At 58.6% G+C, this 57,671-nt stretch carries 53 protein-coding genes, 1 tRNA gene and 1 pseudogene (1 of these 55 running past the window's edge); 27 read left to right on the forward strand and 28 right to left on the reverse strand.

Annotated features, from left to right (window positions below; genetic code table 11):
- Positions 1–216: pseudogene (locus BW43_RS0127440) on the forward strand (acetyl-CoA carboxylase biotin carboxylase subunit); the annotation flags it as partial.
- Positions 217–465: 249 nt separating this feature from the next.
- Here BW43_RS0127440 and BW43_RS15420 read toward each other — a convergent pair.
- The 5 genes from BW43_RS15420 to BW43_RS15400 form a co-directional block, all read right to left on the reverse strand.
- Positions 466–541 (reverse strand) — tRNA-Gly (locus tag BW43_RS15420).
- A 60-nt stretch (positions 542–601) separates the two neighbouring features.
- Positions 602–1,162 (reverse strand): CDP-diacylglycerol--glycerol-3-phosphate 3-phosphatidyltransferase, encoded by a 561-nt coding sequence (gene pgsA, locus BW43_RS15415; RefSeq protein WP_032886611.1) that lies wholly within the window; start codon positions 1,160–1,162, stop codon positions 602–604.
- Positions 1,163–1,194: 32 nt separating this feature from the next.
- Complete coding sequence (gene uvrC, locus BW43_RS15410; protein ID WP_032886612.1) at positions 1,195–3,018, reverse strand: excinuclease ABC subunit UvrC; 1,824 nt, start codon at positions 3,016–3,018, stop codon at positions 1,195–1,197.
- 1 nt (position 3,019) lies between these two features.
- Entirely contained in the window at positions 3,020–3,661 is a 642-nt protein-coding gene (uvrY, locus tag BW43_RS15405) for a UvrY/SirA/GacA family response regulator transcription factor (RefSeq protein ID WP_032886613.1), read from the reverse strand.
- Between the two features lie 151 nt (positions 3,662–3,812).
- Entirely contained in the window at positions 3,813–4,178 is a 366-nt protein-coding gene (locus BW43_RS15400; RefSeq protein WP_032886614.1) for a helix-turn-helix domain-containing protein, read from the reverse strand.
- Between the two features lie 82 nt (positions 4,179–4,260).
- Here BW43_RS15400 and BW43_RS0127445 point away from each other — a divergent pair, with 82 nt between their 5' ends.
- Positions 4,261–4,500, forward strand: a complete 240-nt coding sequence (locus BW43_RS0127445) for a DNA-binding protein (protein WP_032886615.1) — start codon at positions 4,261–4,263, stop codon at positions 4,498–4,500.
- 35 nt (positions 4,501–4,535) lie between these two features.
- Here BW43_RS0127445 and BW43_RS15395 read toward each other — a convergent pair whose 3' ends face one another.
- Positions 4,536–4,961, reverse strand: a complete 426-nt coding sequence (locus BW43_RS15395) for a GNAT family N-acetyltransferase (protein WP_032886617.1) — start codon at positions 4,959–4,961, stop codon at positions 4,536–4,538.
- Positions 4,962–5,711, reverse strand: coding sequence for a carbon-nitrogen hydrolase family protein (locus BW43_RS15390; protein WP_032886618.1), 750 nt, complete (start codon positions 5,709–5,711; stop codon positions 4,962–4,964).
- A 622-nt stretch (positions 5,712–6,333) separates the two neighbouring features.
- Between BW43_RS15390 and BW43_RS15385 the strand changes: the two genes are divergently transcribed.
- Together BW43_RS15385 and dkgB are read left to right on the forward strand one after the other, a co-directional pair.
- Complete coding sequence (locus BW43_RS15385; protein ID WP_032886619.1) at positions 6,334–7,398, forward strand: 3-deoxy-7-phosphoheptulonate synthase; 1,065 nt, start codon at positions 6,334–6,336, stop codon at positions 7,396–7,398.
- A 171-nt stretch (positions 7,399–7,569) separates the two neighbouring features.
- A complete protein-coding gene (gene dkgB / locus BW43_RS15380) occupies positions 7,570–8,388 on the forward strand; it encodes a 2,5-didehydrogluconate reductase DkgB (protein WP_032886620.1) in 819 nt (272 codons plus the stop codon).
- Here the strand turns inward: dkgB and BW43_RS15375 are convergent.
- The 8 genes from BW43_RS15375 to BW43_RS15340 all read right to left on the reverse strand — a co-directional run bounded on the left by BW43_RS15375 (position 8,385) and on the right by BW43_RS15340 (position 19,402).
- A complete protein-coding gene (locus BW43_RS15375) occupies positions 8,385–8,807 on the reverse strand; it encodes a hypothetical protein (RefSeq protein WP_032886621.1) in 423 nt (140 codons plus the stop codon). The two genes, dkgB and BW43_RS15375, sit on opposite strands and share 4 nt — an antisense overlap.
- A gap of 134 nt (positions 8,808–8,941) precedes the next feature.
- On the reverse strand, positions 8,942–12,559 hold the full coding sequence (locus BW43_RS15370; RefSeq protein WP_032886622.1) for a transporter substrate-binding domain-containing protein: 3,618 nt from the start codon (positions 12,557–12,559) through the stop codon (positions 8,942–8,944).
- 1 nt (position 12,560) lies between these two features.
- Positions 12,561–13,190: a response regulator transcription factor gene (locus BW43_RS15365; protein WP_032886624.1), complete on the reverse strand. Its 630-nt coding sequence runs from the start codon at positions 13,188–13,190 to the stop codon at positions 12,561–12,563.
- A gap of 282 nt (positions 13,191–13,472) precedes the next feature.
- Complete coding sequence (locus BW43_RS15360; protein WP_032886625.1) at positions 13,473–14,189, reverse strand: MgtC/SapB family protein; 717 nt, start codon at positions 14,187–14,189, stop codon at positions 13,473–13,475.
- Positions 14,190–14,205: 16 nt separating this feature from the next.
- Positions 14,206–16,911: a magnesium-translocating P-type ATPase gene (gene mgtA / locus BW43_RS15355; RefSeq protein WP_032886626.1), complete on the reverse strand. Its 2,706-nt coding sequence runs from the start codon at positions 16,909–16,911 to the stop codon at positions 14,206–14,208.
- A gap of 442 nt (positions 16,912–17,353) precedes the next feature.
- The gene (locus tag BW43_RS15350) at positions 17,354–17,947 is read right to left on the reverse strand and encodes a GNAT family N-acetyltransferase (protein ID WP_032886627.1); all 594 of its coding nucleotides are present in this window, start codon (positions 17,945–17,947) and stop codon (positions 17,354–17,356) included.
- A gap of 15 nt (positions 17,948–17,962) precedes the next feature.
- Complete coding sequence (locus tag BW43_RS15345) at positions 17,963–18,307, reverse strand: FKBP-type peptidyl-prolyl cis-trans isomerase (protein WP_032886628.1); 345 nt, start codon at positions 18,305–18,307, stop codon at positions 17,963–17,965.
- A gap of 126 nt (positions 18,308–18,433) precedes the next feature.
- The gene (locus tag BW43_RS15340) at positions 18,434–19,402 is read right to left on the reverse strand and encodes a hypothetical protein (protein WP_032886629.1); all 969 of its coding nucleotides are present in this window, start codon (positions 19,400–19,402) and stop codon (positions 18,434–18,436) included.
- A gap of 195 nt (positions 19,403–19,597) precedes the next feature.
- On the opposite strand from BW43_RS15340, the gene BW43_RS15335 reads away from it, so the two are divergent.
- Both BW43_RS15335 and BW43_RS15330 read left to right on the forward strand, forming a co-directional pair.
- Positions 19,598–21,094: a PAS domain S-box protein gene (locus BW43_RS15335; RefSeq protein WP_032886725.1), complete on the forward strand. Its 1,497-nt coding sequence runs from the start codon at positions 19,598–19,600 to the stop codon at positions 21,092–21,094.
- Between the two features lie 103 nt (positions 21,095–21,197).
- Positions 21,198–21,470, forward strand: coding sequence for a DUF1652 domain-containing protein (locus BW43_RS15330; protein WP_032886630.1), 273 nt, complete (start codon positions 21,198–21,200; stop codon positions 21,468–21,470).
- Here the strand turns inward: BW43_RS15330 and BW43_RS15325 are convergent.
- Positions 21,433–22,626, reverse strand: coding sequence for an MFS transporter (locus tag BW43_RS15325; protein WP_032886632.1), 1,194 nt, complete (start codon positions 22,624–22,626; stop codon positions 21,433–21,435). The genes BW43_RS15330 and BW43_RS15325 overlap by 38 nt on opposite strands.
- 76 nt (positions 22,627–22,702) lie before the next feature.
- Positions 22,703–23,011: an RcnB family protein gene (locus BW43_RS15320; protein ID WP_032886633.1), complete on the reverse strand. Its 309-nt coding sequence runs from the start codon at positions 23,009–23,011 to the stop codon at positions 22,703–22,705.
- Positions 23,012–23,177: 166 nt separating this feature from the next.
- Between BW43_RS15320 and BW43_RS15315 the strand changes: the two genes are divergently transcribed.
- The 3 genes from BW43_RS15315 to BW43_RS15305 are packed head-to-tail and all read left to right on the forward strand — an operon-like array spanning position 23,178 to position 26,213.
- The gene (locus BW43_RS15315; RefSeq protein WP_032886635.1) at positions 23,178–23,735 is read left to right on the forward strand and encodes a helix-turn-helix domain-containing protein; all 558 of its coding nucleotides are present in this window, start codon (positions 23,178–23,180) and stop codon (positions 23,733–23,735) included.
- 11 nt (positions 23,736–23,746) lie between these two features.
- Positions 23,747–25,093, forward strand: a complete 1,347-nt coding sequence (locus BW43_RS15310) for a glutamine synthetase family protein (RefSeq protein WP_032886637.1) — start codon at positions 23,747–23,749, stop codon at positions 25,091–25,093.
- A 22-nt stretch (positions 25,094–25,115) separates the two neighbouring features.
- Positions 25,116–26,213 carry a DNA alkylation repair protein gene (locus BW43_RS15305; protein WP_032886640.1) on the forward strand — a complete coding sequence of 366 codons (1,098 nt, stop codon included), beginning with the start codon at positions 25,116–25,118 and terminating at the stop codon, positions 26,211–26,213.
- Positions 26,214–26,349: 136 nt separating this feature from the next.
- Here the strand turns inward: BW43_RS15305 and BW43_RS15300 are convergent, their stop codons facing one another.
- Complete coding sequence (locus BW43_RS15300) at positions 26,350–27,243, reverse strand: LysR family transcriptional regulator (protein ID WP_032886642.1); 894 nt, start codon at positions 27,241–27,243, stop codon at positions 26,350–26,352.
- 129 nt (positions 27,244–27,372) lie between these two features.
- Between BW43_RS15300 and BW43_RS15295 the strand changes: the two genes are divergently transcribed.
- The 6 genes from BW43_RS15295 to BW43_RS15270 all read left to right on the forward strand — a co-directional run bounded on the left by BW43_RS15295 (position 27,373) and on the right by BW43_RS15270 (position 35,152).
- Positions 27,373–29,019, forward strand: a complete 1,647-nt coding sequence (locus BW43_RS15295) for a GMC family oxidoreductase (RefSeq protein WP_032886644.1) — start codon at positions 27,373–27,375, stop codon at positions 29,017–29,019.
- A 65-nt stretch (positions 29,020–29,084) separates the two neighbouring features.
- Complete coding sequence (locus tag BW43_RS15290) at positions 29,085–30,707, forward strand: MFS transporter (RefSeq protein WP_032886646.1); 1,623 nt, start codon at positions 29,085–29,087, stop codon at positions 30,705–30,707.
- Between the two features lie 226 nt (positions 30,708–30,933).
- The gene (locus BW43_RS15285) at positions 30,934–32,883 is read left to right on the forward strand and encodes a DNA topoisomerase III (protein WP_032886647.1); all 1,950 of its coding nucleotides are present in this window, start codon (positions 30,934–30,936) and stop codon (positions 32,881–32,883) included.
- Positions 32,884–33,013: 130 nt separating this feature from the next.
- Positions 33,014–33,454, forward strand: a complete 441-nt coding sequence (locus BW43_RS15280; RefSeq protein WP_032886648.1) for a CBS domain-containing protein — start codon at positions 33,014–33,016, stop codon at positions 33,452–33,454.
- Positions 33,455–33,463: 9 nt separating this feature from the next.
- Positions 33,464–34,309 (forward strand): NAD-dependent protein deacetylase, encoded by an 846-nt coding sequence (locus BW43_RS15275; protein WP_032886649.1) that lies wholly within the window; start codon positions 33,464–33,466, stop codon positions 34,307–34,309.
- Positions 34,310–34,822: 513 nt separating this feature from the next.
- Entirely contained in the window at positions 34,823–35,152 is a 330-nt protein-coding gene (locus BW43_RS15270; RefSeq protein ID WP_032886651.1) for a hypothetical protein, read from the forward strand.
- Between the two features lie 61 nt (positions 35,153–35,213).
- Here BW43_RS15270 and BW43_RS15265 read toward each other — a convergent pair whose 3' ends face one another.
- Positions 35,214–36,119, reverse strand: a complete 906-nt coding sequence (locus BW43_RS15265; protein WP_032886652.1) for a LysR family transcriptional regulator — start codon at positions 36,117–36,119, stop codon at positions 35,214–35,216.
- Between the two features lie 132 nt (positions 36,120–36,251).
- Between BW43_RS15265 and BW43_RS15260 the strand changes: the two genes are divergently transcribed.
- Genes BW43_RS15260 through BW43_RS15250 form a run of 3 tightly spaced genes read left to right on the forward strand, consistent with a single transcriptional unit; the run spans position 36,252 to position 38,839 of the window.
- Positions 36,252–36,950, forward strand: coding sequence for a CoA transferase subunit A (locus tag BW43_RS15260; protein WP_032886653.1), 699 nt, complete (start codon positions 36,252–36,254; stop codon positions 36,948–36,950).
- Between the two features lie 36 nt (positions 36,951–36,986).
- Entirely contained in the window at positions 36,987–37,646 is a 660-nt protein-coding gene (locus tag BW43_RS15255) for a CoA transferase subunit B (RefSeq protein ID WP_032886654.1), read from the forward strand.
- Positions 37,647–37,657: 11 nt separating this feature from the next.
- Positions 37,658–38,839: an acetyl-CoA C-acetyltransferase gene (locus BW43_RS15250; RefSeq protein ID WP_032886655.1), complete on the forward strand. Its 1,182-nt coding sequence runs from the start codon at positions 37,658–37,660 to the stop codon at positions 38,837–38,839.
- Positions 38,840–38,880: 41 nt separating this feature from the next.
- Here the strand turns inward: BW43_RS15250 and BW43_RS15245 are convergent, their stop codons facing one another.
- A complete protein-coding gene (locus tag BW43_RS15245) occupies positions 38,881–39,303 on the reverse strand; it encodes a PaaI family thioesterase (protein ID WP_032886656.1) in 423 nt (140 codons plus the stop codon).
- A gap of 155 nt (positions 39,304–39,458) precedes the next feature.
- Between BW43_RS15245 and BW43_RS15240 the strand changes: the two genes are divergently transcribed.
- Positions 39,459–40,298: a DUF4349 domain-containing protein gene (locus BW43_RS15240; RefSeq protein WP_050442828.1), complete on the forward strand. Its 840-nt coding sequence runs from the start codon at positions 39,459–39,461 to the stop codon at positions 40,296–40,298.
- Here BW43_RS15240 and BW43_RS15235 read toward each other — a convergent pair whose 3' ends face one another.
- Positions 40,299–41,384 (reverse strand): DUF1615 domain-containing protein, encoded by a 1,086-nt coding sequence (locus BW43_RS15235; protein ID WP_032886657.1) that lies wholly within the window; start codon positions 41,382–41,384, stop codon positions 40,299–40,301. It abuts the gene before it with no gap.
- A 245-nt stretch (positions 41,385–41,629) separates the two neighbouring features.
- Between BW43_RS15235 and BW43_RS15230 the strand changes: the two genes are divergently transcribed.
- The 5 genes from BW43_RS15230 (at position 41,630) to BW43_RS15215 (ending at position 48,784) form a co-directional block, all read left to right on the forward strand.
- On the forward strand, positions 41,630–46,456 hold the full coding sequence (locus BW43_RS15230) for an RHS repeat-associated core domain-containing protein (RefSeq protein WP_081797699.1): 4,827 nt from the start codon (positions 41,630–41,632) through the stop codon (positions 46,454–46,456).
- Positions 46,457–46,481: 25 nt separating this feature from the next.
- Positions 46,482–46,880: a hypothetical protein gene (locus BW43_RS15225; protein WP_371260720.1), complete on the forward strand. Its 399-nt coding sequence runs from the start codon at positions 46,482–46,484 to the stop codon at positions 46,878–46,880.
- A gap of 872 nt (positions 46,881–47,752) precedes the next feature.
- Positions 47,753–48,172, forward strand: coding sequence for a hypothetical protein (locus BW43_RS15220; RefSeq protein ID WP_032886660.1), 420 nt, complete (start codon positions 47,753–47,755; stop codon positions 48,170–48,172).
- A 34-nt stretch (positions 48,173–48,206) separates the two neighbouring features.
- Positions 48,207–48,479, forward strand: a complete 273-nt coding sequence (locus tag BW43_RS28935; RefSeq protein WP_256226332.1) for an RNase A-like domain-containing protein — start codon at positions 48,207–48,209, stop codon at positions 48,477–48,479.
- The gene (locus BW43_RS15215; RefSeq protein ID WP_032886662.1) at positions 48,476–48,784 is read left to right on the forward strand and encodes a contact-dependent growth inhibition system immunity protein; all 309 of its coding nucleotides are present in this window, start codon (positions 48,476–48,478) and stop codon (positions 48,782–48,784) included. The genes BW43_RS28935 and BW43_RS15215 overlap by 4 nt, the downstream gene beginning before the upstream one ends.
- 218 nt (positions 48,785–49,002) lie before the next feature.
- Here the strand turns inward: BW43_RS15215 and hemB are convergent, their stop codons facing one another.
- The 3 genes from hemB to BW43_RS15200 form a co-directional block, all read right to left on the reverse strand.
- A complete protein-coding gene (hemB, locus tag BW43_RS15210; protein WP_032886664.1) occupies positions 49,003–49,977 on the reverse strand; it encodes a porphobilinogen synthase in 975 nt (324 codons plus the stop codon).
- A 116-nt stretch (positions 49,978–50,093) separates the two neighbouring features.
- Positions 50,094–50,936, reverse strand: coding sequence for a PhzF family phenazine biosynthesis protein (locus BW43_RS15205; protein WP_032886665.1), 843 nt, complete (start codon positions 50,934–50,936; stop codon positions 50,094–50,096).
- Positions 50,937–50,939: 3 nt separating this feature from the next.
- The gene (locus tag BW43_RS15200) at positions 50,940–51,638 is read right to left on the reverse strand and encodes a glutathione S-transferase N-terminal domain-containing protein (RefSeq protein WP_032886667.1); all 699 of its coding nucleotides are present in this window, start codon (positions 51,636–51,638) and stop codon (positions 50,940–50,942) included.
- 256 nt (positions 51,639–51,894) lie between these two features.
- On the opposite strand from BW43_RS15200, the gene BW43_RS15195 reads away from it, so the two are divergent.
- Together BW43_RS15195 and BW43_RS15190 are read left to right on the forward strand one after the other, a co-directional pair.
- Positions 51,895–52,596, forward strand: coding sequence for a hypothetical protein (locus tag BW43_RS15195; protein ID WP_032886668.1), 702 nt, complete (start codon positions 51,895–51,897; stop codon positions 52,594–52,596).
- Positions 52,597–52,640: 44 nt separating this feature from the next.
- Positions 52,641–53,696, forward strand: coding sequence for a permease (locus tag BW43_RS15190; RefSeq protein ID WP_032886670.1), 1,056 nt, complete (start codon positions 52,641–52,643; stop codon positions 53,694–53,696).
- Here BW43_RS15190 and mnmH read toward each other — a convergent pair.
- From mnmH to BW43_RS15170, 4 genes are all read right to left on the reverse strand, one after another.
- Entirely contained in the window at positions 53,686–54,819 is a 1,134-nt protein-coding gene (gene mnmH, locus BW43_RS15185; protein WP_050442829.1) for a tRNA 2-selenouridine(34) synthase MnmH, read from the reverse strand. The two genes, BW43_RS15190 and mnmH, sit on opposite strands and share 11 nt — an antisense overlap.
- The gene (selD, locus tag BW43_RS15180) at positions 54,819–55,853 is read right to left on the reverse strand and encodes a selenide, water dikinase SelD (protein ID WP_032886671.1); all 1,035 of its coding nucleotides are present in this window, start codon (positions 55,851–55,853) and stop codon (positions 54,819–54,821) included. The genes mnmH and selD overlap by 1 nt, the downstream gene beginning before the upstream one ends.
- A gap of 94 nt (positions 55,854–55,947) precedes the next feature.
- Positions 55,948–56,697 carry a TerC family protein gene (locus tag BW43_RS15175; protein ID WP_032886672.1) on the reverse strand — a complete coding sequence of 250 codons (750 nt, stop codon included), beginning with the start codon at positions 56,695–56,697 and terminating at the stop codon, positions 55,948–55,950.
- A 28-nt stretch (positions 56,698–56,725) separates the two neighbouring features.
- Entirely contained in the window at positions 56,726–56,977 is a 252-nt protein-coding gene (locus BW43_RS15170) for a hypothetical protein (RefSeq protein ID WP_032886673.1), read from the reverse strand.
- Between the two features lie 134 nt (positions 56,978–57,111).
- Here BW43_RS15170 and nhaR point away from each other — a divergent pair, with 134 nt between their 5' ends.
- Positions 57,112–57,671, forward strand: the 5' portion of a protein-coding gene (gene nhaR, locus BW43_RS15165) for a transcriptional activator NhaR (RefSeq protein WP_032886675.1). The gene runs 343 nt beyond the window's last position; the window shows 560 of its 903 coding nt (coding positions 1–560); its start codon is at positions 57,112–57,114; the stop codon falls past the right edge of the window.

The following is a 57,671-nucleotide window of genomic DNA, read 5'->3' on the forward strand; positions in this document are numbered from 1 at the left end:
TCCAACTATGACTCGCTGATCGGCAAGCTGATCACCTGGGGCGCCACCCGCGACGAGGCCATGGCCCGCATGCGTAACGCCCTGGACGAAATCGTGGTCGATGGCATCAAGACCAACATCCCGCTGCATCGGGACCTGGTTCGTGATGAAGGCTTCTGCGAAGGTGGTGTGAACATTCACTACCTGGAACACAAACTGGCGGATCAGCATGGGTGACAAGCCGTCAAAGTTGCTGAGTTCCTGTTAAAGAGTCAGCACCCAATACTCCTCCGATAACCTGAAGAGGCAAGCCAACATACGATTTCCAGGCGCCCCGTAAAAACGCCATAAGACACTACTCAAACGTACGGGATTACCCTGGTTTACAGTGGTTTTGCGCAGAAACGAAAAAAGACGCCGAAGCGTCCATTCCATAAATCACAGGCAAAAAAAAGCCACTCTATTGAGTGGCTTTTTCGTAATGCTTGGAGCGGGAAACGAGACTCGAACTCGCGACCCCGACCTTGGCAAGGTCGTGCTCTACCAACTGAGCTATTCCCGCTTGGTGATGCGCATTCTATAGAATCCTGAGCACCCGTCAACCTCTTGATTCAAAAAAGTTTTATTTCTTTTCAACAGTAGTGCGCAGATGTGGCCAGGCAGCGCGCAGATACTGGAGCATCGACCACAGGGTCAGACCGGCGGCGATAAGCAGCAAGGCGTAGCCCAGCAATACCCAAAAGGAGAAATCCGACGGGTTCGCCAGCAGGATGACCAGCGCGAGCATTTGCGCGGCAGTTTTCCATTTCCCCATGTTGGACACGGCTACGTGGGCGCGGGCGCCAATTTCGGCCATCCATTCGCGCAGAGCCGAAACGACGATCTCACGACCGATGATCACCGCGGCCGGCAGTGTCAGCCACAGATTACCGTGCTCTTGCACCAGCAGGACCAGAGCGACAGCCACCATCAGCTTGTCGGCCACGGGGTCCAGGAACGCGCCAAAAGGCGTGCTCTGCTCCAAGCGGCGGGCCAGGTAGCCGTCAAGCCAGTCGGTGGCAGCCGCAAAGGCGAACACCGAACTGGAGGCCAAGTAGCTCCATTCGTACGGCAGATAGAACAACAAAATGAAAATCGGGATAAGCAAGACGCGTAGAACGGTGATCAGATTAGGGATATTCATCGGCACAACTGGCTACGAGGTGGAAAGGCATTCTATTCGCTGTGCAGATTCGCATAAATCAGCTCAGCGAGCTTTTTACTGATACCGGGTGCTTTGGCTATCTCGTCAATGCTGGCACGGGACAGCTCCTGCAAGCCACCAAAATGTTTAAGCAAGTCGCGACGTCGCGTCGGGCCGACCCCGGCCACCCCTTCCAGAGTTGAGGTTCGCCGGGTTTTGCCACGGCGTGCGCGGTGGCCGGTAATGGCGAAACGGTGAGCTTCGTCGCGAATCTGTTGAATCAAATGCAGCGCGGGCGAATCGCCCTTCAAAGTGAACTCATGGGCGGCATCATTCAAGTACAACGTCTCGAAACCCGCTTTGCGTGTGGCCCCCTTGGCCACGCCGAGCAGGATCAGGTCAGGTACCGCCAGCTCGTTGAGCACGTCGCGGGCCATGGAAAGTTGCCCCTTGCCGCCGTCGACCAGGAGGATATCCGGCAACTTGCCCTCCCCGTCCTTCAACTTACTGAAGCGGCGCGTGAGAGCCTGGTGCATGGCGGCGTAGTCATCGCCGGCGGTCACACCTTCGATGTTGTAGCGCCGGTAGTCGGACTTGATCGGCCCTTCCGGACCAAACACCACACAGGAGGCTACGGTGGCCTCGCCGCTGGAGTGGCTGATGTCGTAGCACTCCAGGCGCTGTGGTGGCTCGTCCAGATTGAGGACTTCGGCCAGGGCGTCGAAACGTGCGGCCACATGCTGCCGGTTGGCCAGGCGCGCACTCAGGGCCTGCTCGGCATTGGTCACCGCCAATTGCTGCCAACGCGCGCGGGTGCCGCGTACGCGGTGGCTGATGTCCAGCTCGCGGCCACGCAGTTCGTGGATCGCCTCGATCAAGGTGGGGAAGTCTTCGTGCACTACGTTGACGATCAGCTCCGACGGCAGGTCGCGCTCAGGGCTGCTCACGTAGTACTGGCCCAGGAAGGCGGCCATGACTTCGGCCACTTCCTCGTCGATACCGGTCTGCGGGAAGAAGTTCTTGCTGCCGAGCACTCGCCCGCCGCGCACACTGATCAGGTGCACACAAGCGCCGCCCGGGTTGACGAAGGCCGCGATCACGTCAACGTCGCCGGTGCCACCTTCCATGCTTTGTTGGTCCTGGACACGGCGCAGCAAGGAGACCTGGTCGCGTAGCTCCGCAGCCCGCTCAAAATCCAGGGTACTCGCCGCCTGCTCCATGGCTGCCGATAGCTCATCGGTGAGCGCATTGCTGCGTCCTTCTAGGAACATCACCGAATGGCGCACATCCTCGGCGTACTCCGACGGCTCCACCAGGCCCACACAAGGCGCTTTGCAGCGTTTGATCTGATATTGCAGGCAAGGCCGCGTGCGATTCTTGTAGAAACTGTCTTCACACTGGCGCACAAAAAAGGTTTTTTGCAGCAGGCTCAAGCTTTCACGAATTGCCCCAGCGCTGGGATAAGGCCCGAAGTACTTGCCCTTCGCCTTCTTCGCCCCGCGGTGAATGCTCAGGCGCGGGAAATTACCGTCCGATAAAAACACATAGGGGTAGGATTTATCGTCACGCAGCAGAATGTTGTAGGGCGGCCGCCATTCCTTGATCAGGGTTTGCTCAAGCAACAGCGCTTCGGTCTCATTGGCGGTGATGGTGGTTTCGACCTGGGCGATGCGCGCTACCAGGGCGGCAGTTTTCGGCGCGAGACCGCTCTTGCGAAAATAGCTCGCCAGACGATTCTTCAGGTTCTTGGCTTTGCCGACGTAAAGCAGGCGGGCCTCGCTGTCGAACATGCGGTACACGCCAGGGCGGCCACTGCAGGTTGAGAGAAAGGCACTCGGATCAAACGGTGTGGTCATGTCAGGCGCTGGCGTCCACCATGCCGTGGCGCACCGCGAGCAGGGTCAATTCAACATCACTGCTGATGGCGAGCTTCTCGAAAATGCGATAGCGGTAGGTATTAACGGTCTTGGGTGAGAGGCACAGTTTGTCGGAAATCGTCTGCACCTTCTGGCAACCGACGATCATCAAGGCGATCTGGATTTCCCGCTCCGACAGTGCATCAAACGGCGAGTCGCTGACAGGCTGGAAGGACTTGATGGCCAACTGCTGAGCAATCTGCGGGCTGATGTAGCGCTGGCCGGCAAACACCAGGCGAATGGCTTGGACCATTTCCGCCAAGCCTGCCCCTTTAGTGAGGTAACCCGCAGCACCAGCCTGCAGCAGACGTGTCGGGAACGGGTCTTCCTCGCACACAGTCACCACCACGACTTTGATGTCCGGATGGCTGCGCAGCAATTTGGTCGTTGCACCAAGACCGCCGATCCCAGGCATCTTGACGTCCATCAACACCACATCGGGTTTCAACTCCCGGGCCTTAATCAGGGATTCCTCCCCCGACTCGGCCTGGCCGACTACTTGCAGGCCATCGATGTCAGCCAGCATTCGTGTAATGCCTGTACGAACGAGATCATGGTCATCGACTACTAGCACCCTAATCAAGCAGACACCTCGCGAAATGGTCTTATAGGTTGCCGAACACCTTAGCAAAAAACCAAGGCGCAGACCTAGTTGCACGCGTCATATATATGGAGTTTGGTTAAGCGACGGCCACCCGCCGGGAGGCGGATGGCTCAATTTGCTGGGCGAAGCGTCAGGAATCCTGGGGGTTTGGCTTGGCTTTTCCATTCATCGACGATGAATGCTCGGCCAAAGTAGAGGTCAGGCGACGGATCGCAGCCTGGTCTTCCTTGAACATTGCGCGGTAATCCCCGAGTACCTTCTCTTCGATGTGGCTCAGGTTTTCCAATTGAATCGGCGTGGCTGCGCCAGTCAAAACGTACAGCACATCCACACCTCTCGCGGCGACGCGAGACAAGTAGTCCGCTTTAGGTGCACGTCCTCCACTTTCGTATTTACCTTGTGCGTTGGCTTCAACGCCTCCGATTTCACCAAATACTTTTTGCGACAGACCAAGTCGCTCCCTTTCTTGCCTCAAACGCAAACCGATTCCACTCATTTGGATGTATGATCCTGTTTGGCACACCCCAAGAGGTGACACTCTCATCCCTTATTTAAACAAACTTGAACGGTTTTGAACTATGCCCGGAATCCGTACCGCAGCACAAGCCAAGGCCTGGCTGGAACACCAAGGCAAGTCAGTTCAAGCGTTCGCTCGAGAACATGGCGTCGATCCGGCAACCACCTATCAAGTGCTCGCTGGGCGCAAAAAGGGACGGCGTGGGGAGGCCCACAAGGTAGCGGTCCTTTTGGGTATGAAAGAAGGGATTATCCTTTCTGAGGCTGATGGCCAAAACGCCGATCAGGAAGTCAACTCCTGAAGCCAGTATGCGCTTATTAGGATTGAACGCATGGTTTAGCTGCAGACACGCTCCATACGCAAGAAGTAGTCTTCTTCGCCCACGATATTGAATCCCATACGCAGATAGAGTTTTTTGGCCGGATTCGTCTTGAACACGGTCAGGCGCAACAGGCCCAGCACCTGCGCCTTGAGCGTCATCTGCGCCAATACCCAACTCCCGGCGCCGATCCCGCGACAGTCTTCGAGCAGATGCAACTCCCGAATGTAGAGCGCCCGGCTATCACGGCTCAGACTGATAAACCCCAAAACGGTGTCGTCCCGGCAAATCAGCCAGTTTTCCCGACCTGCCCACGCGGTGTCGAAGCCATCGTTGGACCACAACAACCCGTACTGAACGTAATAGCGGGCCATGGCTTGTTGGGTCAGCGTTCGTGCAAAGGGCAGGTGCTGGTCGGTCGCAGCGCGCAGGTGAAAGGCCATTTACAGAGCTATCACTTGGCTGGTCCAACGCTCGGCGTGGCGACTCGCGATCAGCAGCGCATTCCCTACCCCGGGCACAACAGCAAGCAAACTGCCATCGGCGGCCCAGATCGCACTGCGACCCGCGCAGGCCCAGCCACCCGAAGGCCCACCATGGTTCGCCATCAACACCAGCAAGCCATATTCAGCGGCGTAGCCTTGGAGCAGCGCACTGTCAGTTGCGTAGCCGCCTTCACTGATCAGCACACCGGCGGCATAGACAGTGGCGCCCACTTGCGCCGCAGCACGCGGATGACTGGCGTGGGAAAAGTCTGCACACACCGCCAGTGAAATCCGGTCAGCCCCAAATTCAACAACAGCACCGCCCTGCCCTGGGACAAACGCGGCTTCTTCGCCGTCATGCAGATGTTGCTTGGTATAGACCGCCAGGGAGCCGTCCGCGCCCAGCACCAGAGCACCGATCAACACACCCGCCTCTGGCGCCAGTCGGATCGGCATACCCACCACCGCCGTCAGTCGCAGCTCCTGCGCCATTTCACGCAAGGGCGCCAGCACCCGATCCTCTGGCGCAATCGCCAGTTCAGCGGCCAGCGACGGCTCATAGCCCGTCAACGACAACTCGGGGAATACCAGCAATTGCACCCCCTGCTCCGCTGCGGCACGCATAAATGCCAAATGACGTTCGATGTTTGCCGGCACATCGCCCGCAATGGAAATGGATTGAGCAGCAGCAAGGCTGAAGGCAGTCATGGTCGCGTCCAAGCAATCGGTATGTGAGTGTGACCAGCATATCGGCACTCACCCCATAGCCGTAAGTACCCCCATACAATAGAAATTACTGATTGAATCTCCCTGCTTGCCTCTAGTAAGCTCCGACCATCATTTGGAGACACACCATGTTGCAACTCACCCACACTAAGGTTTGCCCTGCTGCCAGCGCCCAGCGCTCGGTGTCGGCTACCCGTGTGAACGGTTCGAGCGCACTGGTCAGCTTTTATTTTGGGTATTGGTTTAGCCACTGGCGCGCCTGATACCTGAAATCGGCGCCCACTACTCAAGGGGTCGCCTACCAGAGAAATCTAACCCCCGGTCGGCTCCCCGACCGGGGGTTTTGTTTTTCAGGCCTCCATACACTTTTCGACTTGGTCAAGAACACTTAAAGGAATCACGACATGAACTACGCCACCTATTACCGCTACGACACTTGCACTGCATGGCGATTTAGCAAGCTCCGCTCGGGACAGCCTGCCGCCTCCGATCGGTCACCTATTGGTGGCAAGCCAACACACGTAGCCGATACGGCCAATTGTCGAACACCCCAGTAGGCCAAGCGCGCGGGAATAGCCCGCCGCTTGACCAGGAAGCCTTGAATATGAACTCCTCCGTCGCCGCTCTACCCGTTGCCGCTCTGACTTGCGCCAATGAAACCCTGACCCAGCGTCTGCCCAGCTCCCTTGAGCTCAAGCACCAACTGCCCCTCAGCCCGTTCCTCACTGAACAGATCCACGCCCATCGCCAAGCCGTGCGCGCCATCCTCAATGGCGAAGATTCCCGCTTGCTGGTGATCGTCGGCCCATGCTCGATCCACGACCCGGAATCGGCCATGGAATACGCCCGCAACCTGAAGAAACTGGCCCTTGAGGTCAGTGACCAGATGTTGCTGGTGATCCGCGCCTACGTCGAAAAACCACGCACGACGATCGGCTGGAAAGGCCTGGCCTACGATCCTCGCCTGGATGGCAGTGATGACATGGCCGCCGGTTTAACCCTGTCACGCGAACTGATGCGCGAGATGCTACGCCTGGGCCTGCCCGTCGCCACTGAACTGCTGCAACCCATGGCCGCCGGCTACTTCGATGACCTGCTCAGCTGGGTGGCGATTGGCGCGCGCACCACGGAATCGCAGATCCACCGCGAAATGGCCAGCGGCCTGGGCATGCCCGTGGGTTTCAAGAACGGCACCGACGGCGGCGTCGCGATTGCCTGTGACGCCATGCGTTCGGCGTCCCATCCGCACCGTCACTTCGGCGTCGACAGCCAGGGCCACCCGGCCATCATTCAGACCTCAGGTAACCCCGATACCCACCTGGTGCTGCGCGGTGGTCACCGTGGGCCGAACTACGATGCTCAGAGCGTGGCAGAGGTGAAGCACGGCCTGACCCAATCCAAGGTCATGCCACGGATCATGGTCGATTGCAGCCACGCTAACAGCGGCAAGGATCCACTGCGTCAGCCGGCCGTCTTCAATGACGTGCTGGAGCAACGCTTGCAGGGTGACACTTCGCTGATCGGCATGATGCTCGAAAGCCATCTGTTCGAAGGATGCCAGCCGTTGAGCCCTTCGATGAAATACGGTGTGTCAGTGACAGACGGCTGCCTGGGCTGGACCGCCACCGAGCAGTTGTTGCGTGCGGCTGCCGAGCGCCTGCGCGCTTAAGATTGATCGTTCAAGGCGCTGCTACAGTGGGTACAGCGCCTCATGCCCCAGCTCCACACACTTGCCATTCGTGACATTCAGTCAAGAGTCCTTTTCGGATTCGACTGTGTTTGCGAAGGAACGACGAGGGGATACTTGACTCCATTGCCTACAGCCCTAATGGAGTTACTGATGTCTATCCTCACGCAAAAAGTCCCCGCCTTCGGCCTCGGCACCTTTCGCCTGCAAGGCCAAGTGGTAATCGACTCCGTCAGCACCGGCCTTGAACTGGGCTACCGCGCCATCGACACCGCGCAAATCTACGAGAACGAAGCAGATGTTGGCCAAGCTATCGCCGACAGTGGCATCCCAAGGGGTGAGCTGTTTATCACCAGCAAGATCTGGATCGCCAATTTCGCCGAAGGCCAACTGATCCCAAGCCTCAAGGAAAGCCTGCGCAAGCTCAAGACCGATTACCTGGACCTGACCCTGATCCACTGGCCATCGCCGGAAGACCAAGTGCCCGTCGCCGAGTTCATGGGGCAGTTGCTGGAAGCCAAACGCATGGGCCTGACGCGCCAGATTGGTATTTCCAACTTCACCATCGACCTGATGAAGCAGGCCATCGCAGCCGTGGGCGCCGAGCACATCGCTACCAACCAAATCGAACTGCACCCCTACCTGCAAAACCAGCACGTCGTGGATTTTGCCACCGCCAACGGTATCCAGATCACCTCATACATGACTCTGGCTTACGGCGAAGTGCTCAAAGACCCCGTGATCCAGCAGATCGCGAAGCACCACCAAGCCACCCCGGCACAAGTCGCCCTGGCCTGGGCCATGCAGTTGGGTTACGCGGTCATCCCATCGTCAACCAAACACGCCAATCTGGAAAGCAACCTCAAGGCCATGCAGCTGACCTTGAGCCCTGCCGATATGGCGCAGATTGCCGGGCTGGAACGTGGCCACCGCTTGACCAGCCCCAAGGGCATCGCGCCGAAGTGGGACTAAACCCCGGCCACCGTTTTGCGCGATAATTCGCGCAGCCACGGCAACACCCGCAGGCCGACCGTGGCCTCGGGTGGGTCGATAATGTCCATGAAATGTTCGAGATTGACGTTGTCCGGCACACCGGGAAGCCGTACCACCACCGCCGATGTTGCGCCGCAGGGTGCCCCCAGATCCAGGTGATCGTAGACCAGTACATGGCGCACCTGGGGCTGGGGCCCGCAGCCATGGGTTATCAAACCCGCGCTGATAATCAGCACGTCAAAGGGTTCGGCTGGGATAGCCGTGAGTATCTGGACTTCTTCGAAGGTTTGTACCGGCACGATCCGGTGGTACCCCAACTGATTGAGCATTTTTTCGATGTACAACCGTTGCAGGTGTTGTTCATCAGCAATCAGGATGGTCAGTGCTTTGTTCGGCATGGCAAACACCTGGGCAGGCAGCGCTCGTCAGTGAGCGCCGCCTATTTTCCAGACATATCCCGAAGACAAAATCAGGCATATTCCCGCTTCGCGTAGGAGTTCTCCCAAATCAACCGAATGGCCCTCCTCCTCAGTCAAGCCTGATTGCCATAACGACTCAGGCTGTGCTGCAACTGTTCGATGGCCGCGTCTACGGACTCAACTGCAGCGTCCAACGCCCCCCTATCACGCCGCTCACATGCGCCCTCCAAGGTCTCGCAGCAGGAGGTCAGCACCTCAGCCTTGACCAAGCGCGCGCCTCCTTTGACACGATGAGCCAGGTCGTGAAGCTTGGCGAAAGCGCCTTGCCCTTTCAGCGTCGACAGCAAAGCACGGTCCTCTTCGAGGCTGTCCAGCAAAGGCGTCAGCAGTTCGCTGAGAGCATCGTCATCGCCCTGCGTCAGCGTGAGCAGCGGGCTTAAATCAAACGCTGCTCCGGCGTTATCCGTGGCGACTCCGGCGGTCCGTGGTGCCAAGGCCAAGCGCAAGTCCTCAAGGCCGGTAGGTTTAAACAGGCAACCGTCCATGCCTGCTTGCCGGCAGCGTTCAGCCTCTTGCGGCAGTGCGTTGGCGGTGAACCCAAGTAACAGGCACGGCGTCAACCCAAGCTGGTGCTCTTGTGCACGAATGTCACGCGCCAACGCGTAACCATCCTTGAAGGGCATATTGCAATCGGTGATCACGCCATCAAAATGTCCGGCCTGCCACAGTGCAAATCCTTGTGCACCGTCCTCTGCCGAAGTGATGCGATGCCCCAGAAAACTCAGTTGTCGAGCCAGTAACAAGCGGTTGGCTGGGTAATCATCCACCACCAGAATGTTTAACCCACGGGCAGGCGGTATATGCGGGACCGGTGCAGAGACCGGAAGGGCGGTGGTCATTGCAAGCGCCAATGTCACGTCCACTCGCGTGCCCTTGCCCAGCACGCTACTCAAATGCAGTTGACCGCCCATCATCTCGCACAGGTTACGGCTGATCACCAACCCCAGACCCGACCCACTTCGCCCTGGCTGCTCATTATTACTGCCTTGGATAAAGGGGTTGAACAAGCGCTGCTGGTCTTCGGCGCTGATGCCAATGCCCGAATCCTCCACCCACAACCGCACGTTCAGTTGGTCACTGTCCAACACAGGTACGCCCTGGGCGCCCAGCGACACTTGACCGGAGGCGGTGAACTTGATCGCATTGCCCAATAAATTGGACACCACCTGCTTGAAGCGCAGCGGGTCGACGATCACGGGTCGATCTATCAACGGGTCAAGTTCCACTCGCAGCAACAGGCCCTTGTCCCTCGCCAACCCCTCAAACACCCGCGCCACGGAGGCCAACAGTTCGTGCAGATTGGCTGGCTCCAGGCTAAGGGAAAGGTGGCCGGATTCGATCCGTGCAATGTCGAGAATATCGCCGATCAACTCCAGCATGCCCCGGGACGCCACCGACGCGACCTCCAGCGCATCCCGGTCAGCCCTGCCCTGTTCGGCATTCTTCAGCGCCAGCTCGATCATGCCGATCACAGCGTTCATGGGAGTGCGGATTTCATGACTCATGGTCGCCAGGAACGTAGTCTTGGCACGATTGGCCGCGTCAGCCTCCTCCTTCGCTTCCTGCAACTGGCGCAACAAGCGCTGGCGCTCGCTGACATCCACCCAGCCCGCAATCATGCCCACGACACTGCCATTGCTATCGCGGTACGGGAGCATCCACTGGTAAATGGTCAGAACGCCACCACCCGGCACCTTGAGCACGCGGTCATGGATCTGCGGTTCACCCAACTCCATCAAACGCAAATAATCGGCATGAAACGAACGGGCCTGGGGCGGGTTACCTGTATCGGTTTCCACCACTGTCTTACCGATGACGTCTTCCAACTTGAACCCGAATACATCGAGATAGGCGTTATTGCAGGCCATCAAGCGACCCAGGCGATCACGCACATAAATGGGGTGCGGCGTGCCATCAATCAGCACACTCATAAAACGCATCTGGTCGCTCAAAGCACGTTCGGCCTGGGCGCGTTTGCGAATCAGATTACGCAGGTAGAACACCCAGCCCAGCGTCACCAGCAACAGCAGCGCGGCTAAGCCGAACCCTTGGATAATCATATTGCGGTGACGCATCCAGTAGTTGTCTTCGATGATGATCTCGCTGCGCCAATGGTTGGTCAGCTCATCCATTTCTTCGGGTGAAATGCTCAACAATGCCTTGTCGAGGATCGAGTACAACTCCAGTTCGCTGCGGTTGACTCCAAACGTAATCCGCGCAGGCTCCCTCCCGACCGTACTGGTGATACGCAAACGCTTAAGGTAATGGCGCGCGATCATGTAGCGCGCGCTGATCAGCGAAACCGCCGTCGCATCGACGCTGCCATTGGCCACCCATTCCATTGCCTGCTCAGGGTTCTGCGCGTCGACAAACCCGATATTGGGATAGTCCTTGGCGATTTGTGCGACCAGGCTGTCGCCGCTAACGATTGCCAGGCGCTTGCCGGGCATATCTTCCAGGGTCACCAGTTGCTCGTCGTCGGCACGCACCACCAACACATAGGGGTTGGACAGGTAAGGTCGGGTAAAACGGATCTTTTCGGACCGCTCGGCACTCGGGGTGACGACCGCCAGCATGTCCACACGACCGGCGCTGGCCTGATCAATTTGCGCGGGCAACGAACTGCCGCGCTCCACATCGAACTTCAAGCCTGTGCGCAAACTGATGCGCGACAGTACTTCGGCGCTCAACCCTTCGAATTGCCCCTGCCCGTTGAAAAAAGACAGCGGCACAAACTTGTCGAGCACCGCGATTTTCACCCGGGGGTTCTTCTCCAGCCAGCGTTGCTCGCTTTCACTTAAGCGCAGCTGATCCGCCTCCAGAAACCCGCTGCCACCGGCACTCCAACGACGTAGGATTTCCAGCTGCTGGCTGGCCGGAACGTCGGCCAAAGCGGCGTTGATGATGCCCAACAGGCGTGTATTGTCCTTGGCGAATGCGAACCCGAAAGGGTTGACCTCCAGTGCGGAAAAATCCGCCATGCGCACGTTGTTGAGGTGGTTCTTGTTGATCAGATAACGAGTGCTGATAGCGTCCCCCAGGTACACATCGGCCTGGCCGAACGCAACAGCACCTATGGCTTCGAAGGCCGAGGCAAATAAGAGCAACTGTGCATTGGGATAAAACGCCTGAACGGCGTCGGGCTGCATGTAGTGGTAGAGCATCGCCACGCGCTTACCCGAAAGGTCAGCTTTCAGCGCCTGGCTTTCCCCTGCGCGCGTTACCAGCGCAGGTTGGTCATTGGCGTAAGAACGGGACAGTACCAACTCCGAGTCAGCCGCCTCATAGCCATTGGCCGACCCCACAAAATCTACCTCGCCGGCCTTGAGGGCATCGATCACCTCATCGCGGGTGTCGTACCGCTTCACGTCGATCGAGACATTCAGTGCCTGGGCGACCAGTGCCGCATAATCGGCGGTGATGCCCTCCAATTCATCGTTGTTGCTGCTCAGGTCAAAGGGGGCGAAATCAGGGGCCGACACGCCCATCGACAGCGTGCGCCGCTCGCGCAGCCAGCGCCAGTCGGCCTCGTCCAACACTACAGAAGGGTTTGCAAAAGTGGAGTGACCCAGCAGTCTCAGGTCGCGGGGTGCTTCGATGGCCATCGCCGCCCAAGGCAACAGCCCCATCAGCAGGATGGCCGCGTGTTTCGCCAGCCGGGAGGTAATCATTTCAGATCAGATGATTGCGCTGGGCAAACTTGGACAGATGAACCACCGAGGACATGCGCAACTTCTCCTTGAGCCGCGTTTTGTAGGTACTGATGGTCTTATGGCTCAACAGCATGTCCTCGGCGATCTCCTTGTTACCCAGGCCCAGCGCCAGCTTTTGCAACACCGTCAATTCGCGGTCAGACAGCGCCGCCACCAACTCCTGCTCAGTGGACTGCAAATCGTCGCGACGCACCGAACTGGTGGGCAGGCTGGGGAAGCAACTGTAGCCAGACCTGATCGCCCTGATCGCCTTCTGCAGCTCATCAAGTTCACCTGTCTTGGCGACAAACCCCATCGCACCAGCGCGCATGCAACGAGTCGAAAAGAACACCGCCAGATAAGAGGTCAGCACCAGGATCCTGCAAGGCAGCTCCAGCGCCTTGATCCGGCTGATCACCTCCAACCCACCGAGCTTAGGCATCGCCAGGTCAAGAATGATTAGGTCAGGGCGGGTTTCGCGAGCAATCTGCATGGCGTCAGCGCCGTTACCCGCCTGGTAGATTTTGTCGAAGCCCTCCTGCTTCAGCAGATATTTGACGGTGGCGCGTATAAAAGGGTGGTCATCCACTATTAAAGCTTTGTTGCTCATAAGACTCCCCTGAGAAGATCAGTACGCTTACATATCACGCGAGACCCAACTACCTGTGAAAAGTAACAGTTCCGACAAACGGTGCTGATTACTCCCTACAACAACTCAGGCAGTAAAGGCCCCTCCTTTTGAAAAAAAACAGTAAACACGTAAAGCCGCGCCTTGATTCCTGAGCAGGCGCAAGCGCGCAACCTTAACAACCGACTGTTTTTTCCAATGAAGGGATAATCTCGACTAAATGTAGGACTTTTCCTCGGCACAGCAAGGTTGAGTCATCGAACGTTACTCGGTGGTACTCGGGCTCCAGAAGGCCTGTACCACCAGGGTCGACCTGGAAATCCGCACCACCAGGGCGTCCAACTCGTCACCGTCGACCGACGTCACCGCCAGTGTGGCTTCGATTTCCACCTCCTCGGTGCCGAACGGACGCACGTCGACATCACTGGCAGGGTAGTTACAGCGCGCGAGTTCGGATTCCAGCAACGCCAATACCGCGGTTTGCTGGGTACGTCGGGCAATCACATACAGGATGTTGGTGACTTCCGCCGACACCACATCCAGCGGCTGGCGGTTGATGTTATTGACGATTGGCCGCAGCAACGTATTGGCCGCCAGCACAAACAGCGTGCCCAGCAACGCTTCGAGCACCAGGTCGGCACCGGCACACGCCCCCACGGCCGCCGACGCCCACAGCGTGGCGGCGGTATTGAGGCCACGCACATTGCCTTCTTCGCGCATGATCACGCCGGCACCAAGAAAGCCGATGCCCGACACCACATACGCAACCACTCGCACCGCGCCTTCCGCGCCACCGAGTCGGTTGGCCATGTCGACAAAAATCGCTGCCCCCACCGCCACCAGCACATTGGTGCGCAGGCCCGCCGTGCGCTGCCGGTACTGGCGCTCGAAACCGATCAGGCCACCGAGGATAAACGCGGCGGTGAGGCTGACCAGGGTGTCGATCAGGGAGTTGAGGTTGATGTTGTTGATTGCTTGCATAGGAGAGCTTCCCTATTCATTGCCAGCCAAACTTACGGATGTAGTAGCCCTTCACCGCTTGGGTCAGCGCCATGTACGCCAGCAGGATCACCGGCAAAAACACAAAGTACAGCGAAGGCAGCGCCTGTAATTTGAAGTAGTGCGCCAGCGGGCCCATTGGCAGGAAAATCCCCACGGCCATGATCACGCCCGTCATCACCATCAACGGCATCGCCGCACGGCTTTGCAGGAACGGGATTTTCGGGGTGCGAATCATGTGCACGATCAGCGTCTGGGTCAGCAGCCCCACCACAAACCAGCCCGACTGGAACAGCGTCTGATGGTCTGGTGTGTTGGCATCGAACACGTACCACATGAGTGCGAACGTGGTGATGTCAAAGATCGAACTGATAGGCCCGAAAAACAGCATGAAGCGCCCCACATCCCCCGGCTGCCAGCGTTGCGGCTTGGCCAGCATCTCGTCATCGACGTGGTCGAACGGGATCGCAATCTGGGAAATGTCATACAGCAGGTTTTGCACGAGCAGGTGCATCGGCAGCATCGGCAGAAACGGGATAAACGCACTCGCCACCAGCACCGAGAACACGTTGCCGAAGTTGGAGCTGGCGGTCATTTTGATGTACTTGAGCATGTTGGCAAAAGTGCGGCGGCCCTCCAGCACGCCCTCCTCCAGGACCATCAGGCTCTTTTCCAACAGGATGATGTCGGCCGCTTCCTTGGCGATGTCCACCGCGCTGTCCACCGAAATACCGATGTCCGCCGTGCGCAGCGCCGGTGCATCGTTGATGCCGTCGCCCATGAAACCCACCACATGCCCGTTGGCCTTGAGCAGGCGCACAATGCGCTCCTTATGGCTGGGCGTCAGCTTGGCGAACACATTGGTGGTTTCCACGGCCCTGGCCAACTCAGCGTCAGTCATGTCTTCGATGTCGTTGCCCATCAACAGACCTTGTTGCTCCAATCCCACTTCGCGGCAGATTTTTGCAGTGACCAGTTCGTTATCACCGGTCAGTACTTTGACCGCAACACCGTGGGCTTTCAGGGCTTTCAGCGCAGGCGCGGTGCTTTCCTTGGGCGGGTCGAGGAAGGCCACATAGCCGATCAATGTCAGGTTGTTCTCATCTGCCAAGCTGTAGGTGTCGCGCCCAGGTTCCATCGGTTGCGCAGCCACGGCCACCACACGCAGGCCTTCTTCATTGAACGCTGCGGTCACTTGGCGAATGCGCGCCAACAGCTCATCGGTGAGTGCTTCGTTGGTGTCGCCGTGGCGCACGCTGTTGCACACCGAGAGGATCTCCTCCACGGCGCCCTTGCAGATCAGCAGGTGCGGTAAGCCTTGCTCGGCGACGACCACCGACATACGGCGGCGGTTGAAGTCGAATGGGATCTCGTCGACCTTATGGAAGGCGGTGCCGACTTTAAGCTCGCGATGCACCTCCACATGTTCCAGCACCGCCACGTCCAGCAGGTTCTTCAGGCCAGTCTGGTAGTAGCTGTTGAGGTAGGCCATTTCCAATACGTCGTCGGATTCTTCACCCCACACATCCACATGGCGCGCCAGGAAAATCTTGTCCTGGGTCAGGGTGCCGGTCTTGTCGGTGCACAGCACGTCCATCGCGCCGAAGTTCTGGATCGCGTCCAGGCGCTTGACGATGACCTTCTTGCGCGACAAAAACACCGCGCCCTTGGCCAGGGTGGACGTGACGATCATCGGCAGCATTTCCGGGGTCAGACCCACGGCAATCGACAACGCGAACAGCAGCGCCTCGGTCCAGTCGCCCTTGGTGAAGCCGTTGATAAACAGCACCAACGGCGCCATCACAAACATAAAGCGGATCAGCAACCAACTGACTTTGTTCACCCCATGCTGGAACGAAGTGGTAGCGCGATCAGTGGCGGTCACGCGCTGGGCCAGGGCACCGAAGTAGGTGTTGTTGCCGGTGGTCAGGATCACCGCCGTCGCCGCACCGGACACCACGTTGGTGCCCATGAACAGGATGTTGTCCAGATCCAGAGGATTGCGGGTATTGGCGTCCTCATGCTGGGCGAACTTCTCCACCGGCATCGACTCACCGGTCATCGCCGCCTGGCTCACAAACAGGTCCTTGGCACTGAGCACGCGGCAATCGGCGGGAATCATGTCACCGGCCGACAGCACGATCAGGTCGCCGGGCACCAACTGCTTGATCGGCAACTCGACGCGCTTGGCCTCATCACGACGCAGCACCGTGGCGGTGTTGCTGACCATGGCTTTCAAGGCATCGGCGGCCTTGTTCGACTTGGCCTCCTGCCAGAAACGCAGCAGCGTCGAGAGCACCACCATGGAGAAAATCACCGTGGCGGCCTTCATGTCTTCGGTCAGCCAGGAGATCACCGCCAGCAAGGTCAGCAACAGGTTGAAGGGGTTTTTGTAGCAGTGCCACAGATGCACCCACCACGGCAGCGGCTGCTCGTGCTCGACTTCATTGAGGCCGTGTTGCACACGCAGGGCATCGGCTTCCTGGGTGTTCAAGCCCTCGGCATGACTGCCCAACGTGCCGAGCAATTGCGTGGTGCTGCTGTTGGCCGCGGCCACCAGGGTTTGCGCCAGGGTCGGCGGCACTTCGCGGCTGACGCTGGCGTCGGTGACGGTTTCGAGCATGGCCAGGCGACGGAAGTGCCGGGCGATGTGCCGGGTCCGCAGGAAGCCGGCGAAGAACTCTTTCAACAGAGTGAGGTTCATGGTGTTACTCCTGCGCGAGGAAAAACCGTCGTGCAGGTACTGCCGCTGCGCACCACGCCTGTCAGACAGGCGCAGTCAGCTTGGCCCGCCCGCCGCAAAAGGCAGGCGCGTCCGTAGCATCCTGAGGTCACTCAGGTGCTGGTCAGCGTCGATGAAAGAGGATCGAGACAGCACCAGAACTGGCCGCTGTCGGGATGCCGCTTCTCGCTTTGATGGCGAGACAACGGCATCGGATAAATGCGCGTTACCTTGCCAAGCCTATGCCGGTTACCGAAACCGGCCGACTACTGTCACTCGAACAAGTACCCACTGAGGGTCTCCGCTATTGATGAAAACGCGCGAAGCTTACGCCCCGACTTCAGGAGAGTAAACCGTAGGAAAGTTTCCGCATGATGAATAAGAAGATTCTTCAGGATGGGTTCAGGTAGGCGTTTTCCTGAGCTCACCGAGGATCAAAATGTGGGAGGGCGCGATCCTGGGCAACCAATGCCAGATACCCATCAAGCTGCCCTTCGGCCAGAACCTTGACCTGGATCGACACATGGTTCACCTGGCGGCCCATCCTGATTGCCTCGCGGGTGCGCACCTCGACATAGCCGAGCTTCGGCCAGAAACGCTCGGCCTTGGAATTGCCAACAACCACTGTCAGCCGCAGCCACCGAGCGCCATTTTCGATCGCCCACGCTTGAAGATCCGCATGCACCTGCTGCGCCAGTCCAGTGCCATGAAAACGGGCATCTACCAGCAGCAGACCGATATGCCATACGCCATCTGCGAGCAAATCGGCCGCAATATTCACCACGGCGACCAGTTGCCCGTCCGCACCGCGATAACCCAACCAGTAGATCCGGCTGCAACGCCAGCCCGGCGGAAGCTGGTTCTGCAACGCTTCGTGCGCTTCGGTTGGCCTGGCAGGCTCGCCGTTAACCGCCATGAAGTAATCCGGCGCCCGCTCAAAAAAACGCTGGAGCTCAGCCTCATCGCCGGCACCCAGTTCAACTATATAAACGTCCTTGATGGTGCAGTTGATATCCATATCGCTCGACTCTTCTCATTCATCCCGCGTCAGTACTTCCAACAACTCGATCTCAAAGCGCAGATTGCTGTTGGGCTTGATATGCGCGCCCATGGAGCGCTCGCCATAAGCCAGATGCGCCGGCACGTGCAACGTACGCACACCACCCACCTGCATGCCCATCAAGCCCTGGTCCCAGCCTTTGATGACACGACCGGTACCGATCACACACTGGAACGGCTTGCCCCGCGCCCAAGACGAATCGAACACCGTGCCATCTTCCAAGGTGCCTGTGTATTGAGTGGTGATCAGCGCGCCCTTGACGACGGCTTTGCCGGTGCCAGGGCGGGTGTCGGTGATCTGGAGTTCGTTGTTGCTCATGGGGGTTCTCGTTGAAGGCGAAAGGGCCGGGTTTTCCCAGAATCAGCGGGACTTGGCAAGTGCCAACGCCCAAATACCCATCACTCCTTGTGGCGAGCGAGCTTGCTCGCTCGCCACAACATAGCCTTAAGCCAACGGCACGCGACGGTTAGTCAATGCCATGCGCCCTACAAAGAAGCTCAACGCCGCACCCAGCAACAGCATCGCCAGCGTACTCCAGGCCGCGCGGGACAATTGCTTGGCCGCGACTTCACCTGCTTCACGGGCCTTCTGCTCAGCCTGCTGTTTCAGCTCGTCAACTTTCTGCATGGCTTGCTGATAAGCCTGGGCATAGTTGTCGACGATTTGTGTGGCTTCTTCCTTGCTCTTGCCGGTACGGGCAGCAACGATATTGACCAAGGCTTCTTTGTCAGCCGCGTTAAGCGCTGGCTCACCGGAGGCTTTGACGCGCTCAAACCACTGCTTCAGCGCATCGCCGGCCTGGGCAGGATCGGTCGCTGCGGTAGTCGCTGTCTGCTTGCCATCGGCGGCAGCCTGGTCGGTTTTCTGCTCGACATTGGCCGGGTCCAGCTCAGGCTTGCCGCTTTGCTTGAGCAAGGTGTCCAGTTCGCCTTGCAGGCTTTTCCAGTCCAGTTGGATGCCCTGCTCGTTCAGTTGCTGCTTGACGCTATCGCTGATGCCAGGCGCGGCGGCGGCAATCCCGCTACCGGCAGCAGACAAGCCTTTACCAACCACGTTACCGGCGGTGCCAACCACACTGGCGGCCAAGCCTGCCAACAGCCAGGTGGTAAGCAAGGTGGTGACGGTCCAGGTCAGCACGCCGTGCAGGCCGCCACGATCCGGGGCCGTGCGGCCGGCGACGAAGGCACCCACACCGATGGCAAGTAATGTGGAGACAAACAGCCAGATCCCGGCCCCCGTGCCGAAACCGCTCAGCGGGTTACCGGCTTGCATCGGGTTAACCGCACTGGCACCGATGGCAGTGCCCAACACACTGAGGACCAGGTAGGTCACCAGGGCAATTGCACTACCGGCGAGCACCGAGCTCCAGGACACACGAAACAACGAGCGATTGGTTTCATAGACAGTGGTCATACAGAGGTCCTTCACATGTTGTTGAGGCAAGGCGAAATGCCTTGATGGATGGAGTCTGGCGAAACGACATACGTTCAGTCATGGCCCAAATGCACCAGTGTGCCTGGTGCATTCGCACTCCCCCGTACTCAGTTTCTTTGCACTATCGTGAAGGCAGGATGTCGTACGTCCATGCGCCCCTACACCGGAGAAATCATGACCCAGGATGTACTTGCCAAAGAAACCAACCGCCGCCAACTGCAGCAGATTATCTCCGGGCTCTCCGATGGGATTATCCTCGCGGAAGTCGACCAGACCATCCTGTGGGCCAATGAAGCCGCGCTGACCATGCACGGTGTGGATGACGTGGAGGCACTGGGTGCGAACGCCCAGGCCTACGCCGAGCGTTTTACCCTGCGTTATCGCAATAACCATCCCGTACAGCCGGAGAGTTACCCATTGGCCCGCGCGGCGGCAGGCGATGAATTCAGCGACGTGGTGGTGGAAGTCACGCCCATCGCCGAGCCGGACAAAACCTGGGTCCACCGCCTGCGCAGCCTTGTGATCACTGACTCCCACGGCGAGCCGGAGTTACTGGTGTTGATCCTCAGCGACGCCACCGAATGGGCCAGCGCCGAGCAGCGCTTCGAAAAAACCTTCAACGCCAACCCCGCGCCCGCGGTGATTTGCCGCTTGAGCGACCTGCGCTACATCAAGGTCAACCAGGGCTTTTTGGAGATGACCGGCCACAACCGCGACCAGGTCATCGGCAAGTCCGTGTATGAACTGGATGTGCTGGAGCAGGCAGAGCGCAAAGACCTGGCCATCCAGCGCTTGGGCGAAGGCGCGACTATCCCGCAGATGCAGGCCGAACTGAAACTGCCCGAAGGCGGCAGCAAACTGGTGATCGTCGCCGGCCAGCCGCTGGACATGAACGAAGAAGACTGCATGCTGTTTTCGTTCACCGACCTTGAGCCTCGACGCAAGGCCGAAGTGGCCCTGCGCCAAAGTGAAGAACGTTTCGCCAAGTCGTTCCGCCTTACGCCGGTGCCCACGTTGGTGTGTAACGCCGCTAACCGCCAGGTGGTGGACGTCAACGAAGCCTTTATGAACATCACTGGCTATATCAGCGAAGAACTGATCGGTAAGTCCATCGAAGACATCGACTTTATCGACAGCCCCCAGGCAGGCACACAGTTGTTCACCACCCTGGAAAAAGCCGGCAACCTGGATGGCCAGGACCTCAAGGTGCGCAAAAAGGGCAACGAAGTGATCGACTGCGTGGTTTCCGCCGACACCGTGATCATCCAGGACGTGCCCTGCTACCTGCTGGTGCTGATGAACATCACCGAACGCAAGCGCTCGGAACTGGAGTTGGTGGCGGCCATCGAGGAAGTGATGCAGGACGCCTCTTGGTTCAGCCAGACCCTGATCGAAAAGCTGGCTAACGCCAAGAGCGTCAACAGCCCCAACCTGCCTAACGTCAGCTTCACCGACCTCACCGCCCGCGAGCGCGATGTGCTGGGCTTGATCTGTGAAGGACTGGCCGACAAAGAGATCGCCTCACGCCTGAAACTGGCGCCCAACACCGTGCGCAACCACGTGGCCACGGTGTACTCCAAATTGGGGGTGCACAGCCGCAGCGCGGCCATCGTTTGGGCCCGCGAACGCGGGCTGTTCGCGAGTGAACTGCGCCTGAAAAACAAGCCCTGACAGTGCAAATGCACTAGTGCAGCTAGTGCGAATTCAACTTATGGCGGGGCGGCGTAAGCAATAACCTTCAAGGCATCGAACTGGATGCCCTGAAGGAACACGCATGTTTACCCTCGCCCAACTGCGAAATTGCATCGAAGAAGGCCTGTCGCCACTGACCTGCGAGTTCACCCTGTGCCGGGATGCGTCCTTGACCCTCAAGGTCTACGACGCCGATACCGGCCGGGTTGATCTGGTGGTTACCGGGATCAGCACCAACCGGCTGCAGACCCCGATAGAAGTGGAAAAAATGGTGGAAGAACTGCGCTACGAACTGCAGTGCAACACCATGGGCAAGCTCACGCTGAATGACTTCCCTTCAACGACGAACCAATGAAATAGAACACACCGCCGGCCACGATAAACATCCCCAGCATGTAGAACATCGTGTGGGCCGGCAGGTTGGCCAGTACCAGCCCACACAACACCGGCCCCAGGGCTGCGCCGAGGTTGGACAGGTTCTGCGCGCCGTAGTACATGCCCCTCAAATGGTCCGGGGCAATCCGGTCGATAAACATGTATTCGGCCGGGAACACGATAATCTCCCCCACCGTGAACACCGCCATTGCCAGCACCCACCACAGCACGCTGGTGGACAGCGCAAAGCCGATCAGCCCCAACATGAACATGCTCAAGCCGAAGATGAGCCACTGGCTCAAATAACGGTGTGATATGCGCCGGCCGATCACATATTGCAAAGCGATCACCATCACCGCGTTGGTGGTGAGCACGGCGCTGATCACGGTGTAAGTGTGTTGCGCTGTGGTGGTGATCACCAGGTACTGCGACAGGTAGGCCGTGAACTGGCCGAACACGACTGCACTGAGCACACCGCCCATCGTGAAGCACACCAGCCGACGGTCCTGCAGCAATACACGGCCAACGGCAAGAAACGACACTGGCTTTTGCGCCACGTCCACTGTGGTTAGCGTGCGATCGCCCCAGCGCCAATACAGCAGGAAAAACCCCGCCCCCAGCAGCGCCGATAACATAAACGGCAGGCTGATATCCATCTTCGCCACCATCGCACCGAAAAACGGCCCGACCGCGTAGCCAATGTTGGTAAGGGTGTACTTGATGGAAAACACTTCGCTGCGCGCGTCTTCCGGCAGCAGGCTCGCAAAGCCGGCCTTCACCGCAATATCGATGACCGCGTACGCAAGGTTGATCAGGATCAGGCAGCTATAAAACGTCCAGATGTTCTGCGCCACCAGCGTGCCAATAAACCCCAGCACAAACAGCACGCTCATCCAGAGCAATAACCGATAGCTGTTGATGCGGTCGACTAGAAAACCGCCATACACGCTGAGCAGCGAGCCGACGATCAACGAGCTGCCGATCACCAGGCCAACTTGCGTGATGTCGAGGGTGAAATGATGGGTGAGGTAGATCACCAAGTAGGGAAACGTAATCGCCTTGGCCAGCGTCAGCAGCAACGTGGCGCTCAGCAACAGGTTAACGGTGCGGGGGTAGTTTTTTATTGTGGCAAGCATCCTGCTCTCATTCTTTGAAGGTAACGCGACCATTGCGGTCGGCTACCTTAACGCAAGAACAAGGCAAAAAGGAGGGTCACTTCTTGACGGGTGTGATCTCCAGAATGGTGCCGTTGGTGGTCTTGAGCAGTACGTATTTATCGCCCACCCGCGCCCATTGGCTTTCGTCCTCGGGCTGCTTGAGACCGCGCTTTTTCCAGTCGCTCACGGCCGACTCCTTGCGCATCAGAATATCCGGCGCGCGATCGCCTTCTTTCAGGTCACGGGTGTTGATGTTGGAAGGTTGCACAGTTTCCTGAGGCGTATCACCGGCCTGTACCACAAAGCTGGCGGTGGACAGGCTGGCGGCGACCAACAGGCAGGCAGCTAGGGTTTTAGACTTCATGGGTGCTCCTTCAATTAATGACACGTACCCAGGTTCGGACCGCGAGGGTTGGCAATCATTCAGCAAAGAACGCTGCTTAAAGACATCTACCGACGACTTCACCGCCCCCATTGCCTCCATGAAATAAAACCTGTAATTTTTCATGAAATTTCTCGATATAAATTTCATGAACCAGCAAGAAGAACTCGACGCCCTGGCGATCCTGATCCACGACCTGCGCAAGCACAAGAAGCTGACCCTCGCCCAACTCGCGCAAAAGATCGAGCGCTCGGTAGGCTTTCTGTCACAGGTGGAACGCGGCCTGTCACGTCCGACCGTGGCGGACCTCACTGCCATCAGCCACGCCCTCGACGTGCCCACCACGTATTTCTACAGCCAGCCCAAACCCAAGGCCATTGACTGGATCACGCGCCCCAACGAGCGGCGCACGGTGTATTACGCCAATGGCATCACCGACATCCTGGTCTCCCCCAGCATGAACGGCGCGTTTTCGATGCTCGACAGCCTGCTTGCTCCCGGTGCCAACAGTGGTGAGCAGACCATGAGCGACCGCGCCGAGCAGGCCGGTTTTGTGCTGGAGGGTGAATTAACACTGTGGGTCGAAGGCGAGGCCGATTCGGTCACCCTCGGCCCTGGCGACAGCTTCCACCTCGCCAGCTTTGCCCATTGCCGCTACGCCAACTTGACTGACCTGCCCGCCCGCGTGTTGTGGGTTTACAACTAGGAGCTGCACCCGTGAAAAGCCATGCCGCCACGTTACTGGCCGAAGTACGGACCTTTCGCCAGAACCACCCCGACGTGCGCTACGTCGACCTGATCGCCCTGGACATCCCCGGGCATTTCTACGGCAAGCGTTATCCCATAGAAATGCTGGAAAAGGTCGCCTCCGGCAGCCCGCTGAAGTTGCCACAGAACGCGGTGCTGCTGGGCGCTCAGGGCGGGTTGTTCAAGATCGGCGATTACTGCTTCAACGACGGTGACCCAGACGCCAACCGCCGCCTGGTGCCGGGCACGCTCAAGCCGGTGAACTGGGAATCGCAGCCCTTGGGCCAGATGTTGATCACCTCGGACGGTTCCGACGCGCCGATCGAGTTCGAACCTCGCGAAGTCTTGGCCAAGGTGTTGGAACGCCTGCACCACAAAGGTATTCACCCGGTGGTGGCCTTCGAGCTGGAGTTCTATCTATTCGACAAGAAACTCGACAACGGCCTGCCGCAATTTGCCCGCGACCCACTGAGCGATGACGCCGACGACCAGCCCAACCTGCATATCGAACGGCTGTCACGCTTCAACGATGTACTCGACGATATGGCCCAGACCGCCAAGGACCAGGGCATCGACATCACGGTGATCACTGCCGAACTCGGCCCCGGCCAGTTCGAGATCAACTTCGGTCACCTCGACGACGGCCTGCGCGCCGCCGACTGGGCCGCCCTGTTCTGTCGCAGCACCCGGGGCGTGGCACTCAAACACGGCTACCGCGCCAGTTTCATGGCCAAGCCCTACCTGCAATTTCCCGGCAGCGGCATGCACGTGCATGTCAGCCTCTACGACGGCGCGGGCAACAACCTGCTGGCGGCGCATCAGCAACAACCGCTGCGCCATGCGGTGGCCGGCTGCCTGGAATTACTGCCCCATTGCATGCCGATCTTCTCGCCCAACCACAACGCTTTCCGCCGCCTGGGCGGCACGGTCAACGCTGCCACCCGCGCCTGCTGGGGGTTTGAAGACCGCGACGCGTGCGTGCGCATCCCTGAGTCTGACCCACGCAACCTGCGCATCGAACATCGCCTGGCCAGCGCCGACGCCAACCCGTATTTGGTGCTGGCGGCGATCCTCGTCGGTTTGGAACATGGCCTGGAAGCCAAACAGGAGCCCATCGCGCCACTGAACGAGGACCGCGCCAGCGGCACCGACTTCCCAGTGGAAATGCTTGATGCCGTGCGCGCCATGCAGCATCAGCCAGTATTGCGCGATAAGCTGGGCGCCGAATTTGTCGACGTGTACTGCGAGAACAAACGCCAGGATCACCTGGCCTTCCAGCAAGAGATCCACGCGCGGGAATACCGCTGGTTTCTCTGACTCAACCGCCATGGAATCACCGATGACCGACCAAAGTGCCCCGGCCCTCAAGGAAATCTTCAACGTCGAACGCCTGCAACACATCGCCACTGAAATGACGGCGGTGTATCCCGCGTTCGACGCCAAAGGTTTCCTCAAACACGCCACCGCCGGGCTGGACGAGTTGTCGGTGATGCAGCGCATGGCACGGGTCAGCGAAAGCCTGCGCGCGGTGATCCCCCTGGATTACCCCAGAAGCCTCAAGCTGCTTTACGCCCTGGCGCCACGCCTAAACAGTGGGTTTGTCAGCCTGTTTCTACCGCACTACGTGGCAAGTTACGGCCTGGCTGACTTCGAGCGCTCCATGGCGGCGCTCAAGTACTTCACCACCTTTGGCTCGGCCGAGTTCGCGATAAGACACTTCTTGCTGCACGACTTCGAACGCTCCCTGGCAGTGATGCAGGCGTGGTCCCTGGATGACAACGACCACGTACGCCGCCTGGCCAGCGAAGGCTCACGGCCCCGTTTGCCATGGTCGTTTCGCCTGACCGAAGTGCAGGCCAACCCAGCGTTATGCGCCTCGATCCTCGACAACCTAAAGGCCGATCCGAGCCTCTACGTGCGCAAGTCCGTGGCCAATCACCTCAACGACATCACCAAGGACCATCCGGAATGGGTGCTCAGCCTGATCGAAAGCTGGAACCTGGATAACCCGCACACGGCCTGGATTGCCCGTCATGCGCTGCGCAGCCTGATCAAACAGGGCAACACCCGTGCGCTGACCATCATGGGCGCCGGCGCCAGGGCCGAGGTTAAGCTCCATAACTTGAGCGTGACGCCGGCGGTGATCAATCTGGGCGAGCGGATCAACCTGTCGTTCAGCCTGGAATCCACCGCGGCCACTGCGCAAAAACTGGTGGTGGATTACGCCATCGACTATGTAAAAAGCGCCGGACATAGCGCGAGCAAGGTGTTCAAGCTCAAGGCGTTTACGCTGGGCGCGGGAGAACGACACAGCCTGCGCCGCGAGCAACATATTCGTGAACTGACTACACGCAAGCACTATCCCGGTCGGCATAGGGTGCATGTCATGGTGAATGGAGAAAGGCTCGGCAGCGCTGAATTCGAATTGCGCGATTAACCCGATGTTTAGCCAACACCGCCGATCAATGTGGGAAGGGGCTTGCCCCCGATAGCGGTGTATCAGCCAGCCCATCTGGCGGCCGGCCCACCGCTACCGAGAGCAAGCCCACTCCCACAGTTTTGCTTCGGTTTCTTCAGGTCGACTCGCCGAGCAATAGTGGCTGTTCCCGCGCGCACAACTCCACCACGTAATCCCACAACACCCGCAGCCGCACCGACTTGTGCAGCTCCCTGCGCGAGCTGATCCAGTAGCTGCGCTGGATCCCCTCCCCCGGCAGCAACGCCACCAGCTCCGGATCGCCGGCAGCCATGAAGCACGGCAACACCGCAATGCCCAATCCGGAGCGCGCAGCCTGGTGTTGTGCGATCACGCTGGTGCTGTGAAACACCACCTTGGGGTTACGGCAGAAGCTGCTGAGGAATTTCAGCTCCTGGCTGAACAACAGATCGTCGACGTAATCGATCCAGGAATGGGCAGCGAGGTCTTCGCGTTTTTCGATAGCAGGGTTGCGGTCCAGGTAAGCGCGGCTGGCGTAAAGCGCCAGGCGGTAATCGGTGAGTTTGCGGGTGACCAGTTGGTCGACGCTGGGGCGTTCTAGGTGGATGCTGATTTCCGCTTCGCGATTGAGGATGCTGACAAAGCGCGGCACCGCCACCAGTTCCACTTCCAATCCCGGATAACGTTCAAACAGCCCGCCCATGCGACTGGCGAGAAACATCACGCCCAGGCCTTCAGCCACGCCGAGGCGGATCTTGCCCAGCGGCGCGGCGGAATGCGTGAGTTCGTCTTCGGCCAGCAGCGCAACGTTTTCCATGGCTTCAGCGTGTTTGAGCAGGGCCTCGCCGGAAGGCGTCAGTTCGTAGCCCTGGGCGTGCTGCACGAAAAGCGCGGTGCCGAGGCTTTTTTCGATGGCCTCGATATGCCTGGCCACGGTGGCGTGGGTGGTTTTCAGGCGCTGCGCGGCAGTAAGCAGACGACCACTGCGCTGGAGCTCAAGAAAGAACCGTAGGTCATTCCAGTCGAACATATCGCCTCCATTCAATCAGCCAGGGCAACGCTGTTTAAAAACGCACAGCAGCTGGGTAAAAACTAACATTTTTAAGACGAAAACTAACAACTAGGATGGAACCAATAAGAAAAACAAGCGAGGCCTCAGATGCCCATTGCAGCTGCACAATACGATTACGTGGTAGTAGGTGCCGGCCCCGCAGGCTGCCTGCTGGCCAATCGACTGTCCGCCAACCCTGCCCACCGCGTGCTCCTGCTCGAAGCCGGTGGCCGCGACAATTACCCCTGGATCCACATCCCCGTCGGCTACCTCTTCTGCATCGGCAACCCACGCACCGACTGGTGCTTCAAGACCGAAGCCCAGGAAGGCCTGCAAGGCCGTGCCCTGAGTTACCCGCGCGGCAAGGTGCTGGGCGGCTGCTCGTCCATCAACGGCATGATCTACATGCGCGGCCAGGCCCAGGATTACGACGGCTGGGCGGCGCAAGGTAACCCGGGCTGGGCCTGGAAAGATGTGCTGCCACTGTTCAAGCAGAGCGAAAACCACTTTGCCGGTGGCTCGGAATTCCACAGCGACGGCGGTGAATGGCGGGTCGAGCAGCAGCGCCTGTCATGGCCGATCCTGGATGCATTTCGTGAGGCGGCAGCGCAAAGCGGCATCGCCGCTATCAATGACTTCAACCAGGGCGATAACGAAGGCTGCGGTTACTTCCAGGTCAACCAGAAAGCCGGCGTGCGCTGGAACGCGGCCAAGGCGTTTCTCAAGCCTATCCGCCAACGTCCCAACCTCACCGTGCTGACAGAAGTCGAAGTCGACCGCGTGGTCCTGGAAAACGGTCGCGCCTCAGCGGTGGTCGGGCGTCAAAACGGTCAGCAGATGAGTTGGAAAGCGTGCAAGGAGATCGTGCTGTGCGCCGGTTCCGTGGGCTCGCCAGGCATTCTGCAACGTTCAGGCATCGGCCCATCCAGCGTACTCAAGCCTCTGGGCATTGATGTGCTGCATGAACTGCCTGGCGTTGGCGGCAACTTGCAGGATCACCTGCAACTGCGGCTGATCTACAAGCTGGAAAAAGCCCGCACCCTGAACCAGATCGCCGGCACCGTGTGGGGCAAAATGGGCATGGGACTGCGCTACCTGTACGACCGCAGCGGCCCGCTGTCGATGGCGCCCAGTCAGCTCGGCGCGTTTGCCCGCTCCGGCCCGGAGCAAACCTCGGCCAACCTCGAATACCACGTGCAGCCGCTATCCCTGGAGCGCTTCGGCGAGCCGCTGCACGCATTCCCGGCATTCACCGCCTCGGTGTGTGATCTGCGCCCGCAGAGCCGTGGCCGTATTGATATCCGCTCGGCAAACCCGGCGGATGCGCCGCTGATACAACCTAACTACCTCAGCCATCCGCAAGACTTGCGCGTGGCCGCCGACGCGATTCGCCTGACCCGACGTATCGTAGCTGCCCCCGCCCTGAGCCAGTTCAAGCCGGTGGAGTATCTGCCCGGTGACTCGCTGCAAACCGAAGAGGAACTGCACGAAGCCGCCGCCCGTATCGGCACCACGATTTTCCACCCGGTGGGCACTTGCCGCATGGGCAGCGACAAAGACGCCGTGGTCGATGCGCAACTGCGGGTGCATGGCGTGCCCGGCCTGCGCATCGCCGATGCCTCGATCATGCCGCGCATTACGTCCGGCAATACCTGTTCACCGACGCTGATGATCGCGGAAAAGGCCGCGCAGCTGATCCTTTCGCCGAACACAAGGAGTTTCGCCCCGGAGAAAGAACTGGTTCATGCAATCTGAATAGCGGCGCCAAACCTGGCGCCGACAGTGGAACAACAATAAATAATCACTGTGAGGGCTACCCGATGTCAGAACACGCTCAAACCCTGGGCTCGACGAGAGACGCGAGCGCCAGCAACGACTCCAAAAAGGTCATCTTCGCCTCGTCCCTTGGGACGGTGTTCGAGTGGTATGACTTTTTCCTCTACGGCGCGCTGGCGGCCGTGATCAGCAAGCAGTTCTTTGCCGGGGTCAACGACACCACGGCATTTATCTTTGCCTTGATGGCCTTTGCAGCCGGCTTTGTGGTGCGCCCGTTCGGCGCGCTGGTGTTCGGCCGTCTGGGCGATATGATCGGGCGCAAGTACACGTTCCTGGTGACTATCATCCTGATGGGTGTCGCCACCTTCTGCGTCGGTTTGCTGCCGACCTACGCCAGCATCGGCATTGCGGCGCCGATCATTCTCATCGTGCTGCGCATGCTGCAAGGCCTGGCGTTGGGCGGTGAATACGGCGGCGCGGCGACCTATGTGGCCGAGCATGCACCCGCCGGCAAACGTGGCTTCCATACCAGTTGGATTCAGTCCACCGCTACCCTCGGCCTGCTGCTGTCGCTGCTGGTGGTGCTGGCCTGCCGCTACTTCACCGGCGACCAGTTCGAAGTGTGGGGCTGGCGCATTCCGTTCCTGTTTTCCATCGTACTGCTGGGCATTTCCACATGGATCCGCATGAGCCTGCACGAGTCGCCGGCCTTCCTGAAGATGAAAGAGGAAGGCAAGGCCAGCAAGGCGCCGATCCGCGAGTCCTTCGGCAAATGGGAAAACCTCAAGGTCGTGCTGATTGCGCTGTTCAGCATTAACGGCGGGCAAGCGGTGACCTTCTACGCGGCGCAGTTTTACGTGCTGTTCTTCCTCACCCAATTCCTGAAGATGGACCCGGCATTGGCCAACATGCTGCTGATCATCAGCGTGGTGATCGGCGCGCCGTTCTTTATCTTCTTTGGCTGGCTGTCGGACAAAGTCGGGCGCAAGCCGGTGCTGATGCTCGGCCTGCTGCTGGCTACCTTGCTGTACTTCCCGATCTTCAAGAGCCTGGCGCACTACACCAACCCGGCGATGGACCAGGCCAGTACCCAGGCCCCGATCACCGTACTGGCCGACCCAGCCACCTGTACCTTCCAATTCGACCCCGTGGGCAAGGCAAAATTTGACAGCCCGTGCGACAAGGTCAAGACCTTCCTGGTCAAGCAAGGCCTGCCCTACAGCAGCGCCGCCGCCCCCGCCGGCAGCCCGGTGCAGGTGAGCGTGGGCGACGTGCGTATCGACGGTTTTGACGAAAAAGCCCTGCGTGGCGCGGTAACCTTGGCCGGTTACCCGACTTCGGCGGATGTGGCTCAGGTCAACAAAGTCATGGTGGTGGTACTGATCGTTGCGCTGATCCTGATCGCGGCCATGTGCTACGGCCCGCTGGCGGCCCTGATGGTGGAACTGTTCCCGACGCGTATCCGCTACACCTCGATGTCACTGCCATACCACATCGGTAACGGCTGGTTTGGCGGGTTCCTCCCGACCGTGTCGTTTGCGCTGGTGGTGTACACAGGGGATATCTTCTACGGCCTGTGGTACCCGGTGGTGATTACCGGGGTGAGCCTGATTGTCGGGCTGTTCTTCCTTAAAGAAACGCGGCATGTGGATATCGATAACAACTGATCTACAGAACGGCGACAGTCCCCTGTGGGAGGGGACTTGCTCCCGATAGCAGTGGTTCCGTCACCGTTGCAGTGACTGATAGACCACAATCGGGAGCAACCCTCCTCGCACATTGGCTTCGCAGTGCTCACATAATTTGCTGTATATCCATCCAGATAAAGGTTGATCAAATCCCTTCTTTTGCCCATTCTGCTCCCCATTCATCTGTGTAACGAATGGGCTGACCATGCGGCTGTACCTCTGTGAAAAACCCTCCCAGGCCAAGGACATCGCGGCCGTGCTCGGCGCCAGTCGCCGGGGCGACGGCTGCTGGCTGGGCAATGGGGTCACCGTCACCTGGTGCATCGGCCATCTGCTGGAAACCGCTCCGCCCGATGCCTATGACGCCAAGTACAAGCGCTGGGTACTGGCCGACCTGCCAATCGTCCCGGAAAAATGGAAGATGCTGGTCAAGCCCAAGACCGCCAGCCAGTTCAAGGCGGTCAAGCGCCTGCTGGGGGAAGCGCAGGAGTTGGTGATTGCCACCGACGCCGACCGCGAGGGCGAGATGATCGCCCGGGAGCTGGTGGAACACTGTCGTTATCGCGGGCCGATCCAGCGTTTGTGGCTGTCGGCACTGGATGACGCCTCCATTCGCAAAGCCCTGGCGGAGCTCAAGCCGGGTGCAGAGACCTTCAGCCTGTATCACTCGGCCCTGGGCCGCTCCCGCGCCGACTGGCTGATCGGTATGAACATGAGTCGCCTGTTTACGCTCCTTGGGCGTCAGTCCGGTTATCAAGGTGTGCTGCCGGTGGGTCGGGTGCAAACCCCGACTTTGCGTCTGGTGGTGGACCGCGATCGCAGCATCGCCGATTTCGTCCCCGTGGCTTATTGGGCCATCGATGTGGACCTGCGCCACGAACGCATGACCTTCACCGCCCAATGGCGGGCTGCCGAAGATGCCTGCGACGACCAAGGCCGCTGCCTGAACCCGCAACTTGCCCGAGATGCCGCCGATGCCATGACCCGCGCCTCCAGCGCACGCCTGGTAAAACTGCGAACCGAACGCATGCGCGAAGTGGCGCCCCTGCCCTTCGACCTGGGCACCTTGCAGGAGATCTGCTCCAAGAAGCTCGGCCTCGGCGCCCAGGAAACCCTGGACATCGCCCAATCCCTCTACGAAACCCACAAAGTCATCACCTACCCGCGCAGTGATTGCGGCTACCTGCCGCTGAGCCAACACAGCGACGCACCAAAGATTCTCGCCGCACTGGGCCGTGCCGATACGGCGGTCAACGAGCTGATGCCCCATATCGACCCCCAACGCCGCTCGCGGGCCTGGAACGACGCCAAGGTCAGCGCTCACCACGGCATCATCCCCACGGGCGCTGGCAAGGACGTCGGGCAACTCACCGGTAAACATCGCGCGGTGTACACGCTGATTCGTGCGCGCTACCTGGCGCAGTTCCTGCCCAACCACGAATACGATCGCACCCAGGCGGATTTCGACTGCGCAGGTTTTGCATTGCGCGCGGTCGGCAAAGTCGTGATAGAGCCAGGCTGGAAGCGCGCCCTGCCCGAAGCGTTGGCGCCGACCAGAGGCCGTGAGACACCTGCGCCACAGGCCTTACCGACGCTGACACAGGGCCAGGACTACGCAGTGGACAAGGTCAACCTCAAGGATTTGTGGACTCAGCCGCCCAAACCCTTTACCGAAGGCGACCTGATCAAGGCAATGAAAAACGTCGCCAAACTGGTGGAAGACCCGCTCCTCAAGCAAAAACTCAAGGACACCACTGGTATCGGCACTGAAGCGACCCGCGCCGGGATTATCCAGGGTTTGCTTGATCGAGGTTACCTGGTGAAGAACGGCAAGGCGCTGTCGGCTACCCCGGCGGCGTTCAGCCTGATCGACGCAGTGCCCCGCGCCATCGCCGACCCCGGCACCACCGCAATCTGGGAACAAGCGCTGGACATGGTGCAAAGCGGCGAAATGAGCCTGGAAGAGTTCGTCGCCAAGCAGGCGGCCTGGATGAGCAAACAAGTGGCGCGATGCAATGGTATGCGCATGACCATCACCGGTCCGGCGAGCCCCGCAGGTCGAGGCACAGCCCCGTGGAAAAAGAAACGCAAGAGCGCCCCCCGCAAGACCGCTACCGGACCAAAGCGCGCCAAAAAGCCGACAACTGCGGGGTAAACCGCAAAAAAATCCGGCGAATGACGTTTTTCGACGGGTTTAACGCCGCTTTGGACCTTGCTCCCGCGCAGGCCGTCTAGGATTCTTTAGGGCACCTTGACTACCTGATAACAACACCGGAGTGGCCGCCATGAAAACTGTCGCAGAAGTACTCAAAGCCAAGGATCTTAAAAACCAGGACGTCCACACCATCCAATGGGACCACACCGTGTTTGAAGCGCTGGTGCGGATGTCGGAGAAAAACGTCGGGGCCTTGCCGGTCGTCAAGGAAGGCGTGGTGGTGGGGATCATCAGCGAGCGCGATTACGCACGTAAGCTCATTCTCAAAGGTCTATCGTCGGTAACGACGCGGGTCGATGAAGTTATGAGTTCGCCGGTGATATGCGTCGACCCTCACAAAAAGGTCGATGAGTGCATGAATATCATGACCGACAGTCACCTTCGCCACCTGCCTGTGGTCGAAGAAGGTCAGCTGTTGGGCCTGCTGTCCATCGGCGATCTGGTGAAGGAAGCCATTGCCGACCAGGCAGACCTGATTAAACAGCTGGAGCAGTACATCCGCGGCGAATAGGGAGACCCCATGCTCGACAGCCAGGAACACCAGGAAGACCACCTCGACATCCTGCACCGGGCCATGGCCGAACGGCGCTTTCTGGTGCTGACAGGTGCAGGGATCAGTACGTCATCGGGAATTCCCGATTACCGCGACAGCGAGGGCGTGCGCCGGGGCAAGGCACCGATGATGTACCAGGAATTCCTGGCCACGCCACAGGCTCGTCGCCGTTACTGGGCGCGCGCGATGCTGGGGTGGCCAAGGGTGCGCATTGCCACGCCGAACAAGGCGCACATGGCGCTGGCGACGCTGCAGCAACACCAGCGCATCAGCGGGCTGATCACGCAAAACGTCGATACGCTGCATGACCAAGCCGGTAGCCACGACGTGATCGAACTGCATGGCAGCCTGCACAGGGTGCTATGCCTGGACTGTCAGCAGCGCAGTGATCGCAACGTCATCCAACGGTTGATGGAAGCCGAGAATCCCTATCTGGCGGGCGTTGATGCCGTTCAAGCGCCGGATGGCGATACCCTCCTCGACCCTGCGTTTGAAGAGCGCTTCCAAGTTCCCCGATGCCCCTATTGCCACGGTCAACGACTCAAGCCGGACGTAGTGTTTTTCGGTGAAAACGTCGCCACGGCAACGGCCGCCGCAGCGATGGCTGCGGTGGAACATGCCGAGGGGTTGCTGGTAGTGGGGTCGTCGCTGATGGCCTATTCGGCATTTCGTCTGTGCAAGGCAATGGTCGAGCAAGGCAAACCGGTGATCGCCATCAACCTGGGCAAGACCCGTGGGGATGAGTTGTTGCAGATGAAGGTCCAAGCATCGTGCGAGGTATTACTGCCCTTGCTGGCGGAACGGGTTATCTGAAGTGTGGAACGCTCACCCCTGGATGCTCGCCACTAAAGCCTTCGAAGACCGAACCAAACCTCCAAAAAGTGACGCCCAAGTCACGTTATCCCGCATTTCCCCGTTCCTACAACGATTTATGTAGTGAAGAAAAATAATCACTACATAACCGTTGACGTAACCTTTTTGTCCTTGCATTATCGAGACGTCTCCCGGATCGGGAGCGTTGGTAACAAGCGTTTTGAAAGAGCTCGTCTGACCGCCGAGCTGTTTTTTCCGGATGTGCACTGCCCACAAGGCAGATTGATGAAGCTGACCCACCCCGGAGGGATGGGTACAAGGAGCTCAAACGCTGCTTGTCTTCGTTATGAAACCATTGCGTAGCAGTTCATCAGCAAGACTACATGCATCAGGTTCAAGACCCTGCCCGTACTCGGCAGACCGTCACTGACGCCCGGTTTTCAGAACCGGAGACAACTAAGCAGTTTTAACGGAATTAACTGATAGATCGCCAACTGGTCAAGGGGCTTACACATGAATCTGAACAACCAACCAACTATCGATGAATTGGCTGAGATGTTCGCAGCGCAGAAAGACACACTCGACGACCATATCTTGTGGATTGGCAAATCGGGCGAAGTGCAACTTGACTGCCTGGAGCCCAATACCGAAGAAGCCGAGTTTGACCGCAATAACCGTGAACTGGCAGCGCGCCTGAAGGTGTACCGCCGTGGCCAGGGTTATGTCGGCAAGAAGGCCGCGGCTGATCGCAACTTTATCGAGCAGGTCTTTCATACACTCAATACCGAATGGCAGAACCTTAAAGGCCAATCGCAAGTAAAAGTGATTGATAGATACTGCTGATCACTCAGCATTAAATATTAAAGCCCGCTCGTTAGTTCGAGCGGGCTTTTTAATTACTGCCTTATAACAACGCCGGAAACCGCCCCTTCCCCGCTTCATCCCGAAAAATATCAAACAATACTTGCGCCGCCGCCGACAGCTCATGCCCAGGCTTGGTCAGCACACCAATCGGCCGCTCAATCACCGGGCTGTTTAAGGTGATGCAATGAGCGCCAGCCTCTTCCATCTGCTGGGCACACAACGCAGGCACGGCGCTGACGCCGAGGCCATTGGCAACCATCTTGCCAACCGTTGCCAGTTGATGGCTTTCCAGCGCCACGGGCAGTTTCATCTGCAAGGCGCCCAAGTGCTCTTCCAGCATCACTCGTACCGTGGACGGTCGCTGCAACGTGATGAACGGCTGCTCCAGCAACGTCGCCCAATCGATCTCGGCACATTGCGCCAAAGGCGAATCACCCGGCACCACGGCAATAAAGCGATCCAAGTACAACGGTGTGAATGCCAAAGACGAGCCTTCCGACGGCTCAAATGCGACGCCCAGCTCCACCTGACGGTCCCGAACCATCTCCAGCACTTGCTCATTGATCAAGTCATGCACTGTCACATTCACTTGGGGGTAACGTGCACGGAATATCTTCAGGATCGGCGGCAGCAAATTGCCTGCAAACGATGGCATCGCCGCCACCGTGACCCGACCGCGTTGCAGCGTGAACCGTTGGCGCAGCTCATCTTCGGCATTGTCCCAATCCGCAATCAGCCGGCGCGCCAGGGGCAACAGGGATTCACCTTCCGGGGTCAGTGCAACGTTGCGGGTGTTACGGCTGAACAAACGGCCACCCAATCCTTCTTCCAGGCCCTTGATCGTCAGGCTCAGCGCCGATTGAGAGAGATGCAAGCGCTCGCAGGCGGCGGCAAAACTCAGGCTCTGGGCCACGGCGAGAAACGCCCGCATCTGCTTAACGGTCATGACGCTGCTCCGAGGGGGAATGAACTATGCTGTTTTTTAAATCAATCAACCTTAAAAAACAACTTAACAAATCAATCCGTCAGCGCAACACTCGGTTCACTGGCTGGACCACACACAATAAAAGAGGTGCATATGGCAGGTTTCGATAAACGCGTAGCGTCCTATGAAGAAGCGCTGGCAGGCCTGGAAGACGGCATGACCGTACTCTCCGGAGGTTTTGGCCTGTGCGGCATTCCAGAAAACCTCATCAACGAGATCAAGCGCAAAGGCACCCGCGACCTGACCGTCGTTTCCAACAACTGCGGTGTCGACGGTTTCGGCTTGGGCGTGCTGCTGGAAGAAAAACAGATCAGCAAAGTGATCGCCTCCTACGTGGGTGAAAACGCTCTGTTCGAGAAACAACTGCTCAGCGGCGAAATTGAAGTGGTCCTCACCCCCCAGGGCACCCTCGCAGAGAAAATGCGCGCAGGCGGTGCCGGTATCCCGGCCTTCTTCACCGCCACCGGTGTTGGCACCCCCGTCGCCGAGGGCAAGGAAACCCGCGAATTCAATGGTCGTCCGTACCTAATGGAAGAATCCATCACCGGGGACTTCGCCATCGTCAAAGGCTGGAAAGCCGACCACTTCGGCAACGTCATCTATCGCCACACCGCCCAGAACTTCAACCCGCTGGCCGCCACTGCCGGCAAGATCACCGTGGTCGAAGTCGAGGAAATCGTCGAACCGGGCGAGCTGGACCCGGCGCAGATCCACACCCCTGGCATCTACGTCGACCGGATCATCTGCGGCACGTTCGAGAAGCGCATCGAACAGCGCACCGTGCGCAAATAATCCGCCTCCAGCCCTAAGAATAAGAGGAACACAACCATGGCTCTGACCCGCGAACAAATGGCTCAACGCGTCGCCCGCGAAATGCAGGACGGTTTCTACGTGAACCTCGGCATCGGCATTCCGACCCTGGTGGCCAACTACATTCCCGAAGGCATGGAAGTCATGCTGCAATCGGAAAACGGCCTGCTGGGCATGGGGCCGTTTCCTACCGAAGAAACCATCGATGCCGATATGATCAACGCCGGCAAGCAAACCGTGACCGCGCGTATCGGCGCATCGATTTTCTCCTCTGCCGAGTCTTTCGCGATGATTCGCGGCGGCCATGTCGACCTCACCGTGCTTGGTGCGTTTGAAGTCGACGTACACGGCAACATCGCCTCGTGGATGATTCCTGGCAAATTGGTCAAAGGCATGGGCGGCGCCATGGACCTGGTGGCAGGCGCGGAAAACATCATCGTGATCATGACTCACGCGTCCAAGGACGGCGAATCCAAGTTGCTCAGCCAGTGCAGCCTGCCGCTGACCGGCGCCAACTGCATCAAGCGTGTCCTGACCGACCTGGCGTACCTGGAAATCGAAAATGGCGCTTTTGTCCTCAAGGAACGCGCACCAGGCGTCAGCGTTGAAGAGATTGTGAGCAAGACCGCCGGTAAACTGATCGTCCCGGACCACGTTCCAGAAATGCACTTCCAGTGAGGACAGATTCCATGCAAGACGTCGTGATTGTTGCTGCCACCCGCACCGCCGTGGGCAGCTTTCAAGGTTCCCTGGCCAGCATCCCGGCGCCGGAACTGGGCGCCGCCGTGATCCGTCGCCTGCTGGAGCAGACCGGCCTGGACCCGGCTCAAGTGGATGAAGTGATCCTTGGCCAGGTACTTACCGCAGGCTCAGGCCAGAACCCGGCGCGCCAGGCGTCGATCCTCGCCGGCCTGCCCCACGCCGTGCCCGCCCTGACCCTGAACAAGGTCTGCGGCTCAGGCCTCAAGGCTCTTCACCTCGGCGCCCAAGCCATCCGTTGCGGCGACGCGGACGTGATCATCGCCGGCGGCATGGAGAACATGAGCCTTGCCCCGTACGTATTGCCCGCGGCACGTACCGGTTTGCGCATGGGCCACGCCAAAATGGTCGACAGCATGATCACCGATGGCCTGTGGGATGCGTTCAACGACTACCACATGGGCATCACCGCCGAAAACCTGGTGGACAAGTACAACATCAGCCGTGAAGCCCAGGACGGGTTCGCTGCCGCATCGCAGCAAAAAGCCAGCGCGGCCATCGAAGCCGGGCGCTTTGCGGACGAAATCACACCGATCCTGATCCCCCAGCGCAAGGGCGACCCCGTGTCCTTCGCCGTGGATGAACAGCCGCGCGCCGGCACCACCGCCGAATCCCTGGCCAAGCTCAAACCAGCGTTCAAGAAAGACGGCAGTGTCACGGCCGGCAACGCCTCAAGCCTCAATGACGGCGCCGCAGCGGTGCTGCTGATGAGTGCCGACAAAGCCAAGGCCCTCGGCCTGCCGGTATTGGCGCGAATTGCCAGCTACGCCAACGCCGGCGTCGACCCGGCGATCATGGGCATCGGCCCGGTCTCGGCCACCCGTCGATGCCTGGATAAAGCTGGCTGGAAACTGAGTGACCTGGACCTGATCGAAGCCAATGAAGCCTTCGCCGCTCAAGCGTTGGCGGTGGGCAAAGAGCTGGAATGGGATGCCGAAAAGGTCAACGTCAACGGCGGCGCCATTGCCATCGGACACCCCATCGGCGCTTCAGGCTGCCGTGTGCTGGTGACCCTGCTGCATGAAATGATCAAGCGCGACGCCAAGAAAGGCCTCGCAACGCTGTGCATCGGTGGCGGCCAAGGCGTAGCCCTCGCCCTCGAACGCGGCTGATAATGCAGGAGGGGGCTTGCCCCCCCTCCCACATCAGATCTTCATTGGGTGTCAGACTGAGGCACCGCAAACACCGCATTCGCCCGCGCCACAACCTTCTCCCCCACCTGCAAACTCACCGTCCCAAACGCCATCTGCCGCCCACGCTTGTGATGCTCCAAGCGCACGGTAATCCACTCGCCCACCTGCACCGCCCCCAGGTAATCCACGGTCATGCTCGCAGTAATCAGCGGCAACGGCGGCTCACTGGAAAACGCCATCGCGTAGCCCATGCCGATATCCGCCAGGGTTGCCAAGACCCCGCCATGCACCGTGCCGCGCCCATTGGCGTGGCGATTGTCGGCGCGCAGGCCGACTTCCAGTTGCAATCCCTCCCCCCGGCAATACGCAGGGCCAAGCAGGTCGAGCAATGGGCTGCTACGAGGCAGAGGGGCAAAACCTTCAGGCACGGCGCGAGCAATCATGGCAGTTCTTCCTTGGCGTCAGGTTCGACATGTACGCCACGCTCCAAACGGTAGCCATCACCATCAACTGCGCAAATCTTGCGCGATGCTTTGCGTTAATCCGCCAGACCCGCTTTAATCGCCGCCAATTTCCCCGCACACCTCAAGGAACTGCAATGCGCCATCCGGACGGCAACCCTAAATCGCTTCGCGTGCCACTGTTGATCTTGCTGACCGGCCTGGCCCTGGCCGGCTGCTCGCCCAAGGATCACTCTCGCGCCACGGTGATCAACGGTGAACAAGGCAAAGCCGGTGCCCAATTGGCCTATGAGCATGAATTGACCCTGGCCCTGCCCGGCGCCCTGCTCGCGCCGAGGATGCAGGCCACCCGTGAGGCGTGTGAAACAGCGAGGTTTGGCGCGTGCAATATCCTGGGTATCACCGAAGACGGTAGCGGTGGCGAGATCATCTTGCGCATCGCACCAACGGGTGTGGAACCGATAGTCGCCATGGCGGCTGAAGGCGGCACACTTGGCCAGCGCATCACTACCGCCGAAGACCTGGCCGACGCAGTTGCCGATGTAAACCGCCGCCAAGCCCGCCTGCAGGCCCAGCAACAACGTCTCGACGAACTGGCCAAGCGCAAGGACATCACCGTTAGCGACCTGATCGCCTTGAGCAAGGAACAGGCCGGCATTGAAAACGACCTGCAGGAACTTGCGCAGATTGCCGCCGGCCAGCAACGTCGTCTCGACACCAACCGCGTCACCTTGAACTTCCGCTCATCCGATGGCGCGAACCAAGCTTCACGCTTCAGCCGGATGTTCAGCAACCTGGGGACTAATCTGGTAGAGGGCACCGCAGATGCCTTGGAACGCGCCAGCTATGTGCTGCCGTTCGTGATCCTGGCGTTCCCGGTGGTGTGGTTGTGGGTTTGGCTGTGGCGTAAGTTTGTCGTGAGGGGCAGGCGTCCTGTGGCCAGTGAGCGTCCTCTGGCCCCCTCGCCACAAAGGTGATCAGCGCTTCATACAGCGCTGAAACCGCTCATCCACCCGCTGGGCAAACCATGCCGTGGTCAGGTTGCGAGTGATCTTTGGACTCTTGAGCACGATGCCCGGCAGGATCGCCCGAGGCATCGGTTTACCAGCAGCCTTGTCAGCCAACGCAAATACACGCTTGTAAAGGGTGGTGTCCTCGAAATCCAACTGCTCGCCCTGCTCCAGTTGGCTGCGGATGCTGGGGTTACGCATGTCCAGCTTGGCGCCCAGGGAGCGCACCGCCAGTTCGGTGGTGCCCGGCAGCAGTGATCCATAGCGGATCAAGTCCCCATCCAGCGCCAACTCAGCCCCTGAAGCACGGCTGACCGCTGCCTGAAACGCCGCATTGCGGCTCGCATACCAGCCCGCGTTGAAGTCGGCAAAACGGTACAGCGGCTGGTCGTAATTCACCGGATAACCGAGCAAGTGGGCGATGCCAAAGTACATGCCGCCACGCCGAGTGAAGACCTCCCGACGAATCGTGCCGTCCACCGTGTAGGGATAACCCCGCGCCTGTTTCTGCGCAAAATCGATGCTGACCTGCATGGGGCCAGCGGTGTGCACAGGGTTGAAGCCACCAAACAACGTATTGCCCAAGGGCACCATGCTGATGAAGTCGTCGAAGATGGCGCTGAGGTCTTTCTCCGTACGTGCCGCACTCAACCGGTCGGCGTAGGACTTTCCGGTGGGCGACTTCAATTGCAGCGCGCTGCGCACCACGAAGGCCGGCACATGCACTTTGCCGGCGCGGCGCAGAATTTCGTCCTGGGCGATCTTGCCCATATTGGGCACGGGTGGGTCCACCTGATAAGTGGACTCCTGCTCAGTCACCGCCAGCACAGCACAAATATTCTCGGTGCTGGGGTAGATCTTTTGGGTGTCGAAAGCGGTGTAGATGTCTTGGGCCCAACCATTGCGATCCGCCACCTTGGCTGGAAGCAGACGCACGATCTGCGCCTTCACCTCGGCCTCGCTGCGCTCCGGTTGCTGCGGACCGCGTGAAGTGGAGCAACCGGCCAGCACCAGCAAGGGGATGAGGCACAGGATCAGGCGGCGTGGGGACATGGGGCTTCCTTGAGGACGATGGGCCAAGCGTTGCGGATATTGACCGGTAAGTCTAACGCGGGTTCGCGTCCCTGCCTGCTGTATGACCGAAGGGGGGGAAACGCCGCGGAAACTTCCCACGCAAGCGCCGGATAAGCGCTACTCCCCGCTGCGGAAAACGCCTGCAAAGTCCCTCGCCTGAATACACAGTGCGAGGGATTGCAGATGGTTTTTTTCGTTAAGGCCCCAACTGATGGGGCTGTCTTTTGATTCCCGTCATTGCCAGCTTTGTCCTGGCACCCATGGATCCCGAGGCGCCGGATGTTGAGCGCGTCTTTGGGGACTTCCGTCATTGCCTGAACACCTTTGATACCTGGGCCGAAAGCTTCTGGAGCGGTTCGGCATTGGAAGTCGAGCAGGTCTTCAAGGTGGGGGGCGAGGTGGCGCTGGTCGCGCCGGTTTCTTCCAAAGCCCCGAGCAAAACAGTTGCGATGTGCAGTGCCCAAGACTCGTTGACCTTGGTGCATATGTTCGAAAGCACGCGCTTCGTGCCTATCGGCAATACGCCGGTGATGCTGCAAGCCATCGCGGCGGACGGCAGCCCGATGGGTCTGCCGCTGTATCGAACCATCGGCCCCAGCGGCATCCTCGAAATCACCGAGTGTGATCGCAACCAGCTCTACCAAATCACCTTCTATCCCAACGTTTCCAAGGATCACGTCAAGGCGCTGTATGCGTCTTATCAGACGGTGATTGCGGGGTTGGAGGGTCGTCTGCGGGATGAGTGGACGGAGACGTTCCAACTCCAATGGCAAGACTTTGCCAACGCCACACCCTTGGAACGCAGCGCGATGCAGGGCGTGGCGTTTTCAACCGGGATGGCCAATGCGCTCTACAACCTGTGGGACAACATCACCCAGCTCTATGACCTGCTCGCCGATCTCAAAGCGAATAGCGAGAAGTTGCTGCACTACCTCTCCCAGGCCGAGCTTGATGAGCTGCTGAAACAGGGTGCAGACGCGATTGCCAAGGGCTTGCTGGTGCTGAGCGATGAGCCACTGCTGTTCATCTATGTCTCGGCGATCGTCAGTTGGATACGTCTGCTACCGCCGCCAGACATGTATGAATTACTGGGCGAGATCACCGGTGAAGTGCTGATCAACCTGCTGCTGATGTGGGCGACGGCGGGCACAGGTGTGGCGGTACGCGTGGGTGCGCAGACGCTGAGTTCGATCAAATCCGGCCGCGCGCGGGCGTTATTGGAGTTGCTGGCCAAGCAGCTTGTGGGGCCGAAGCTGGATGCCCATGCCGAGGCGCTCAAGCCGTTGTTGTTGAGCAGTGCGGCGACGCCGATCAAGGCGGTGCCGGTTGCACCGTTGAAGGCTGGGGATCAGTTGATTTCCAACCCGGTGCCGGCGGTTCGTAACAGGACACAGAAGACGGCGTTGGTCAGGCAGGAGCCTGTCGATGATGTGCCTGCTGTATCGACGAATCCGAAGGGCGATGCAGCGGCTTCTTCGGATAAGACGGTAACCAACGGCTGCCCCGTATCGATGGTTACCGGAGAGGAATTGCTCACGCTCACCGATGGCACGTTGGACGGGATTTTGCCGTTCGAGTGGACGCGGTTGTATCGCACCAGTGCGGTGGAAGTGGATTGTGGGCTGGGGTTTGGATGGAGTCATTCGCTGGCGCATCGGCTTGTTGTGTCGGGCGATTCCGTGACGTGGACGGACCATGAAAACCGTTCGACCACCCTGCCCTTGCCAACGGTGGCTCGCCCCTCGATCACCAACAGCCTGGCCGAAGCAGCGATCTATTTAGGCGCGTCGCCGGATGAGTTGGTGTTGGCCCAGGCGTCGCGGTTTTATCACTTTCGCGACGGGGCGTTGGTCTCGATCAGTGATGCGTACGACAACCGGCTGCGGATTTCCCGAGACTTTTCAGGGCGCATTGAACGGCTGGATAACGGTGCGGGTTCTTCGCTGTTCTTGCGTTACGAGTCGGACCGCATCATGGCGGTGGACTACCAGGTTCAGCGGGCCAAGGGACATGAGCCTTACGCCTGGATCACGGAGCAGAGTGTTGTTTCCTACGCCTATGACGACATTGGCCGATTGGTTTCGGCGACCAATGCGGTAGGCGAAAGCGAGGTTTACCGCTACGACGATCAGCACGTGATTCTTGAGCGCGGTCTGGCCGGTGGGGCAAGTTTCTTTTGGGCGTGGGAACGGTCCGGCAAAGCGGCGCGATGTGTCCGGCATTGGGCCAGTTTTTCGCAGATGGATACGCGGTATGTCTGGGGGGACGACGGCAGTGTTGTCGTTCACAACGCCGATGATAGCCAGGAAATTTACGTCCACGACGACCGCGCACGGCTGGTGCAGCGCATCGATCCGGACGGTGCTAAGCATTTCAAATCCTACGATGCCCAGGGTCGACTGACGGTCGAGCAGGATCCGCTCGGTGCAGTAACGGCGTATCAGTACGACGATGCCGGACGTTTGGTGGCGCTGTTTCCTGGAGACGATGAGCCAACGTCCTACGAGCATGACAATGGCTTCGTACGGGTTGTAAGGCGTGGCTCAGCGGTCTGGAAGTACGAGCGTAACGACCAGGGCGACGTTACCCGCAGGACCGATCCCGACGGCCATATCACCGACTACAGCTACAACAAATACGGGCAACTGATTGGCGTTTGGCATCCCGATCACAGTTGTCAGCGGTTGGTGTGGAATGAACGCGGCCAACGGGTTGAAGAGCAACTGCCCAATGGTGGGATCAAGCGTTATCGCTACGACGACCTGGGCCGGCAGATTGCCCGCGAGGATGAACATGGCGCGCTGACCCAGTATCAGTGGGATGCAGTCGGTCGATTGGTTCGTATTGTCCTGCCCGGCGGCGCAACGCGGGAATACAGCTACAACCCCTACGGAAAAATCACCGCCGAACGCGATGAATTGGGGCGCATCACCCGTTACGAATACGCCGACGGCCTGCACCTGATCAGCCGTCGCATCAATGCCGATGGCACTCAGGTCAACTATCGCTACGACAACGTCCGTCTACTGCTGACCGAAATTGAAAACGAAGTCGGCGAAACCTACCGGCTGGATTACCACCCCAACGGCCTGATCCAGCAGGAAGTCGGGTTTGATGGGCAACGCACCGCCTACGTCTACGACCTCAACGGCAACCTGCAGGAAAAAACCGAACACGGCGACGACGGCAGTCAGCTCGTCACGCGTTATGAACGCGATTACGCCGGCCGCCTCGTAAGAAAAACGCTACCCGACGGCAGCAAGACCGATTACGCCTACGACCGCCAAGGCAATCTCCTCAGCGTCGACGACGGCCACTGGGCGCTGGCCTACGAGTACGACCAGCAAAACCGCCTCACCGCCGAGCATCAAGGCTGGGGCACCTTGCGTTATGGCTACGACGCCTGCGGCCAACTTCAACACCTGCGCCTACCGGACAACAACCGCCTCACCTTCAACCACAGCAAAGGCGGCCACCTCGCCACCGTCGAACTCAACGGCAAAACCCTCACCTCGCACCTGTTCAAAGCCGGCCAGGAACACCAACGACAACAAGGCCAACTGCTCAGCCACTACCACTACGACGACCAGCACCGCCTGCACGCCCATGCCGTAACGCAGCAAGAACACCACCTGCTCCAACGCCAATACGACTACGACAGATCCGGCAACCTCACCCGCCTGCTCGACACCCGCAAAGGCGAACACCACTACCACTACGACCCACTAGGCCGCCTCACCCGCGCCGATCACTCCCAAGACCTGCAGGAACGCTTCGGCCACAACCCGGCCGGCAACCTGCTCATGCACGACCGCCCCGGCCCCGACATCGTTGCCGGCAACCGCCTGATGATCCAAGGCGACCGGCATTACGACTACGACGCCTTCGGCAACCTCATCCGCGAACGCCGCGGCCGTGGGCACGCGCTGGTCACCGAATACCGCTACGACTGCCAACACCGGTTGATTGGCATTACCCAGCCTAACGGCCAAACCGCCAGCTACCGCTATGACCCGTTCGGGCGGCGTATCAGCAAAACCGTCGACGGTTTAACCACGGAGTTTTTCTGGCAAGGCGACAAGCTGATTGCCGAGCATCGTGCGGATAGCTACCGCAGCTACATTTACGAACCGGACAGTTTCCGCCCGTTGGCACTGCTGGAAGGCTTGGGTCCTGAGGAAACCAAGCCCTACCACTACCAACTCGACCACCTCGGCACACCGCAGGAACTGACCGATCCAAACGGCGAAATCGTCTGGTCCGCGCACTACCGCGCCTACGGCCAGATCAGCCGTCTCGACAGAGGCAAAATCGACAATCCGCTGCGCTTTCAGGGTCAATACTTTGATCAGGAAAGCGGGCTGCATTACAACCGGCATCGCTACTACAATCCGGATGTTGGTCGTTACCTGACGCCGGATCCGGTGAAGTTGGCGGGGGGGATCAACGCGTACCAGTACGTGCCTAATCCTACGGGGTGGGTGGATCCGCTGGGATTGAGTACTTGTCCTAACGACAGATGTGAACCTAATGCGACTTCTGCCCATCCGAAGCCGAGCGCCAATGAGGGTACCCCCGCCCTGCCCCAACTCGCTCGGACTGAACGACAGGCAAAAATAGACGAACTGACACAAGCAAATGCGAAACGAAAAGTGCTGAATTGGGAGCAAGAGTACAACATGCACGCTGCTGAAAAGCATGGTCCAGAGATACCAGACCATGCTTTGAAGCAACGATCCATCGACGGCACAAATCCAACCACTGGGAAGAGAGCACAAATTAACTCCAGTTCCCAATTTAAATCTTGGAAAATGCAGCTTCACGCTATAAATAAAGCGCTAGGCAGGATGCAGGGCAACTCGCCATCGCCTACAGGAATTGACATGAAGGGCAACCCAGTGGTGGTGGTTGAGTTACCCGACGCTGGACGAGGCTACAAACCCAACAGCAGGGACAAAAATAACCCTAGGTACATTGAGAGCATGGACAAAGCGGAGATCAGATTTGATAGAAAAAATCCAACTCGACCATTTACCGCATTTCCTAAGTGAGTAAGCAATGCTTAAATGCCCATTTATGAACACCCCTTACGTCCCAAATATCTCTCATATATTAGGAGCGCTATCGATATACGACCTTGAGGACACTATTGGAAAAGAATTACGGAAATACGATCCCAATAATAAAACAGACAGAGAAACAATCATACGCTCCTATATCCTCAAAGAACTTATATATCTATCATATAGACATCGCTTCATATTGATATCTGCATTAAAAGAGGCACTCGAAAAACCCGACTTTGACTTCGCTAAAGAATTCGAAAGCGATCATGAAGAACATATAACTATGGCCTGGGATGAAACGGAAATAGAAAACCCCCGAGGCTTCTTCGCAGACATCTATCGTCTAGCTAATGAAATCTGGAAAGACGACCTCCAAAAAGCCAGCCTCGAAGACCCATCAACTTGGTAACAACACCGCCACTCCCACTGACAAATCGCAGTCGCTGTGGTGAGCAGGCTTGCCCTGCGCCGGGCTGCGAAGCAGCCCCCTTCAGGCAGATGCGGTGTATCAGGTAGATCGGAGACGTCAGGTTTGGGTTGTACCAACCTCGGAAAATCTCGTGAGTCTATGAAGATGAAAAAAAATCGGAGAGTGCTATAAAAAAAACAAATTTGAGTATGGAAAAAAAGAAAAGACACAGCAACCCAGTTACCACCTATACGGAACACTGCCATGAAATACCACGTTAAACTTTCTATCCTGCGCAGCCTGCTATTTACCTACAACATCGAAATACGGATGACTCGGGGAGGGAAAAACTTATTCCTTCAAAAAACATAAACGATAAAAATAGCTTACCGAGCTTTTCGACAAACTGACAAAACCAGAATTTTTGACTTATACAAAGCTAGAACAAGAGTGGTTCATTGACTCGATAGAGCACTACCTATCTGTTAACGACAATTTCGACGCAGTCTTTAAAAAAATGACGACTTACTTCAACCACGATGTAACTGACCAGCGGGCATTTATGCGAATCCTTCTTAATAGTCTGAAGCATTACGCCAACAATCCTGACGACTCCCCCTCCCGGTGATGAGCAGGCTTACGCAGGGCAGCGAAGCGCCCCCTAAGGACGATGCGGCGCTCAGGTGGAACGGCGTCGCCAAGTTAGGGGCTGCTCGCAGCCCAGCGCAGGGCAAGCCTGCTCACTACAAAGGCCCATCCGCCGAGTTCGCCCCGTGTGACGTCAAATCCACGCTTTGCCAACTCCATAATCATCCGACTCAACAAGTAAAATCGGTACGCCTTTTACTCTATGTCCTATCAAGGAGGAACAAATGCTATTTCACCCTTTTTCAGACCAAATACCTTTCGACGCCAGCTTGTACTATTTCGTGGGGATTTTTGATATTTACGACCAAGAAGAAACTAAGGGAAAAGAGCTCGCCCGCTACGACCCCAACAATATTGAAGACAGGGAAAACCTCATACTGAAATACTGCCTAGATCCGTACAACAAACTCTCTTATCGTCACAGATACAAATTAGTGGAAACTCTATCGCTCGCTTTAAATACCAAAAACTACAATTTCCACTCATACTTTGAGGATAACCCAGAGGACCATTCAACAATGGCTTGGGATGAAAACCAGATAGATAACCCCCGAGTTTTTTTCTCAGAAATCTACCGTTTAGCCATCGACATATGGAAAAAAGACTTGCAAAAGGCAAGCCTCGAAGACCAATCGACTTGGTGATACGCCAGCGAGCGCAATTGATTTAGAGTCAAATATACCAGCAGCATCGACATTCAGAACTTTAGAGGAAGCAGAAAGCCTTGTTTCTAAAACCTTGATTTCTCGCCACGAGGAAATATCCAAATTTTTGAAAGAAAATAAAGACAAACACATTATTAGAGAACACTCGACCCAGACGGTAGGACTCAGTTTAATAAAAGGCACAACAGAGTCAGTATCCGTCTATAAATTCATATTAGTTTTGAAGCGCAAATCTAAAATGCCGGATGGTTACCTCCTCCTAACTGGATATCCAATAGAAAAATGAACAACCAATTAACTGAGCTTCAGCAATTTTTCGGTGGCTATTTCAATCAAGACTGGCCGGAAGATCATGCTTCGGCAGACGAGGTAATCGACACGTTTCTGCTCGAATCTTCTAAAGATGTAATATTGACGGTGCGAAATGAAATCTTAGACCTTATCGCTTCTTATACGAATGAATCAGAATTCCAGGAAAATCTATTGCACGAACAATATTGTTTCTATTACTACCCCTATCAATGGGCAACCGGGCCACTATGGCTGGAGCATGTGATCCGAAAGTTTGATAATTACTTACTCGAAAAATAATTCGACCTAAATATCAACTTATGAAGTAGTGAAAGTCTTAAACAACCTGATTAATTAGAAAGATCTGCTAATACGGGCCGCGAAGCGGCCCTGGTTATGACACTGCAGTTCTTCAGGTAGATCGGTAGTGTCGGTATGGGGGGCTGCTACGCAGCCCAACGCGAGCAAGTTCGCTCGCCACATCAAGAGGTTGCTTCGCACAGTGTTAAACGCCGCCCTCAGATCCCAGCCAACGCCAAGTCCATCGCAAAGTAAGTAAAGATCAAATCCGCACCCGCGCGCTTGATCGAACCCAACGTCTCACGCACCACCCGATCCTCATCGATCGCACCCGCCTGGGCACCAAACTTGATCATCGCGTACTCACCGCTCACCTGGTAAGCCGCCACCGGCAGACGTGAGGCTTCGCGGATGTCGCGGATGATGTCGAGGTAGGCACCGGCCGGTTTGACCATCAGAGCGTCAGCGCCTTCCTGTTCGTCGAGCAGCGATTCGCGCACGGCTTCGCGGCGGTTCATGGGGTTCATCTGGTAACTCTTTCGGTCGCCTTTGAGGGCGCTGCCGCCGGCTTCGCGGAATGGGCCGTAGAGGGCCGAGGCGAATTTGGTGGAGTAGGCCATGATCGGGATATGGATGAAACCGGCGTCATCCAGCGCGCGGCGGATGGCCTGGACCTGGCCGTCCATGGCGGCCGACGGGGCGATCACGTCGGCGCCGGCGCGGGCGGCGGCTACGGCTTGTTTGCCGAGATTGACCAGGGTCGCGTCATTATCGACATGGGCGCCATGCATCACGCCGCAGTGGCCGTGGTCGGTGTATTCGCAGAAGCAGGTGTCGGACATTACGATCATTTCCGGCACGGCGTCCTTGATGATCGAGGACATGCGCGAGACCAGACCGCGTTCTTTCCAGGTATCGCTGCCGTTGGCGTCCAGGTGGTGAGACACGCCAAAGGTCATCACCGACTTGATACCGGCACGGGCATAGCGCTCGATCTCGGCAGCGAGCTTTTTCTCAGGGATGCGCTGCACACCCGGCATGCTGGTGATCGGTACGAAGTCGTCGATTTCTTCTTCAACGAAAATCGGCAGCACCAGGTCGTTGAGGGTGAACTCGGTTTCCTGGAACAAACCACGCAGCTCCTGAGAGCGGCGCAGGCGGCGTGGGCGGGCTTGGGGGAACTGGCTGGTCATGGTTTTCCTGACATAAAGGCTAAAACTTTGGGGCGAAAGCTTATGCCCCCAGGCCCCGGCAGCACAAATACCAAGGGGCCAACAGTGTATTGCGACGCTCGTAATAATGTATTGATCTAGAGCTGTAGACGCCCTTCGATACACACCGCAACAGCGCCGCCGATCCAGATTTCATCGCCCTGGCGTTCGACGCTTATACGCCCCGCGCGCCCCATGGCTGTGCCTTGACTGACCACGTAGCGCTCCGGCGCCAGGCCTTCACCCAGCAACAATTGGGCAACGCCTGCATTCAGGCTGCCCGTGGCCGGATCCTCCGGCGCGCCGTCGCCTGCGACAAAGCCACGCACTTCAAATTGGGTATCCACGTCGTCTTGTTCAGGGTTACAGGGGGCAATCACGCCTACGGCCAGCCCTTTCAGCTGTGAATAATCCGGCTGCAACGCCAGGACTTGATCACGATCCGCCAACATCACGGCGAGCCACCCCGCCCCATTGTCGACCCACTGGCTGCGTAGGATGCAGCCCGGCTCCAGGCCCAACCCCAGGCGAATACGCTCCAGCAGGTCCTCCTCCAGCGGCCCCGAACGCAACAACGGCGGCGCGATAAACGCCAGTTCATCACCTTGACGACGGATTCGCACCAGGCCGATTTCACACTCCTGGATGATCTCTTCGCCTTTGGGCACCCCGCCCGCCGTCAACCACGCGTGGCAACTGCCCAGCGTCGGATGCCCGGCAAACGGCAGCTCATGCACAGTGGTGAAAATTCTCACTCGGTAGTCAGCACGAGGATCGCGCGGCGTGAGTAAAAACGTGGTTTCACTGAGGTTGGTCCATTTAGCGAAGTCCGCCATCTGTTGATCGCTGAGGCTGTCGGCCCCCAAAACCACCGCCAGCGGGTTGCCCTTGAGCGACACGCGGCTGAACACATCCAGTTGTTTGAAATCGAAAGTCGGCATGCTTCAGCTCGGAATATTAAGGCCACGGATCACTGCCGGGCGGGCAACAAAACCGTCCAGCGCGCGCAGTACGTTAGGGAAGTCGGCGATGCCTACGATATCGCCCGATTCATAAAAGCCGATCAGATTGCGAATCCATGGGAAGGTAGCAATGTCGGCGATGCTGTAGTCATCCCCCATGATCCAGGTGCGACCGAGCAGGCGTTTTTCCAGGACTTCGAGCAGGCGGCGGGATTCGGCGGCGTAGCGGTCGCGGGGTCGCTTGTCTTCGTAGGCCTTGCCGGCGAATTTGTTGAAAAAACCCAACTGGCCAAACATCGGGCCGATGCCGCCCATCTGGAACATCAGCCATTGAATCGTTTCATAGCGTGTCGCAGGATCTTCGGAGAGCAACTGGCTGGTTTTTTCTGCCAGGTAGATCAATATCGCGCCGGATTCAAACAGCGCCAACGGCTGGCCAGCCGGGCCGTCGGGGTCGATGATCGCGGGGATTTTGTTATTGGGGTTCAGGGACAGGAACTCGGGGGACAACTGGTCCTGGGTCTCGAAACTGACCTTGTGCGCCTCGTAAGGCAGGCCCAGTTCTTCGAGCATGATCGAGACTTTTACCCCGTTGGGCGTGGGCAACGAGTACAGTTGCAAGCGCTCGGGGTGCTGGGCAGGCCATTTGCTATTGATTGGGAATGCGGCAAGTGGGTTCATCAGGAAATACCTGGCTAGGCAGAAAGTCCCCATGATAGACATCTCCCCGGTGTCCTGCATGGGTCATCAATGCGCAACATTAGCGGGCTATTATCCCGCGCAGGCGAACCAATACGCCTGCCGGCACTCATAAGTGCGCTTAAACGGTGAATGGAGGCGCCTCGCTATAACGACACGGAATACCGCAGGACGCCACCGGCGTCATTGGGGCCAGGCTTGTCCGCCTTAACGTGACGCACGAAGACTCGAACCTATAATGAAGATCAAGCCTCTGCGCCTTGTGCAACGACTCAAACACTATTCGTATGTCATGTTGCCGCTGCTGCTGGTCAGCGGCGCCATGGTTGCAGCCCTCGATGCCCGTGAAAGCCGCGCCCAACCGGTGGACGGTGTGCAAACCCTGGTGTTCCTGCGCCACGGCGAAAAACCCGCCGGCGGACTCGGCCAGCTCAATTGCCAGGGCCTGAACCGCGCGATGAACCTGGCCACCCTGCTGCCGGAAAAATTCGGCAAGGCCAACTTTGTGTTTGCTGCCAACCCGACGCGCAATGTCGAGGAAGGTGAGCTGGACAATTCCTACAGCTACATCCGCCCACTCATGACCATCAGCCCCAGCGCCATCAAGTTGGGCCTGCCGGTGAATATCAAATTCTCGGCGAATGACACCAGCGACCTCGCCGATGAGCTGGTCGAAGACAAATACCACAACGCCACCATCTACACCGCCTGGTCCCACGGTTACCTGCCGGAGTTGATCAATAAGGTGGCGAGTGAAGCGTCCGGCGAAAAACACACAATTACCGACGATTGGTCGGGCAGTGACTACGACACGCTGTATGTACTGACGCTGACCTGGCACAACGGCAAGGCCTCGCTGCTGAGCCGCAACTACAAGCAGGGCTTGAACGACGGCGATGAAACCTGCCCGGAACCGACACAGGTGAGTGCCGATAGCTGACAGCGTATGATGCGTCGCTATTGACTCACCGGCGGATCATCAGCATGTCTAAGCTCTCCTCCACCCAGCCCGTACGGGGCTGGTCGTTCTGGTGGAAACCAGCGCTGTTCCTCTTGGTGGCCTGCATAGGCCTCTATTACGTGAAGTGGTCGCCCTACTACTTCAAGGCATTTGTAGCGGCCGACAATCACAGCATCGGCGCCTCGATTCTCAACGATCAACAAAGCTCGCCCCTGGCGGCAGCGCTGGCCTATGCCCAGGTGTATTTCCTGGCGATCTGGAAAGCCGCGGTGCTGGCGGTGATCCTGGGCTCGCTGCTGCAAGTGCTGATCCCCCGTGACTGGCTGCTGCGCCTGTTCGGCCGTGCAGGCCTCGGTTCGACCGTGCGCGGCGGGTTGTTCGCCTTGCCGGGGATGATGTGCAGTTGCTGCGCGGCGCCGGTGGCGGCGGGCATGCGGCGCCAGCAGGTGTCGGTGGGCGCGGCGCTCGCTTTCTGGATTGCTAACCCGGTGCTCAATCCTGCCACCCTGGTGTTCATGGGCTTTGTGCTCGGCTGGGGATTTACCGCGTTGCGGTTGGTGGCGGGAATTGTGCTGGTGGTGGGCGTGTCGTTGGTGGCGCAGCGCATTGCTCGCCCGGACCAGATGCCTGAAGCGGCGTTGGACGCTGTCGCCGACGTCAGCACCATCGAGGCGCAACCTTTCCTGAGCCGCTGGTTGCGCACCCTGTGGCAGCTGTTCTGGAACACAATCCCCATCTACATCCTGGCGGTGCTGATCCTGGGTGCTGCGCGGGTATGGCTGTTCCCCCATGTGGACGGCGCCATGGCCAACAGCCTGGTATGGCTGGTGCCGCTGGCGATTGTCGGCACGTTGTTTGTGATTCCTACAGCGGCTGAAATCCCCATCGTACAAACCATGATGGCCCTGGGCATGGGCACCGGCCCGGCCGTGGCCTTGCTGATGACCCTGCCGAGCGTAAGCCTCCCGTCGCTGTTGATGCTGCGTAAGGATTTCGATGCGCGGGTGCTGGTGACGGTGGCCGGGTTGACCATGCTGGTGGGAGTGGTGTGTGGGCTGATCGGGGCGGTCATTCTTTAGTTATGTGGTTAGGCTGATGGCGGTTGCGCGAGCGAGCCCCACGCTCGCGCAAGTATTCCACCACCGCTGCCTGCTCCCCGGCAAACTCGATCCGTGCACCTTTCTTCTCACGTTGAAACGCGTACATAGGGTCGTAGTACTCACGTAACCCCACGATCCAACCCCGATGCAAATCCACGCTACCGCTGCGGGCCTGTTCAGCCAGGGCCGCTTGCATCAACGCGTGCAAACGCTGATAGCGCTCGCCCCCCAGACGCTTGTGGATATTGGCCAGGCTCTGGGTCAGACGCTCGGCAAACCGCTCGAAACCCGCTTCGCCAAACGCTACGGAGAACTGCGCACACAGATCGGTCACGTACTCGCGTAATACCCGCTCTACGCGGTTTTCAAGGCTTTCTTCCAGCCACACCATTGGATACACCTGCATGCCCCGGTGCAGGTTCAGCGGCAAGGCGCAGCTGCCGATCATGCGGCTTTCGTCCTCAAGCACAAACTGTTCGATGCCACGTGCGCGCTTTTTCAGAACGTCCACTGCCAGGCGGTTTTCGAAGTCGATGTTGGACGGCTGGCCGGTGGCGCGCTTGCCGAAGCTGGAACCACGGTGATTGGCGTGGCCTTCCAGGTCCAGGCCATTGTTCAACTGATTGATGACCTCGGTCTTTCCGCTGCCGGTCAGGCCGCCCAAGAGCACGAAATCACACTGTTCGACCGCTTGGTCCACGGTCTCCAACAGAAACGTGCGCATGGCCTTGTAGCCACCGCCGATCCGCGGATAGTCGATACCCGACTCGTCCTTGAGCACCTGTTTCACCAATTGCGAACGCAGGCCGCCACGAAAGCAATACAGGTAACCGTCCGGGTTGGCCTGGGCAAACTCGGTCCAACGTGCCAGGCGCTCTTCAAGCACCTTGCCGCTGACCAACTGGTGCCCAAGGACGATTGCCGCCTGCTGGCCTTGCTGCTTATAGCAAGTGCCGACGCGCTGGCGCTCGTCATCGTTCATCAGCGGCAGGTTGACGACGCCGGGGAACGCGCCCTTGATGAACTCCACCGGCGCGCGGGTATCCATCATCGGCCGGTCGTTGAGGAAAATGTCGCGGTAATCGGTGATGTCAGTTGCCATCAAAACACCTCTACCGCGTTGGTCTGTCGCTCTACCAGTGCGCCGATCGGCTCCAGGCTCAGGCCCAGTTCCTTCGCCACGGCATGGAACTCGGCATCACCTTCGGGGGTGACGGCGATCAACAGCCCGCCACTGGTCTGCGGGTCGCATAGCACGCGCTTGTGCAACTCCTGCACGCGCCCGAGTTTGCTGGCGTAGCTGTCAAAGTTGCGCAAGGTGCCGCCGGGTACGCAACCCTGGTCCAGGTAGTACTCGACCCCGGGCAGGCGTGGGACTTTTTCATATTCGATGCGTGCAGTCAGGCCACTGCCGTCAGCCATTTCCACCAGATGGCCCAACAGGCCGAAACCGGTGACGTCGGTCATGGCTGTCACGCCGGCCAGCTTGCCGAAACGGCTACCGGGCTTGTTGAGGGTGCACATCCAGTCGCGGGCCAGGCCGATGTCAGCCTCGCGCAGCTTGCCCTTCTTTTCGGCAGTGGTGAGGATGCCGATGCCTAAGGGCTTGGTCAGGTACAGCTGGCAGCCAGCAGTGGCGGTGTCGTTGCGCTTCATATGGCGCTTTTGCACGATGCCGGTCACGGCCAGGCCGAAGATCGGCTCCGGCGCGTCGATGGAGTGGCCGCCTGCCAGGGGGATACCGGCGGCGTCGCACACCGAACGGCCACCGCGAATCACTTCCCGGGCAATCTCCGGCGCCAGCACGTTAACCGGCCAGCCGAGAATGGCGATGGCCATCAACGGGTCGCCGCCCATGGCGTAGATGTCGCTAATAGCATTGGTGGCGGCTATGCGGCCGAAGTCGAAGGGATCATCGACAATCGGCATGAAAAAGTCCGTGGTGGAGACCACACCGCGCTCGTCGTCGATGGCATACACCGCCGCATCGTCCCGCGAGGCATTGCCGACCCACAGGTTGGGGTCGAGGTTCTGTGCGCCGCTGCCGGCAAGGATCACTTCCAATACCTGGGGCGAGATCTTGCAACCGCAACCCGCGCCGTGACTGTACTGGGTAAGGCGAATCGGCTGGTTCATGGTGGACCTCAAAGTAACAAGTGGGGGGAGTCTACCAGACAGCAAAAAGCCGGCTGGGCGCTTGCGAGCACAGCCGGCTTTCAGGTTTCAGCGATTACTGGCGGGCAGCGAGCAAACGCTTGTGACGGTTGCGTCGTGCGATGTTCAAGCATTCGATGGCCGCCGAGAAGGCCATGGCTGCGTACACGTAGCCTTTAGGCACATGGGCGCCGAAGCCTTCGGCGATCAGCGTCATGCCGATCATGATCAGGAAGCCCAGGGCCAGCATCACCACGGTCGGGTTGTCGTTGATGAATTTGGCCAACGGCTCAGCCGCCACCAGCATCACGATCACCGAGGTCACCACGGCAATGATCATGATCGGCAAGTGCTCGGTCATGCCCACGGCGGTAATGATGCTGTCGATGGAGAACACCAGGTCGAGCAGCAGGATCTGCCCGATCGCCGCGGCGAAGCCAATGGCCACGGTGTTGCCAACCGACGCTTTCTCTTCAGGCTCCGGGTCCATGCTGTGATGGATCTCGGTGGTGGCCTTCCACACCAGGAACAGACCACCGGCGATCAGGATCATGTCCTTCCACGAAAACGCCTGGCCGAGTACTTCAAACACCGGTGCCGTCAACTGCACGATAAACGCGATAGTGCTCAACAGGCCCAGGCGCAATATCAGCGCCATGCTGATACCGATGCGCCGTGCCTTGGCCCGGTGCTGCTCGGGTAATTTGTTGGTGAGGATCGAAATAAAGATCAGGTTATCGATGCCCAGCACGATTTCCATGACGATCAGGGTGGCCAGTGCAACCCAGGCGGTGGGGCTGGCGGCCAGTTGTAAAAGGTAATCCATAGGTCAGTCCTGAGGTTGTGCCGGGAAATTAAGCTTCTTTACTGTTCGAGTCAGACTCGTTTTCTTCCTGATCGTCCTTTTTTTGCGGACTGATAAGGCCTTGTGTCGCTTCACTCAATGCCTGCTCGGCAGCCTTGTGGGTGTCATCGATGGCTTGCTTGGCCGACTCGGTGGCCTTGCCCAAGACCTGCTGAGCACTTTTCTCGACCTGATCGCAACCGCTGATCATTACCAAGGTAAGCGCAAGCAACGATGCCGCGCCCAGGGAATTGAGCTTCATCATGTATTCCTCGTTAGAACCATTGGGTCCAAATAGTGGCCCCGCGATAGCGAGGCATTCTATGCACGCGAACACTTCAGTAAAATTCGTATTTTTCTAGCATATACTTCGGTTTTTACGAAGTGATGGCTGCCATGCTCAATTACCGACAATTGCACTACTTCTGGGTCGTGGCCAAAACCGGCAGCATTGTGCGCGCCTGTGAGCAATTGAACCTCACGCCCCAGACCATCAGCGGGCAGATCAGCCTGCTGGAACAAACCTTCGGTATCGCCCTGTTTCAACGAGTCGGCCGCCAGTTGGAGCTGACCGAAGCCGGGCGCCAGGCTCTGCCCTATGCCGAGCACATGTTCCAGACCGGCAATGAATTGGAAGCAATGCTGCGCGCGCAACCCGATCAACAGCAGATTGTGTTCCGGGTCGGTGTGGCGGATGTGGTGCCCAAGTCCATCGTCTACCGTCTGATCGCACCGACCATGGAGCTGAGCGAGCCGCTGCGCATCACCTGCCGCGAAGACAAACTCGAACGCCTGTTGGCCGACCTGGCGATCCAGCGCCTGGACCTGGTGATCTCCGACAGCCCGATGCCGTCGCACCTCGACATCAAGGGCTACAGCCAGAAATTGGGGGAGTGTGGCATCAGCTTTTTTGCCACTCAGGCATTGGCCGACCAACATGGCGGCGATTTCCCACA

Source organism: Pseudomonas sp. RIT357, from assembly GCF_000632245.1.
In the GTDB taxonomy this organism is placed as follows: Bacteria; Pseudomonadota; Gammaproteobacteria; order Pseudomonadales; family Pseudomonadaceae; genus Aquipseudomonas; species Aquipseudomonas sivasensis.

Coding starts and splice junctions, on each gene's coding strand:
- pgsA (WP_032886611.1), bottom strand. CDS start 1,162: ATGAATATCCCTAATCTGATCACCGTTCTACGCGTCTTGCTTATCCCG.
- uvrC (WP_032886612.1), bottom strand. CDS start 3,018: ATGACCACACCGTTTGATCCGAGTGCCTTTCTCTCAACCTGCAGTGGC.
- BW43_RS15400 (WP_032886614.1), bottom strand. CDS start 4,178: ATGAGTGGAATCGGTTTGCGTTTGAGGCAAGAAAGGGAGCGACTTGGT.
- BW43_RS0127445 (WP_032886615.1), top strand. CDS start 4,261: ATGCCCGGAATCCGTACCGCAGCACAAGCCAAGGCCTGGCTGGAACAC.
- BW43_RS15395 (WP_032886617.1), bottom strand. CDS start 4,961: ATGGCCTTTCACCTGCGCGCTGCGACCGACCAGCACCTGCCCTTTGCA.
- BW43_RS15390 (WP_032886618.1), bottom strand. CDS start 5,711: ATGACTGCCTTCAGCCTTGCTGCTGCTCAATCCATTTCCATTGCGGGC.
- BW43_RS15385 (WP_032886619.1), top strand. CDS start 6,334: ATGAACTCCTCCGTCGCCGCTCTACCCGTTGCCGCTCTGACTTGCGCC.
- dkgB (WP_032886620.1), top strand. CDS start 7,570: ATGTCTATCCTCACGCAAAAAGTCCCCGCCTTCGGCCTCGGCACCTTT.
- BW43_RS15375 (WP_032886621.1), bottom strand. CDS start 8,807: ATGCCGAACAAAGCACTGACCATCCTGATTGCTGATGAACAACACCTG.
- BW43_RS15370 (WP_032886622.1), bottom strand. CDS start 12,559: ATGATTACCTCCCGGCTGGCGAAACACGCGGCCATCCTGCTGATGGGG.
- BW43_RS15365 (WP_032886624.1), bottom strand. CDS start 13,190: ATGAGCAACAAAGCTTTAATAGTGGATGACCACCCTTTTATACGCGCC.
- BW43_RS15360 (WP_032886625.1), bottom strand. CDS start 14,189: ATGCAAGCAATCAACAACATCAACCTCAACTCCCTGATCGACACCCTG.
- mgtA (WP_032886626.1), bottom strand. CDS start 16,911: ATGAACCTCACTCTGTTGAAAGAGTTCTTCGCCGGCTTCCTGCGGACC.
- BW43_RS15350 (WP_032886627.1), bottom strand. CDS start 17,947: ATGGATATCAACTGCACCATCAAGGACGTTTATATAGTTGAACTGGGT.
- BW43_RS15345 (WP_032886628.1), bottom strand. CDS start 18,307: ATGAGCAACAACGAACTCCAGATCACCGACACCCGCCCTGGCACCGGC.
- BW43_RS15340 (WP_032886629.1), bottom strand. CDS start 19,402: ATGACCACTGTCTATGAAACCAATCGCTCGTTGTTTCGTGTGTCCTGG.
- BW43_RS15335 (WP_032886725.1), top strand. CDS start 19,598: ATGACCCAGGATGTACTTGCCAAAGAAACCAACCGCCGCCAACTGCAG.
- BW43_RS15330 (WP_032886630.1), top strand. CDS start 21,198: ATGTTTACCCTCGCCCAACTGCGAAATTGCATCGAAGAAGGCCTGTCG.
- BW43_RS15325 (WP_032886632.1), bottom strand. CDS start 22,626: ATGCTTGCCACAATAAAAAACTACCCCCGCACCGTTAACCTGTTGCTG.
- BW43_RS15320 (WP_032886633.1), bottom strand. CDS start 23,011: ATGAAGTCTAAAACCCTAGCTGCCTGCCTGTTGGTCGCCGCCAGCCTG.
- BW43_RS15315 (WP_032886635.1), top strand. CDS start 23,178: ATGAACCAGCAAGAAGAACTCGACGCCCTGGCGATCCTGATCCACGAC.
- BW43_RS15305 (WP_032886640.1), top strand. CDS start 25,116: ATGACCGACCAAAGTGCCCCGGCCCTCAAGGAAATCTTCAACGTCGAA.
- BW43_RS15300 (WP_032886642.1), bottom strand. CDS start 27,243: ATGTTCGACTGGAATGACCTACGGTTCTTTCTTGAGCTCCAGCGCAGT.
- BW43_RS15295 (WP_032886644.1), top strand. CDS start 27,373: ATGCCCATTGCAGCTGCACAATACGATTACGTGGTAGTAGGTGCCGGC.
- BW43_RS15290 (WP_032886646.1), top strand. CDS start 29,085: ATGTCAGAACACGCTCAAACCCTGGGCTCGACGAGAGACGCGAGCGCC.
- BW43_RS15285 (WP_032886647.1), top strand. CDS start 30,934: ATGCGGCTGTACCTCTGTGAAAAACCCTCCCAGGCCAAGGACATCGCG.
- BW43_RS15280 (WP_032886648.1), top strand. CDS start 33,014: ATGAAAACTGTCGCAGAAGTACTCAAAGCCAAGGATCTTAAAAACCAG.
- BW43_RS15275 (WP_032886649.1), top strand. CDS start 33,464: ATGCTCGACAGCCAGGAACACCAGGAAGACCACCTCGACATCCTGCAC.
- BW43_RS15270 (WP_032886651.1), top strand. CDS start 34,823: ATGAATCTGAACAACCAACCAACTATCGATGAATTGGCTGAGATGTTC.
- BW43_RS15265 (WP_032886652.1), bottom strand. CDS start 36,119: ATGACCGTTAAGCAGATGCGGGCGTTTCTCGCCGTGGCCCAGAGCCTG.
- BW43_RS15260 (WP_032886653.1), top strand. CDS start 36,252: ATGGCAGGTTTCGATAAACGCGTAGCGTCCTATGAAGAAGCGCTGGCA.
- BW43_RS15255 (WP_032886654.1), top strand. CDS start 36,987: ATGGCTCTGACCCGCGAACAAATGGCTCAACGCGTCGCCCGCGAAATG.
- BW43_RS15250 (WP_032886655.1), top strand. CDS start 37,658: ATGCAAGACGTCGTGATTGTTGCTGCCACCCGCACCGCCGTGGGCAGC.
- BW43_RS15245 (WP_032886656.1), bottom strand. CDS start 39,303: ATGATTGCTCGCGCCGTGCCTGAAGGTTTTGCCCCTCTGCCTCGTAGC.
- BW43_RS15240 (WP_050442828.1), top strand. CDS start 39,459: ATGCGCCATCCGGACGGCAACCCTAAATCGCTTCGCGTGCCACTGTTG.
- BW43_RS15235 (WP_032886657.1), bottom strand. CDS start 41,384: ATGTCCCCACGCCGCCTGATCCTGTGCCTCATCCCCTTGCTGGTGCTG.
- BW43_RS15225 (WP_371260720.1), top strand. CDS start 46,482: ATGAACACCCCTTACGTCCCAAATATCTCTCATATATTAGGAGCGCTA.
- BW43_RS15220 (WP_032886660.1), top strand. CDS start 47,753: ATGCTATTTCACCCTTTTTCAGACCAAATACCTTTCGACGCCAGCTTG.
- BW43_RS15215 (WP_032886662.1), top strand. CDS start 48,476: ATGAACAACCAATTAACTGAGCTTCAGCAATTTTTCGGTGGCTATTTC.
- hemB (WP_032886664.1), bottom strand. CDS start 49,977: ATGACCAGCCAGTTCCCCCAAGCCCGCCCACGCCGCCTGCGCCGCTCT.
- BW43_RS15205 (WP_032886665.1), bottom strand. CDS start 50,936: ATGCCGACTTTCGATTTCAAACAACTGGATGTGTTCAGCCGCGTGTCG.
- BW43_RS15200 (WP_032886667.1), bottom strand. CDS start 51,638: ATGAACCCACTTGCCGCATTCCCAATCAATAGCAAATGGCCTGCCCAG.
- BW43_RS15195 (WP_032886668.1), top strand. CDS start 51,895: ATGAAGATCAAGCCTCTGCGCCTTGTGCAACGACTCAAACACTATTCG.
- BW43_RS15190 (WP_032886670.1), top strand. CDS start 52,641: ATGTCTAAGCTCTCCTCCACCCAGCCCGTACGGGGCTGGTCGTTCTGG.
- mnmH (WP_050442829.1), bottom strand. CDS start 54,819: ATGGCAACTGACATCACCGATTACCGCGACATTTTCCTCAACGACCGG.
- selD (WP_032886671.1), bottom strand. CDS start 55,853: ATGAACCAGCCGATTCGCCTTACCCAGTACAGTCACGGCGCGGGTTGC.
- BW43_RS15175 (WP_032886672.1), bottom strand. CDS start 56,697: ATGGATTACCTTTTACAACTGGCCGCCAGCCCCACCGCCTGGGTTGCA.
- BW43_RS15170 (WP_032886673.1), bottom strand. CDS start 56,977: ATGAAGCTCAATTCCCTGGGCGCGGCATCGTTGCTTGCGCTTACCTTG.